The 57671-nt window shown below is 38.4% G+C and carries 43 protein-coding genes (1 of these 43 running past the window's edge); 26 read left to right on the forward strand and 17 right to left on the reverse strand.

The window, feature by feature from the left end; genetic code table 11:
* The first annotated feature begins 54 nt into the window (after nucleotides 1-54).
* Entirely contained in the window at nucleotides 55-1119 is a 1065-nt protein-coding gene (locus ALFOR1_RS19895; RefSeq protein WP_104644188.1) for a replication initiation protein, read from the forward strand.
* On the opposite strand, the gene ALFOR1_RS19900 is transcribed toward ALFOR1_RS19895, so the two are convergent.
* On the reverse strand, nucleotides 1113-1274 hold the full coding sequence (locus tag ALFOR1_RS19900; protein ID WP_158657449.1) for a hypothetical protein: 162 nt from the start codon (nucleotides 1272-1274) through the stop codon (nucleotides 1113-1115). The two genes, ALFOR1_RS19895 and ALFOR1_RS19900, sit on opposite strands and share 7 nt — an antisense overlap.
* A 204-nt stretch (nucleotides 1275-1478) precedes the next feature.
* Between ALFOR1_RS19900 and ALFOR1_RS19905 the strand changes: the two genes are divergently transcribed.
* Nucleotides 1479-2675, forward strand: a complete 1197-nt coding sequence (locus tag ALFOR1_RS19905; protein ID WP_104644189.1) for an AAA family ATPase — start codon at nucleotides 1479-1481, stop codon at nucleotides 2673-2675.
* Between the two features lie 6 nt (nucleotides 2676-2681).
* A complete protein-coding gene (locus tag ALFOR1_RS19910) occupies nucleotides 2682-3677 on the forward strand; it encodes a hypothetical protein (RefSeq protein ID WP_104644190.1) in 996 nt (331 codons plus the stop codon).
* Between the two features lie 232 nt (nucleotides 3678-3909).
* On the opposite strand, the gene ALFOR1_RS19915 is transcribed toward ALFOR1_RS19910, so the two are convergent.
* From ALFOR1_RS19915 to ALFOR1_RS19960, 10 genes are read right to left on the reverse strand one after another with little or no spacing between them, the layout of a single operon-like run.
* A complete protein-coding gene (locus ALFOR1_RS19915) occupies nucleotides 3910-4626 on the reverse strand; it encodes a hypothetical protein (protein WP_104644191.1) in 717 nt (238 codons plus the stop codon).
* The gene (locus ALFOR1_RS19920) at nucleotides 4623-5363 is read right to left on the reverse strand and encodes an iron transporter (protein ID WP_104644192.1); all 741 of its coding nucleotides are present in this window, start codon (nucleotides 5361-5363) and stop codon (nucleotides 4623-4625) included. Before ALFOR1_RS19920 ends, ALFOR1_RS19915 begins: the two co-directional genes overlap by 4 nt.
* Nucleotides 5350-5703, reverse strand: a complete 354-nt coding sequence (locus ALFOR1_RS19925; RefSeq protein WP_104644193.1) for a cupredoxin domain-containing protein — start codon at nucleotides 5701-5703, stop codon at nucleotides 5350-5352. Before ALFOR1_RS19925 ends, ALFOR1_RS19920 begins: the two co-directional genes overlap by 14 nt.
* Nucleotides 5696-7009, reverse strand: coding sequence for an ATP-binding protein (locus ALFOR1_RS19930; protein ID WP_104644194.1), 1314 nt, complete (start codon nucleotides 7007-7009; stop codon nucleotides 5696-5698). The genes ALFOR1_RS19925 and ALFOR1_RS19930 overlap by 8 nt, the downstream gene beginning before the upstream one ends.
* Nucleotides 7010-7035: 26 nt before the next feature.
* Nucleotides 7036-7695, reverse strand: coding sequence for a response regulator (locus tag ALFOR1_RS19935; RefSeq protein WP_104644195.1), 660 nt, complete (start codon nucleotides 7693-7695; stop codon nucleotides 7036-7038).
* Nucleotides 7696-7702: 7 nt separating this feature from the next.
* Nucleotides 7703-8350: a tetratricopeptide repeat protein gene (locus ALFOR1_RS19940; protein WP_039488809.1), complete on the reverse strand. Its 648-nt coding sequence runs from the start codon at nucleotides 8348-8350 to the stop codon at nucleotides 7703-7705.
* A gap of 21 nt (nucleotides 8351-8371) precedes the next feature.
* Nucleotides 8372-9142, reverse strand: coding sequence for an SDR family oxidoreductase (locus ALFOR1_RS19945; RefSeq protein ID WP_104644196.1), 771 nt, complete (start codon nucleotides 9140-9142; stop codon nucleotides 8372-8374).
* On the reverse strand, nucleotides 9139-9828 hold the full coding sequence (locus ALFOR1_RS19950; protein ID WP_104644197.1) for a TenA family transcriptional regulator: 690 nt from the start codon (nucleotides 9826-9828) through the stop codon (nucleotides 9139-9141). The genes ALFOR1_RS19945 and ALFOR1_RS19950 overlap by 4 nt, the downstream gene beginning before the upstream one ends.
* Nucleotides 9821-11290 (reverse strand): AMP-binding protein, encoded by a 1470-nt coding sequence (locus ALFOR1_RS19955; protein ID WP_104644198.1) that lies wholly within the window; start codon nucleotides 11288-11290, stop codon nucleotides 9821-9823. Before ALFOR1_RS19955 ends, ALFOR1_RS19950 begins: the two co-directional genes overlap by 8 nt.
* A complete protein-coding gene (locus ALFOR1_RS19960; protein ID WP_104644282.1) occupies nucleotides 11287-11940 on the reverse strand; it encodes a thermostable hemolysin in 654 nt (217 codons plus the stop codon). The genes ALFOR1_RS19955 and ALFOR1_RS19960 overlap by 4 nt, the downstream gene beginning before the upstream one ends.
* A 2414-nt stretch (nucleotides 11941-14354) precedes the next feature.
* Here ALFOR1_RS19960 and ALFOR1_RS19965 point away from each other — a divergent pair.
* The 13 genes from ALFOR1_RS19965 to ALFOR1_RS20020 all read left to right on the forward strand — a co-directional run bounded on the left by ALFOR1_RS19965 (nucleotide 14355) and on the right by ALFOR1_RS20020 (nucleotide 37567).
* Nucleotides 14355-15497 (forward strand): replication protein A, encoded by a 1143-nt coding sequence (locus ALFOR1_RS19965; protein WP_104644199.1) that lies wholly within the window; start codon nucleotides 14355-14357, stop codon nucleotides 15495-15497.
* Between the two features lie 1542 nt (nucleotides 15498-17039).
* Complete coding sequence (locus ALFOR1_RS19970; protein WP_104644200.1) at nucleotides 17040-19475, forward strand: alpha-amylase family protein; 2436 nt, start codon at nucleotides 17040-17042, stop codon at nucleotides 19473-19475.
* Nucleotides 19476-19565: 90 nt separating this feature from the next.
* The gene (locus tag ALFOR1_RS20640; protein ID WP_255318969.1) at nucleotides 19566-19694 is read left to right on the forward strand and encodes a hypothetical protein; all 129 of its coding nucleotides are present in this window, start codon (nucleotides 19566-19568) and stop codon (nucleotides 19692-19694) included.
* Nucleotides 19691-20248, forward strand: a complete 558-nt coding sequence (locus tag ALFOR1_RS19975; protein ID WP_104644201.1) for a LamG domain-containing protein — start codon at nucleotides 19691-19693, stop codon at nucleotides 20246-20248. The genes ALFOR1_RS20640 and ALFOR1_RS19975 overlap by 4 nt, the downstream gene beginning before the upstream one ends.
* Nucleotides 20249-20495: 247 nt before the next feature.
* A complete protein-coding gene (locus tag ALFOR1_RS19980) occupies nucleotides 20496-22019 on the forward strand; it encodes a sulfatase-like hydrolase/transferase (RefSeq protein ID WP_104644202.1) in 1524 nt (507 codons plus the stop codon).
* A gap of 69 nt (nucleotides 22020-22088) precedes the next feature.
* On the forward strand, nucleotides 22089-23531 hold the full coding sequence (locus ALFOR1_RS19985; RefSeq protein ID WP_104644203.1) for a sulfatase-like hydrolase/transferase: 1443 nt from the start codon (nucleotides 22089-22091) through the stop codon (nucleotides 23529-23531).
* Nucleotides 23532-23556: 25 nt separating this feature from the next.
* The gene (locus tag ALFOR1_RS19990) at nucleotides 23557-25428 is read left to right on the forward strand and encodes a CRTAC1 family protein (protein WP_104644283.1); all 1872 of its coding nucleotides are present in this window, start codon (nucleotides 23557-23559) and stop codon (nucleotides 25426-25428) included.
* Between the two features lie 94 nt (nucleotides 25429-25522).
* Complete coding sequence (locus ALFOR1_RS19995) at nucleotides 25523-26653, forward strand: Vgb family protein (RefSeq protein WP_104644204.1); 1131 nt, start codon at nucleotides 25523-25525, stop codon at nucleotides 26651-26653.
* A gap of 574 nt (nucleotides 26654-27227) precedes the next feature.
* Entirely contained in the window at nucleotides 27228-30938 is a 3711-nt protein-coding gene (locus ALFOR1_RS20000) for a TonB-dependent receptor (protein WP_104644205.1), read from the forward strand.
* A gap of 62 nt (nucleotides 30939-31000) precedes the next feature.
* Entirely contained in the window at nucleotides 31001-32788 is a 1788-nt protein-coding gene (locus tag ALFOR1_RS20005) for an Ig-like domain-containing protein (RefSeq protein WP_104644206.1), read from the forward strand.
* A 102-nt stretch (nucleotides 32789-32890) separates the two neighbouring features.
* Nucleotides 32891-34525 (forward strand): hypothetical protein, encoded by a 1635-nt coding sequence (locus ALFOR1_RS20010; protein WP_104644207.1) that lies wholly within the window; start codon nucleotides 32891-32893, stop codon nucleotides 34523-34525.
* 160 nt (nucleotides 34526-34685) lie between these two features.
* Entirely contained in the window at nucleotides 34686-35636 is a 951-nt protein-coding gene (locus ALFOR1_RS20015) for a family 16 glycosylhydrolase (protein ID WP_104644284.1), read from the forward strand.
* Nucleotides 35637-35773: 137 nt separating this feature from the next.
* Complete coding sequence (locus ALFOR1_RS20020; RefSeq protein WP_158657450.1) at nucleotides 35774-37567, forward strand: CRTAC1 family protein; 1794 nt, start codon at nucleotides 35774-35776, stop codon at nucleotides 37565-37567.
* 78 nt (nucleotides 37568-37645) lie between these two features.
* On the opposite strand, the gene ALFOR1_RS20025 is transcribed toward ALFOR1_RS20020, so the two are convergent.
* From ALFOR1_RS20025 to ALFOR1_RS20595, 3 genes are all read right to left on the reverse strand, one after another.
* The gene (locus ALFOR1_RS20025; RefSeq protein ID WP_104644209.1) at nucleotides 37646-40186 is read right to left on the reverse strand and encodes a TonB-dependent receptor; all 2541 of its coding nucleotides are present in this window, start codon (nucleotides 40184-40186) and stop codon (nucleotides 37646-37648) included.
* A gap of 345 nt (nucleotides 40187-40531) precedes the next feature.
* Nucleotides 40532-42361, reverse strand: coding sequence for a hypothetical protein (locus ALFOR1_RS20030; protein ID WP_232007070.1), 1830 nt, complete (start codon nucleotides 42359-42361; stop codon nucleotides 40532-40534).
* A 23-nt stretch (nucleotides 42362-42384) separates the two neighbouring features.
* Nucleotides 42385-42666, reverse strand: a complete 282-nt coding sequence (locus ALFOR1_RS20595; RefSeq protein ID WP_232007071.1) for a cytochrome c family protein — start codon at nucleotides 42664-42666, stop codon at nucleotides 42385-42387.
* Nucleotides 42667-43010: 344 nt separating this feature from the next.
* Between ALFOR1_RS20595 and ALFOR1_RS20035 the strand changes: the two genes are divergently transcribed.
* The 10 genes from ALFOR1_RS20035 to ALFOR1_RS20080 all read left to right on the forward strand — a co-directional run bounded on the left by ALFOR1_RS20035 (nucleotide 43011) and on the right by ALFOR1_RS20080 (nucleotide 54419).
* On the forward strand, nucleotides 43011-44432 hold the full coding sequence (locus ALFOR1_RS20035) for a sulfatase (protein WP_104644210.1): 1422 nt from the start codon (nucleotides 43011-43013) through the stop codon (nucleotides 44430-44432).
* Between the two features lie 20 nt (nucleotides 44433-44452).
* Nucleotides 44453-45616: a mandelate racemase/muconate lactonizing enzyme family protein gene (locus ALFOR1_RS20040; RefSeq protein ID WP_104644211.1), complete on the forward strand. Its 1164-nt coding sequence runs from the start codon at nucleotides 44453-44455 to the stop codon at nucleotides 45614-45616.
* Nucleotides 45617-45633: 17 nt separating this feature from the next.
* Nucleotides 45634-46509, forward strand: a complete 876-nt coding sequence (locus ALFOR1_RS20045) for an SMP-30/gluconolactonase/LRE family protein (protein ID WP_104644212.1) — start codon at nucleotides 45634-45636, stop codon at nucleotides 46507-46509.
* A 200-nt stretch (nucleotides 46510-46709) separates the two neighbouring features.
* Nucleotides 46710-48281: a sugar porter family MFS transporter gene (locus ALFOR1_RS20050; protein WP_104644213.1), complete on the forward strand. Its 1572-nt coding sequence runs from the start codon at nucleotides 46710-46712 to the stop codon at nucleotides 48279-48281.
* 11 nt (nucleotides 48282-48292) lie between these two features.
* Nucleotides 48293-49072, forward strand: a complete 780-nt coding sequence (locus tag ALFOR1_RS20055) for a glucose 1-dehydrogenase (protein WP_104644214.1) — start codon at nucleotides 48293-48295, stop codon at nucleotides 49070-49072.
* A 46-nt stretch (nucleotides 49073-49118) separates the two neighbouring features.
* Nucleotides 49119-50057 (forward strand): aldose epimerase family protein, encoded by a 939-nt coding sequence (locus ALFOR1_RS20060; protein ID WP_131692548.1) that lies wholly within the window; start codon nucleotides 49119-49121, stop codon nucleotides 50055-50057.
* A gap of 124 nt (nucleotides 50058-50181) precedes the next feature.
* Nucleotides 50182-51609 (forward strand): NAD-dependent succinate-semialdehyde dehydrogenase, encoded by a 1428-nt coding sequence (locus tag ALFOR1_RS20065; protein WP_104644216.1) that lies wholly within the window; start codon nucleotides 50182-50184, stop codon nucleotides 51607-51609.
* A gap of 10 nt (nucleotides 51610-51619) precedes the next feature.
* On the forward strand, nucleotides 51620-52783 hold the full coding sequence (locus tag ALFOR1_RS20070) for a mandelate racemase/muconate lactonizing enzyme family protein (RefSeq protein ID WP_104644217.1): 1164 nt from the start codon (nucleotides 51620-51622) through the stop codon (nucleotides 52781-52783).
* Nucleotides 52784-52800: 17 nt separating this feature from the next.
* Nucleotides 52801-53808: a 2-dehydro-3-deoxygalactonokinase gene (locus ALFOR1_RS20075; protein WP_104644218.1), complete on the forward strand. Its 1008-nt coding sequence runs from the start codon at nucleotides 52801-52803 to the stop codon at nucleotides 53806-53808.
* Entirely contained in the window at nucleotides 53799-54419 is a 621-nt protein-coding gene (locus ALFOR1_RS20080; RefSeq protein WP_104644219.1) for a 2-dehydro-3-deoxy-6-phosphogalactonate aldolase, read from the forward strand. Before ALFOR1_RS20075 ends, ALFOR1_RS20080 begins: the two co-directional genes overlap by 10 nt.
* An 84-nt stretch (nucleotides 54420-54503) precedes the next feature.
* On the opposite strand, the gene ALFOR1_RS20085 is transcribed toward ALFOR1_RS20080, so the two are convergent.
* The 3 genes from ALFOR1_RS20085 to ALFOR1_RS20095 form a co-directional block, all read right to left on the reverse strand.
* Nucleotides 54504-55238, reverse strand: coding sequence for a FadR/GntR family transcriptional regulator (locus ALFOR1_RS20085; RefSeq protein WP_165491339.1), 735 nt, complete (start codon nucleotides 55236-55238; stop codon nucleotides 54504-54506).
* Between the two features lie 68 nt (nucleotides 55239-55306).
* Nucleotides 55307-56044: a FadR/GntR family transcriptional regulator gene (locus tag ALFOR1_RS20090; protein ID WP_104644221.1), complete on the reverse strand. Its 738-nt coding sequence runs from the start codon at nucleotides 56042-56044 to the stop codon at nucleotides 55307-55309.
* A 170-nt stretch (nucleotides 56045-56214) separates the two neighbouring features.
* A protein-coding gene (locus tag ALFOR1_RS20095) for a TonB-dependent receptor (protein ID WP_104644222.1) crosses the window boundary here: on the reverse strand, nucleotides 56215-57671 show its 3' portion. Its footprint extends 1384 nt past the window's final position; the window shows 1457 of its 2841 coding nt (coding positions 1385-2841); the start codon falls outside the window, past its right edge — the gene reads right to left on this strand; it ends in the stop codon at nucleotides 56215-56217.

Raw genomic sequence — 57671 nt, forward strand, 5'->3', positions numbered from 1 at the left:
GTTGACCAGTATTGTGTATTTTAAGCCTATTAATTACAGATTTCTGGTATGAAAATGGAAAAAAAACTAAACCCAAACCCAATTTCTCGTTCAAATTTACCTAAACATATAAAACAAGGGCATAAACTTGTATTCAGCCGCAAAGATTTGTCGCAAAGAGAAGCTGATCTATTTGCACTAATGATGGCACAGATGAAAGATTCCGATTGGGAAAAAAGTACACCGCAGTATACATATACAGCAAGCCAGCTATCAGAGTGGCTTAATATAAGCTCTAAACATGTTGGCAGTATTTTATCTCCTGCAGCTGAACGACTTGCAAGTTACAAAATAGGTATAAAAGTAGAAGGAACCTCTGGCGACTTTGAATTTGATTACAAACCTCTATTTAAAAATATTAAGTATAAACGAGGCATGTTAACGATGGTGCCTAACGACATGCTTGAAAGTGAATATATTGAATATAAACAAGGGTTTGCATTAATAACAACAAAAACTTATTTAGATATAAAACAAGAATACGCAAAAAGATTGTACGAAATTTTAAGCCGATTTAAAAAAGACGGTTATGAAATGCATTACATTGCAATTGACGAGCTGAAAGGACTTTTTGGTTTACTCGATGAAAGTGGGCGGCTGAAAAAAAATAAAAGCTCTTTTAAAAACAACGGCGTATTCATGAAACGCTGCGTTAGAGATAGCATCGAAATCTTACGTGGTCACCCTATTGCTCGTAAGGAGTTTTTATTTCTAGAAAGCGAAAATAACGACATTGGTTATGAATTAAAAACACAAGGTAAAAAAATTTCTGAAATAAAATTTCTTGTTAGATGGCTAAATAAAGGTACTACAGAAGAGTTAAATACTCATGATGCGCTAAATACAGTGAAAGAATTAATTTCTAAACAATTAATTCAAAAGGAAAAGCTATCTCCTGCAGAACTAACACAGCTAATGTTTGCTTATCGCTACCTTGGCCAAGATGATGAAGCGGATAAAGTTGAAAAAGCTCTAAATAGAAGCATGGCTCTAAATAAAAATACAGTAAATGAAAAAGAGAAACAGCTAAGGGATGAAGTTAATTCTTTAATAGAGTTAACAAAAGATATCGACTACTGAACACACCATAAATGTGTAATCACAATACCAGTTATATGATCAGCAATACCATCTTTGTGATCACTAACACCATCAATATGATCATCTATACCATTAAAGTGATCATGAATACCATCAAACTGATCTAAAGCAATTGAAAAACCTTTATTTTTCAATTAGATAAAGAGTCTATATATTAATAGTCTCTATATTCTTTAATAGAAATAATATAATTTATAGTGTCTGTGTATAAGTGCATAACATTGAAATACATAACAATTAAACAAGAAACTAATTATTCCATTTAGTGTTTACAAACTCATTAATATGCAGCATTATATGTTAACTTTATAAAATGCTGCACATTTCAAGGTAAGCTGATGGATGACAGAATACTAAAAATAGCCACTAGGGCGAAACTAACCCTGGAGGCATTGTCAGAGAAAATTACTAATTCTCAGATAGAATTTAATGCTGAAAGGTATGAACCTACATACTCAAAGTCTGCAGTCGCAAGTTTACCAGAACTAGCTAAGGCAAAAGTTGATAAAGCTGTAGCTGAGATGGAGCAGGAGGGATATCAGTTCCAAAAAAAGCAGGCTGGTTTAAATAATGTTTATAGCATGGGACATAAAGATATTACCGCTATTTATGAACACAGAGGTGTGCCTAAATACCGTGATAAATTTAAAGAAGCCCATACAATTTTCCTTACAAACCTTAAAGGTGGCGTTGCGAAAACGGTTTCCAGCGTGACCCTCGCTCACGGCTTAAGGTGCACCCCTGCCCTACTTCACCATGATTTGAGAATCCTAGTGCTAGACCTGGACCCACAGGCCAGTGCAACAATGTTTATGAAACACGACCTTTCTATTGGCGTTGTAGATGAAACTGTTGCCCAGGCAATGCTTCAGAATGTAAGCCGTGAAGAATTATTGGAAGAGTTTGTTAAACCAACGAACGTATCTGGCGTAGATATTATACCAGCCTCTATTGAGGATGCATTTATAGCCTCTCAATTTGAAAAGTTAGCAAATGAGCATCTGCCTGGACAAAATATATATGATGTTCTTCAAGAAAATATAATTGATAAGCTAGAACATGATTATGATTTTATCTTTATTGATTCAGGGCCTCATTTAGATGCATTCCTATTAAACTCTTTTGTTGCAGCCGATACATTTTTAATACCCGTCCCCCCTGCTCAGGTTGATTTTCACTCGACATTGAAATTTATGCAAAGACTCCCTGAACTTTTTGATATGACCGAAACGGCAGGCAGTGAAATCAAACTTAGTTCTATATTTGGATATATGGCTAAGATTGCGAGGAAATCAGACCACGCTGATGCCCAAAGCCTACTTCGTGAGGTTTGCGGTGCAGATATGCTAGATACGTCTTTGCCGTTATCAACAGCATTTGAACGTTGTGGTGAAAGTTTTGGGACTGTTTTTTCAACTAATCCAAAATTTTATCCTGGTGATAGAGATGCGTTGAAAAAAGCGCGTTTAAAGGCTGAGGAATTCACACGTTCAGTATTTGACACAATTACATTTAATAGAAAAAACAAAGGCTAGACCACTATGAATACCAAAAAACGAGCCGTGATCGGACGTAAAATTACAACTACTAATCTAGATGAGCTTATTACAAAAAATAGTGGAAATAATATAGTTGAACGTTCACCTATTTCTGAACGAGACATTGAATGGGAACGTGTTGAAATTGAAAGCCTGGATGTTTTAAATAAGTGTACAAAGTCGATTTATAATAAGCGGTCTTTTGAAGACTTGTCTTTAGCGTCGGTGCTCGATATTTATCATTCAATAAAATCTACAGGTGGTAATACCGAAGCCGTTAGAGCCGAACTTGTTGATGGAAAGTATGAAATCCTAGGTGGCCTTCGTCGTGCTTACACTGTTTCTCTTTTACCAGATACAAAATTAACCTTAGTTGTCGCCAAAGATTTAACGGAAGAAGAACGTGCTCATTTCGCCTTAGTAATGGATGAATACTCAGAGCCTAGCTATATGGATAAAGCACGTTCAATTAGTGAGTTAAAGAATAAGCTGGAGAAAAGAAATGGTATGGAGCTAACAGGAACAAAGCTTTGCGAAATTTTGGGGATGAAAAAAAGCAACGTGTATTACGCATTAAGCTTTTCAAATATACCTAATGACATTATAAAACTGTTCCCAGCCCTAAAATTTATATCTACTCCATTTTTACGCGAATTAGTTAAACATAATAAAGATAATTACCTAGATAATTTAGCTATACATTTTAAAGCGATTAAAACATCACCGCTTACTGGTAAAGAATCTAAAGAAGAATTATTAGAAATAAACGAGTTTTTAGAAAAGGAATCTAAAAAGTTACAGCGCGATATTTTAAATAGAATTAAAAGTGACAAAGCGCAAGATGAGACGGTTTATAACGGTAAATTTAAAGAGCTTATAAAAAGCAACGTAAGTGGTGTAAAATTTACGACGACAAAGAATGGTGTAAATATTTCAATAGACGAGTCGAAAGTGAGTCCCGATATATTAGAAATGCTTTTAACGAGTTTTAACTCTTAGTTGTACCAACATAGCCTTTATTTTTAAATGTCTTTTCCACAATGTGGAAAAGCAATTTTTATTAAATTGGAATTACCTGCGGATAATGTATAAATTTTCTAGCATGAATACTTATCAATATCTCCCAACTTAATCCCCCTTTTTGGCAGTAGTAACGTATATTTCTTTTAAACGAATATCACCATATTGAGGTGAACTACCCTAATTAAAAGGGCGCATATAAAACGTGTAATTAAAATTCAAATTCTAATGCGAGCCTAAAGCTATGATTTTTTTCAGATTGGCTTATCTCAGTGATAAGCCCTGCTTCCCATTTTAATTGTTTTTGTCCATCAAAACGCTGTAAACCTATAAACCCTGGGCCTATACCAACAAAGTCTCCCCCTACGTACACCTCAATAGATGGCTGAAAAGCAGAACGATAGCGATAGCGATATTGCGCTCTAAACTCACTTTCCCATTCATTTTGAATATCCTGCCCCCACTCGTACACTAAAAAGGCATTCATAGTTAAGCTTGTTTTACCAAACTCTTTTTCTATCACAAAACCCGTAGTTGCTTCATACACATCTTCATTATGTTTTTTTTCAAGCTCAAATAATGCCCCCCAATCGGCCCATAATTTACCTTGCTCAATCAATTGCCAGCGTAGTTCAAGCTCATAAGCTTCTAAACCAAAGTCGCCGTTGTCATCTCGCTCACCAACTAAATAGCCTTCTAGTGCCATTGTATCGTTAATAGCACCGCCACCACCCAAACGCTGCGCTAGTATGTTGCCACTATCTGTTTGGTGCGACACTAACCGCCATTCAAACTCTCGCTCAAAAGGTAAAACATAGGGGTGATATACCTTATCAACAACAATTCCATCGGCCTTTGCTGGGATTGAGAATACCAACAAACAAAAAACGGTAAAGCTAAGCGCTAAATATAGGTTGAGTGCTTTCATACACGTTCCTTAGATATTGAAGCCGAAATAAGATAACAAAGTGATAAAAATAACACGCTACTTGTACTATATATAAGTACACTCATTAGATCAGGAGTAGCCTCGTAACCCACAAGAGCTCGCAGTACACGCCCGAGCTCAGAATTTTCGCCTAACAAATCTCGTAAGTCCCAAACGGTTGCTGTACTTGTAATCAAATCTATTTGGCTTGCTAAATCCAGTGCGACTAATAACTTTGCTGCACTATTAAGAGCAAGCAAAATAAAAAGCGGATACATACCAAAGCGATACTTAATTGCATTCATTAAAAAGTACAGCAATACGCTAAAACTTAAACAAATTCCAACACCTAATAAAGTTCCAATAAATAAGCTTTGCCCTGCATCATTATTTTGCCAAAAACTGGTGAGGTAAATAATATAGTGGCTTAAATACAATGTTATTGTGCTTATAACTGCAATATAAAAAGCCGTTGATTTTTGTCTTATTGCAAATACTAATACGGCAATAAATATAGTAATACATAGCCCTATTTGTGAGTACTCTAGCCCTTCGTGTTCAAACCATTGGCTCACCCATGATGCACTTTGCATGTACAAAAACGACATGAGCGCGCCAATTAGTAAAGCAGATCCTATTTTTAAAGCGCTTTGTTTTTTAGCTACTTGTAGTAGCACTAATAAAATAGCCACTGGTAGTAATTGATTAAGGCTCATGACTAAACTAGTTATTAGCATGCTGCGCCCCTTCATCGCTAACTATAACAATGCCCCTTGCTGTATTTGGCGAAAACTCACCAAAAAATTCGTAATACCCTTTACTCAGCGGCCCTATATAAATAATGCTTTTACGGTTTGGGTAAAGCACTTTTTCTCTGTTTAGATCAAAGCTATCAAACTCTTCTGGTGTGCTATCTTGGTTTTCAATCAATAGTTTTACTTTTTTATTTGCGGGAATGGTAATTTGTGAGGGATAGAATAAGTGATTTTTCAAAACAATAAGGTACTCTTTACCCGCCGCGTTAAACGACAAAAATAACAAACAACAAAGGCACTGATTAAATAAACGTTTAGTCACTTTTTACTCCTGTAAAAGTAACCTTAACGGTTAGTCCACCTAAAGGACTATTCGCTAAATGAATACTTGCGCCATAAATAGCAATTATATGTTGAACAATCGCCATACCTAAACCGGCACCTTGCTCGCCTGATGGATGCTGGTCGCCACCTACTCGATAAAAACGATTGAATATTCGCTCTTTTTGCTCTTCAGTCATGCCCGCACCAGAGTCATCAATTTGCCAACTAAAGCCATCATTACCTGATACTAATTTAATTATAATTTGACCATTATCAGGAGTGTACTTTATGGCATTGCTAAGTAAATTAGCGATGAGTGTGGTTAATGTAAATTCATCACCATTAATAACAAAATCGTCGCCTTCAAGGCTAATAGTTTGGTTTTTTTCATCTATCTTATCATATTGTTCCGATACAACTTGCTGAGTAATCGTTAGTACTGATTGCTCACTAAACTGCCTCTGCCATTGCTCGGGCTGAGTACGCCCTAAAATTAGCATTTGCTCGACAATATTACTTAAGCGATTAATGCCCTGCGACATAGCTTGTAATTCTTGATGGTCTTGCAGATTACTTTGTTTATTAGCCAAATTATGTACGTTAATTTTTAAACTACTAAGTGGGGTACGTAACTCATGGGCAGCATCTGAGGCAAAAAAGCGCTCCCGTAAGTAGGCAGTTTCTACGCGCTTAAATAAGTCGTTTAAACGATTAATAACCGGTTTAATTTCTTCATCAGTTACTTGCCAGTTAATTGGCGTAAAGTCGTTAGCTTGGCGAGACGCTAATTGCTTAGATAATCGAGTCAGAGGGGCTAATGCGTATTTAACAAAAAAGCTAATAAAAATAGCAAGCAGAGGGACTGCCCATAGCATAGGTAACATTGCAGATAAAATAACGGCTTCAGCTAATTCAAACCACTTTGCCATAGGTTCAGCAACGATGATTTTACGGGTGTTTTTACTCATCACAAATACCCGCATACGCTGCCCTGCTACATTGGCTGTTTGAAAGCCCTCGCTAAAACTAATTTGGTTATTCGTTAAACTCGATGAGCCACTAAGTAAATTATTATTTTGCCAAATTTGATACAACAACTGAGCGCTATTATTACTGACCTGTACTGCATCTGTGCTTAGTGCCAATGGTTGCTCAATTAAAACGCCAGCCACTATTTTAAGTTCATCATCAAGCAAACTTTCACCGTGGTGCATACTTTTTTGATAGCCTTTTACTAATGCTAAAAAGCAAGTTAGCACCATCATTGAAAGTAAAATTAAGGTCAGACGTTTACGAATTGACATTTTCAACCTCGAAAAACAAATACACTCTAACGCTTACCAACCACGTAGCCAATGCCACGTAAGGTTTTAATAAAATCACTAGGGAATTTTTTACGAAGATGATGAATATGCACTTCTATGGCATTAGAGCCGACTTCTTCACCCCATTGGTAAAGTTTGTTTTCGAGTTGTTGTTTTGATTGTACCCTTCCCTGATTTTCCATCAGCGCTTTTAAAAGCATGTATTCTTTTCGAGGTAGTGTAAGTGACTGCCCACTTAGTTTAACTGTATGAGCAGAAGTATCCATTACTACATCACCACAGCGTAATAAGCTTGATTGTGTTTGATTAATGCGCCGGCTTGCTACACGTAAACGGGCAAATAGCTCAGCGGGGTCAAACGGCTTTGCAAGGTAATCATCTGCCCCCATATCGAGCCCTTGGACTTTGTCGTCAATACTGCCGCGTGCAGTTAAAATAACCACTGGTATTACTTTTTTTTGCGCTTTAATATGCTTTAAAACTTGCGAGCCGTCGCCGTCAGGCAATCCTAAATCGAGAATAACAAGCTCAATCTCACCACTAGAAAGGCACTCTAAGGCGTGCTTTACTGTGCCACTGTGCTCTACGCTGTAGCCCTCTTGGCGCAAAGAGCGAATAAGCCCTTGCGCCACTAAATGATCGCCCTCAACGAGTAATAAATGCATTATGTGTTTATCTTTTTAATTTTTTATCTACTTTTGCCAATAACTGACTTATTGCTTGTTGACGATATTTATCTGCTTTTGCCCGAGTATCACGAATCCCAGCAGCTTGTGCTACAAGTAGTCGCGCTTTAGCTTGTTTATAATCGCCTTCGTCATACAAGTATTCACCGTATAAGTAATTAGTATCAATGCCTTCGAGATTAAAAGCGAGCGCTTGTTTAAATAATTTTTCAGCTTTGTCGTCATCACCAAAACCAATTGGCCAGCCAGGTACTTTGCTATAAAGCGTTGCTAGGCTTGCGTAAGCTGAGCCATTGAGTGCAGTGCCATCAATCGAGAGTGCATTTTCGAGTGACGCTTTTGCTTCTTTTGCTAAACCAAGTGCGCCCAAGCCCCCTTTTGCGCCAGCAAAACTAGCTAACACAATGCCATTCCAAATATGTGTTTGCGCTGAGCTTGGATAGTTTTTAACAAATAATGCGCTTTGCTCACTTAGTTGCGTAAACGCGTCTATTTGCGCATCGTCTTCAAGTTCGTAATTAGCAATTGCCCACTTTTGTTGAATATCGGTTAAGTCTTGCGCTTCATCTGCGTGTACTGCAGTTGCAAATACAGAGGTTAGTATTAAATAAAATGCGAGTGTAAATTTATACATAATTTTGCCCTTGTGTGTTTGTTAACTTAAAAAACGTTTAATTTTAGGAAGTTGCTTTGCAATAGCGTTATCAACAACGCGTGGGAATACGCCATTTATGCGTGAAAATAATTTTTCAGGAAAACCAATAAAGCGCCTTGTTTGGTTTGAACTTATAAGAGCTAATAACTCTTGAGCAACTAATTCTGGTGAGTCCATTTTATTACCGAGCTCTTTATTCATTGCCCGCGCTTTACTACTATTAATAGATGTATCTGTTGCTCTTGGTGCTAAATAGGCCACTTTAACGCCTGAACCATTTAACTCACGCGATAACGCTTCTGTAAAACCACGTAAACCAAATTTACTGGCGCAATAAAGCGTTTGAAACGGGTAGCCAATACTGCCAAACGATGATCCCACGTTAACAATGGTGCCTTTGGTATACGCTAACTGGCCTAAAAATAGCTGGCATAATTTAATAGGCACCGACAAATTAGTAATAAGCATATTATCTATTTGCTCATTACTTGTGTGCTCAAGGCTTTGCATTGTATTTATACCAGCATTATTAATAAGTAATTTAACGCCGCCGAGTTGCTTGGCTTTTATTGCTAGGTTAATACGTGTTGTATCGTCGGTTAAATCGCCCGTAAATATTTCACTGTCTGGGCATTCACGGCTCAGTTTTTCAAGGGCTTGGGTATTTCGCCCTACAAGCAGTAACGTCCACCCTTTTGCATATAGGGCTTTAGCAATTGCTTGCCCTATTCCGCCTGTTGCACCAGTTAATACACATAAAGAACTACTCATGCTAATTTGCCGTGAGCACTTGCTTTAAAAAATGGTTCGTCATCAAGTCCACGAAATATATCGCCGTATAAACGATAAAAGCGCTTTGCACCATGAAGTATGGCTTGTTGATCCGCCTCATCTGTTATTTGGTTCATCAGGTTTTCAAAAAACTTTACATGCTCTATATCAAGTGCGCCGTGAGAGGTTAAATAACTAAATGCTCTTTTAGGTAAGCCCACAGCATTTGCAATGTTTGAAGCCGCGCCATCAGCAAGCGCTATCGAAGTGCCTTCAAGCACATGTACCATGCCAAAAAAGCTCAAAGGATTTTTACGTGCAATGGAGTCGTACGCATACGACACCATCATTTCGGTAGCAAATTGCGGCTGACTACACCTCACTATTTCTTTATCAAAACCACAGGCTGCAATATCGTTAAGTACCCACTCTTGATGGCCTATTTCTTCTTCAATGTATTCTGCGACGGCTTCGCGCAACCATTCTTGTTCGTCGGTTAATCGTGCACCAACCGACATCATTAATGGCACAGTGTGTTTAACATGGTGATACGCTTGCGCTAAAAACGAGGCGTATTCTTCAAGTGATGCTTCGCCTTTAAAAACACGCTGGATAATCGGTGCTGCAAGCAGGTAGTTTTGCTCTTGTTTAGTTTGCTCTTTAAGGATGTTAAAAAAATCACTCATTAATTACTTCTCCAAGTCGGTAAAATTGATCAAATACAGCATGGTATTGCTTACTTATGGCATCTCGTTTTGGGCGATTATTTGTTGTTAATAACCCTTGTTGCACACTTAATGGGGCCGTTAAACGATGCCACTTTTGAATTCGTGCATAGTCGGGTAGTTGTTTATTAATTTCGTTAATGTATTGCGCTAACACTGGGTTACTTAGCTTTGTATCGGCGTAAATAATGGCACTGAGAAAAGGTCGCCCCTCACCAAACACAACGGCTTGTAAAATACCGCTTTGACTGAGTAATAGTGATTCAGGCCACTCGGCACTGATATTGCGCCCCATGCTGGTAATAATTAGATTTTTTAATCGGCCTTTAATAAATAAAGTATTTTGACGCTGTTCTACTAGATCGCCAGTTGCATACCACTGGTTTTTGTTGTGAGGTTGATGGTTTAAGTAACCTAAAAACAAATCGCCTTTTATAAAAAGCTGACCATTTTCAATTTTGGTTTGAATATGAGGTAACACAGAGCCGGCACTGTGGATGTTATCGTTTGTGGGTGTATTTAAACTAACGACAGATGCCGCCTCAGAAAGGCCATAACCTTGGTACACCGGTAAGTTTAAGCTACGCGCTTTGGTTAATAGCATTTCGCTGACAAGCGCACCACCTACTGCAATAAACTGTAACGAACTAGGCGGTTGCCACCCATCTTCTGCAAAAGCAACTAAGCATGCTAATAGCTCAGGTACTAAAATAAGCGTATTTGGCTTAACTTTATTAATAGCAGCGATAAGCTGTGCGGGCTGTTTTAATGTAGTTCCAACAAAGCCTAATTCATTTAATGACATTAAGTGTACTGTACCGCCACTTTTTAAAGGGGCATACACGCCAGCTATATTTTCAAGCAATACAGCTAGCGGCAATAAACATAAATGAACTGGATTTTTAATACTAATTTTATCGCACAGAGATTGAGCTACCTGCATTTGGCTCTTTGCAGATAAACACACGCCTTTTGGTTGCCCAGTAGAGCCTGATGTAAATGTTACTTTTTGAGTTTCTGAAAAATAACTAACGGGTTTAGCTACAACGATTTCGTAAATATATAATGTGTAAAGCTCAAACACAGTAATAGAGGTAACAGGCTCCCCAAGTAAAGGGTTTAGCGTGTCGCTAATAAATAGATTAGCGCCGCATTGCGCTAGTACATATTGAGTTTGTTGCTCATTAAAAAAGTGAGCAATTGGCACAGCCACTTTGTTGGAAACTGCAGTAGCAGCATCAATAATAAGCCAAGCTGGCGTATTATCGAGCTTATAAGCAATACCTCTGTTGTTAAAGCTTTGTAGTATTTTTACTACTTTTTGTATTTGCTGGTTAAACTCATCGCCATTAATTTCACGTGTTAGATCTTTATTATGGGCAATAATTAATGGCGATGCTGAATGCGTATTATAGTAATTCATACATTCACCAATGCGTTTACCAACGAATTGATATTTGAGTGGTTTTGCTGCATTAAACTATAAAGCATTGGGGTATTTAATACTTGTTGATGAGCTTGCTCTAGGCTCACAATACATACTGTTGGTTGGTTAGCGTAATAGCTGCCCCACTTTAATGGGTTCTCAACTACAAAACTGCTAGCAAGTGCAATTTCAGTACACGTAACACCAAGTAAGCGCAATAAAGCACGCACTTTGTTGGTTGCACAAAACACTAAATGTTTTGCCCCAACACTTTGCAGAGCTTCGTTAACAATAATAAAATGCGCAAGTGTTGCCCTACGATTTGTAGAGCAAAGATTACCAAGTTCAAAAATTTTATTGCGAGAAATGCTCTCATCTATAAAATCTTCAACGGGTGATGCTAAGTACTGCTCTATAAACAATGGCGAAGTTGCTTGCCTTAGCCCTAACGTACACTTTCCTTGCTCGGTAACGTACTGACAAAGTAGTGGCATAAAAGAACTAAGCTTAGCGTTATACGCAACTAAAAAACCTTCTTTCACTGTATTTTCGAGTTTTTTTCGATGCGCATCATTAATACGAGCACTAATAAGCTGACTGTTATTTTGTGTTAAACCTAATGATGTAGAAGTGTGGGCTAATTGCATAAGCTCGCTCATTTAAACCTGTTTGTATTTTAGGGTTTAAACTTAACGAGCGAAACTTAAAGAAAACTTAAGGTAAGTTGATTAAAGTGAGAAAGCTAAATAGGGCTGTTATCAAACTTTTGACAATTCAATAAACAGTATTTTTTTAATCAAAGCGCTTAAAATTTTTTGTCATTTATTTTTCCACATTGTGGAAAATACTCCTATACCTTAGTCCTTATTACAGCTAATTACGTGCTCGAATAGCTTCTTTTCAAATGTGTTTAGGGGCTGTTGATCTTTACAGATTAAAGTTCATTAAAGCTAGGAGCTATTTAATCCCTACGTAAGGTTTGTAACTTAGAGTGTTAAGTGAAAGCCTCCTTTCTCTCCTCATGACATTCATCCAGATCAATGTAGACAACAAAGAGTAAATAGCTCCTAGATAGAATTTTTTGGGTAATACCTTATTGGCATAATGTAACGTTATTGCTAATTTAAGAGGAATAATCGCACTCCTTAGACTTCATATGGTCTACATACCTAACATATAGGAGTGAATTTAATCCGAGAGAGCAACGGACTTTATTATTTATGGTTGATTAAAGCCTTAAATTTTAGGCTTAGAATTAGTACTGCTGGGCTTCAAAGGGGCTCATTTTAATGAAGTCATGTTAGCAATCGAAATTCCATATTAAAAGCTTATACAGAGTGGTGGGGGATGTTGTGAAAGCAAGTTTTTCGCAATGAAGGTTGGTTTAACTATACAAGCTAGAGTGAAAATACTACGAATCCATATAGGTTCAACTTAGATTCTTTTTTTAATTTTTATTGTATTAATTTATTTTGTCGGAATAGCAAACATAATATGAAAGCTTATGGCCAGAGGTTCCAATTAAAATAATGAGGTTTAGTTAGGTATTTAAAAAATGTTCAAGGGTTTATCTTGCTTATGATTTATGAGACAGAATAGGTTGTTCAGTGGCTGCTATTGTAAGTATACCACTTGTAGACACGATGGCTCTTATATACCTTTTTTATCATTAAAAAATAGTGCTAATTTATATGTAATTTACTCTTAAGGATAATAATAAGGTTAATATAGTTAAATAATAGGTATAAGGTTAAAGGATAAGTTATTCATATAAGTTATTGAATATAAATAATTTTGTTTTAATTTGCAGATCAATAAACCTCTATGTATGGATCATGTTTACACTATGTTATAGATCATATTTCCTCTATGTGCTCTTTAAAATCATATAGTTATACATAGGTTATAAACACACTTACCCCCAGAATGTGTGTTTTAGATCCGATTTCCATCATGTTTGTATACGATGTTATCCCCATAAGCAAACTTCCTTTGACCTAAAAACATGGTGTAGATCTGATCTCCATTATGCTGAGATCATTATTTAACTAGGTAAAATAACGCTTATCCACAAGAATTTTTAATTTACCCGTTATCAATGTTTTTTATTGAGTTTTTTCCATGACCACATAAATTTATTTCGAAGGTAGGCTTTCATCGACTATTTGTAGCTACTCTATTACCGTAGATATTCAATACAGCATTATGGTGTGAAGCTATTTTGCCTAAATAAATTAGCCTCAGATCACTTTACCTCTATGTAATTTGTTATCAGCCAAATTATCACAGATCACTTTACCTCTATGTAATTTGTTATCAGCCAAATTATCACAGATCAATTTTCCTCTATGCTTAAATTACAGTCTGTTTAGCAAAAATCATCGATTTATATTTAAATGGTTAAGTTAGGTGATAAATTTGAGGGTTACAAAATCAGCTCAGATCACTTTTCCTCTATGCTGGGTGTTCGATGATAATTAATCCAGATCGCTTTTCCTCTATGTTTGAGGCTCACATAGAAGTAGTCGTAGGGCATGATGGATATTATTTTACTAGCTTAAGTTTCCTAATATTATTTTTAAAAGAGTTACAGATCAATATTCCTCTATCTTTAAGAACTGATTGCGAAAGAGGGGAGGCTAAGCAAGTTAATTCTGAACGCTCGGTATAGTGGTGTGCTTGAGTAAAAAGAGGTTCAGATTTCCTCTATGTTCTTTAATTACATATGAAGTAGATGTCTTAAATACATCATTGTTTATTATGTAAAAACCAGTAACAGATGAAGCTTCAAGTTTTTATTATGCAGTATAGATCAGTTTTCCTCTATGTTAATGCTATAGATGCTTACTGAAATTAATAAGTAGACTTCTGAAACTATAGTAATAGAAAGTAGCTTAAAAATATAAAAATCTATATCGATAACTCATAAACTCATTTTGTTAAATTGTATTTAGATTTTTATTACACTCAGATCAATTTTCCTCTATGTTTCATAGTTGCCGTAATCTATGGGTTATGAGAACCTAGTGGATAAATATAATAATAAGCAGGGTTTTGCTTAATGGCCACAAAGTACATTTCGTTGAGTAATCTTCCCGATACTATTAAAAACGAAATTAAGACAATTCAAAATGCAAATCAAGTCGAGCAATTGTCACTTTTCATTGATAATCAAAGTACGTTGCCGGGCTTTGAAAACTCTATTTCAAACACTTTTAATGCTTATGACTTGTGGTCTCGTTTTATACGTAATCAACGTAAACTGGTAAAAATTAGTGAGGCGCCTAACCGGGTTGTCGTATCTCGAAGTATTTCTGATAAGTTAGAAGGGGTCATGTATGAGGGTAAACTGGAAATAGCCCCTGCGCTGATTGTGGGAAAAGATGAAGATTATTTTGCTTGGCCTTCAGATAGAGAAGAAAAAGTAGAAAGGGCGCTTATTCGTTTAGCTAGCCAAGGAAAAATAGCAAAAATTTCCGGAAAAATGGGCGACAGATATGCGGTATATTTTTCTATTAAAGAAATAGCTAACGAGCTGAAGTCTGTTAATCAAACCCTATCATTTGCAGAAATAAAACAGGCCCTTCAAATACTCAAAGGCAGTGAACTCAACTTTAAATACCAAGTGACCAATCAAGCGGGAGAGCAGCATTATAGTGAGTCTAAAATGAATTATTTAAGCTCTATTCATTTTAGTGGTCAGCAAGGCAAATCAACGGTTAAATGTCTTGCTGTATTAAATGAGTTTATGTCGCAGCAAATAGAGTCTATTGGTTACAGAGGATATTATTTTAATCGTGCTCAATCGTTTAAAAGAACTTTATCCAGATGGCTAACCTTGAGGCTTTATCATATGTTTCGCTATGCAAGTGTAGGCAAAACGCATCACTTTTTACTAAGAAAAACCATGATAAAGTTTGGCTCCATCGACAGTGAAGATATAAAAAAATCACGACTTACAGCTATTCGTCGAGATATGGCTAATACAATGAAGGACCTGATTGAGGCCGATATTTTAGATAGCTATGAAATCGATAATATAAAGGATGATGAAGGTAATATTGTTGACTATAAATACGAGCTTTGCCCCTCAGATTCATTCTGTGCTGAAATCTTATCCTTGAATAAGCACAATAAAAAAATAACGGAAAAAGCCAAGGTACTAGATGAGCAAGAGCTCCAAGCAAATTTTATTGAGTCTTAATAAATAAGCTTCTTTAGGTTAGTTAATTACCTAATACCGCTTTTTTCTAAGGTTAAGTAAAATCTCTGTAGCTTTAAAAATACTATTTTAGTTGAGATATTTTTACAGCTTTAGAATAGATTGATTTCAAACAATTACAGCTGTGAAAGTTGATAAGCTCATTAAGTCTTATAATATTGTTGGGCACATCGCGCTTTTTTCTGCATTGTCATATAGTAATAGGATTAAACTAATAAGAAGAGTTTCTTTTTTGGTTATAGCCATAAAAATAAGCGGCTAAGGTTTTATCGTGCGCCTACCATACAAGCTGTAAGTTGAGTTGCTCGCAAATTTTAGTGAACATGGAAATATTTTATCCAGTTTTCAATATTCAAGAGTCTTTCTCAGATGTGAAATAACTCATTTATTAATAGTTCATAACGTTAATTTTGAATTAACAGCGGCTAGTGTAATAAAAGAAAATGTGGAAGTGATATTAAGATTTCCACAATGTGGAATGGCTATTAAAAAGCATTATGGCATAGCACTTAGTAAAAATTTGATCTGCAAGTTTTACTAAAAACAATACTGTAAATTATGAATATCAAAGCGCTTTTAGATTTATTTCTTTCCAGCAATATCACCGCATTGGTCTATTTAGATGGCTTTTCATATCGTGATGGAAATTTTCTTCATTTAATCCCTATTTCTTCTTTTTTATACAGAGCTGGTTACCTCTAATACCAAGTAAAAAAAATAATATTGAGTATAATTAGCAACCAGTCACTATAAGCTCTGGATCAGAGTTTTACTAAGAGTAATTATATTAACTGTTAAAGGAGATTATAAAGTTTCATAATAAGGTTTTTATACCTTTTATATGTGTTGATAGTTTCGAACTCATTCTTTATATTTTTATTCGTATAAACTTACATAGCAAGTCAGATTATCTTAAGTACATATTGAGGCGTGTAAGCAAGAGTGTGATTATCGTATTTCAGTTATTCCACCATGTGGAAAAGCATCAAACGGTTTACGCTTTAGCCTGATACTTAGTAAAATATTGATCTAAAGCCTTTTAGTACAAAGCAACATACATCAAAAAATCTAAAAGCGCCGCTTTCATTGGGGGCTTTTAACGGCTTACTTCTAGATTTATTACAAATATTCTAATTAGGATCTTATATCTTTTAAGTTTGTAATTTTGCTTCGTCATAGTCGAATCATTTGAAGCTGACCTCTCTGTTTATTAAATTTTTTAAATTAATCTTATGACTTCCTCATTGTATGTTTCCAGATTTGACGGTGAGGTTCAATTATTTGATTACAATTGTAAAGTGCCACGACAATCGTGTTGATTATCTAGTTCAAAGAATGTCATATTAAAATTTTTAAGAGCGCTGCATATTTATTAAATTAAAATTTAAATACTTTTGTTAAAAGTTCATGTTGGATGTTAAAAAACAAATTACAAATACAAACATATGATGTATGTTGTCTTTAATAAATCTAAAAAACAGAATATATACTTTTAATAAATAACCTTTCTAGACGAGAGATAACATGAGACAACATCTATTAGGCTTTACACTAGCCCCCTTATTTTTACTTACATCAGCGTGTTCACAACAAGAAAGTCCCATAGAGTTAAAAGACACAGAAACTCTTAGTTCATCTATTGCTTCACTGAATAGCTACGAGAAAACAGCTCGACTAAAAATTAACAAACTTAAGAAGTTGATGGCAAAAGCTGAACATAAGCATATTGATGTTACACGTGAAGAAAGCGTTGTGTGGTTTGCAGAACAGTTTTTAAAGTTTGCTAACTGGGATGAAAACAATTACGACGCTGTTGTTAAGTTATTTAGCTATGAACGTTACTACGCAGACACAAAAGAGAAGTTAGCAAAAGAGCTTCCTGATTTTGAACGTAAAAAAGTAATTCAAATTTTAGATAAAGGTATAAACGATTTATCTAAAGAGCTTGCAGGTGAAATTAAACGCCGCCCTGTAAATAAAGTTGATTGGCAAAATACCAAAGCAAAAGACAATATGTTTGTAAGCAATGGTAAGCCAATATTTTTATATGACTATTTTTCAAAAACGGTAGGGCAGCCGCTTACAAATAAAGATATTTATAACGACCATTTAGGTGCGCTTTATCATGGTGGTGAAGATTTATACCCTGTCGATCATGATCGCGCCATTAATTCATTTTTAGTTCGAGAGGATGGCACTTTTGACGAGGAGTTAATGAAAGAGCTAACGCGTATCCCTGATACTAACATTGGTTTTTTAGTTTATTGGCTAATGGGTATTCCACAGTGGGTTGAAGAACGAGAGCCAGAGGTTAGAAAAGGGCGGTCGTTATTTACAGGTTTTGATATTGATAACCCTTTAGCCCGTGAAGTATGGGGTAAGATAATTCGTAAAACGGGTGAACTCACCAAAGGTAAAAAAGTAACTGAGGTGGGTTTCGTACTTGCTAACGAACCACATTGGTACGCAGAAAAAGGTCATTGGACTCAAAAGTTCCAAGAAATGACAAGTATTTCTTCATACACTTTAGACAAATTTAGAAATTGGTTGAGTACTAAATATCAGGACGATATAAATAAGCTTAATGAAAATTGGGATACTAATTTTAAAAGCTTTAAAAGCGTTGCAATAGAAATCCCAATCGATCCGGCATTAAAAGGTTTACCGATTTGGTACGACTGGACGCGTTATAATATGGATAGAAGTACGGATTGGTTTACGTATGTTCAAAACGAACTGCATTCTGTAAATGAAGATGCCGATACTCATATTAAAATTATGCCTCGTATGTTCATGGAAGATTCTCGTTCTGGAGGTATAGATACCGAAGCTCTAGCTGAATTGACAACTATGGTTGGGCACGATGCAAAATCATTCGGTAGCGAAAACATTCGCCCTGGTAAATCGTCCAAGTGGATTGAAAAATACGCTTATAATTGGGGCATAGTCACTATGTTTCATGATTTTATGGAATCAGTTGCGCCTAATAAGATTAATGTGAATTCAGAGTCTCATTTTTTATCATCGGGTCAGTGGCGAGATTTAGACACACGTACAAGTTATGTTCGTAGTGTTTATTGGCTTGCAACTTTACTTGGTATGGATGCCAACATGGGCTGGTTTTGGGCACGTGATCCAGATGGTTCACCAGAGGATCGTTTAGAAGGCGACCTAGACTTTTTTGACCCAGGTCTTGGCGGTGCATTTGCGGGTTCTAACAATATGCAGCCGCATGTAACTAACGAAGTTACCCAAGTAATGTTTGATCTTAATAGTTTTTCTGAAGAAATTGTTAAGCTTAGAGAGCAGTGTCGTCCACTTCGTTTGTTTTACTCTGAAACAACAGCAATTAATACAAACGACTATATGACCAAGAGCTACGAGCTTTATGAAAATTTATTTTTTGAAGGTTTTCCACTTGGCTTTGCCACAAAGAATGTAATTGAAAAGCAAGACAATAACAACTGGGATGCAATACTGGTTTATCGCAATAATTTTGTTACAAATGAAGAGTTTAAAGCGCTTCAAGGGTATTTAAATAAAGGCGGTACTGTTATTTTAGACTCAGCGCAAAGCCTGTCTTTAGATGAGTACGGGCACCCGCGTAAGGCTAAGTTAGTTGCCAGTAAAGGTAAGCTTATTGTTATGCCAAAAGACGCAGACGTTGAAGCCATTAAACAAACTGCACTTGCAGAGGTTTCGGGTAGTACGCCTGATGTTGTTGTAAAAGTAGATAATGGTGAGTCATTTAAAACCACAACATGGCGCACTGTTAAGCAAGACAATGGTAGTTACTTGGTTAATATTTTAAATTTAGGCCACACAACAGCAACCGTTGATCTGTCGCTTAAAAATGGTAAACCTATTCATGTTAATAACTTAATGACGAGTAATAAAATGAACAACAGCTTTGACATTCCTTCTGAGGGGGTCTTACTTGTTGAAGTTACAGCTCAATAAATAGTTTTTTAGCGAGTACATGCCTATGTGCTCGCTTTTCAATTAACACGATACATTAAGTTGCGAATACTTAAACTAATAGCAATATCGTTGAGCTCAATCCCGTACAGTGCAGGGGTTAATGCACTGCCTATGCCTCATATTGCGCAACCAAGCGAAAGTTGGGTATTACAACCTGAACGCTCAGATGAGTTTGATATTAAAAATACTGAAAATTGAACTTTCAAACAAAGAACGATGGTGGTTGGTACCGTAAAGGTGAAAAATCCAGTGTTTCTGAAGGCATATTTAAACTAACCACTAAACGAGAAATGCATTTAAGAACGTTTTGGGATGGCTGTAATAAAACAAAAGTGCCTAAGTATAGGTTGTTTTACACTTCGGGAGTTGCTAAATCTAGGGCAACAGGGAGTTACGGATATTATGAGGCATGTATAAAGGGGGCGGATAAATTTCCGAGAGTATCACCTGCATTTTGGATGTACAGCAAAATAGATCGTACTTTAACGAATGAAGGCGATGTGCAATATACTAAAATAGGTGTAGTTAAGTTAACTCAAAAACAGACGCTTCAGGAGTTGGACCATGACCTACATAATATTGTTATAAAAGGTGGCATACTCAAAGAGTTGAACTTAACATTATATAAGGGCCTAAGAACACCGCATACAAAAGGGAAATGTAATCAATTTTATCCTTCAGATAATCAATCTGCACAAGGTTTCCCAACATTAGTGAAAATTGATTACGTGAGAGCGTGGTTAAAGCAATAGAAAGCCTTAAAACCCATTCAAATAAAGTATTTAATGCCTTTTGTGTAGATGATGAAATGCGTGTTTATTATCTACATTCATACCAACTTTGAAGTATGAATATTAGCCAAGTTTTAATTTATTTGTTGCGAAATTAAACATCATATGTTTATATTATTAAAATCAATTTTATGCCTTTATAATAAAGTACAGGCTGATTGCTAAAACACTGACGTAGCAATTTTTAGTTGTTAAAAAGGACACACACATGAACTTATTTAAAATAAAAATGGTGATGCTGTTAGGGTGCTGCACATTATTTGCTCCCAATTTATATGCAAAAGATGCAGGGCTGAAAAACTCTGAAGCCAAAAAGCCAAATGTGCTGATTTTACTGTTTGATGATATGCGATTCGACACATTCTCCTATCGAAATGGTCCTGTTTCGACGCCAAACATTGATGCCTTAGCACATGAAGGTACACGCTTTGATCAAGCTATGACATCTACGGGGTTATGCTCGCCTTCTCGCGCGGCTATGTTTACTGGGCGTTGGGGACATAAAACAGGCCTTGACGATAACGTGGGGCTTTATCATTCTCGTCTTTCGGAGTTATCACTTAGTGAAGGTGGCGTAATTAAACGTGCAACTAGTGTAGGTTACGATGTTAGTTATGTAGGTAAATGGCACTTAGGCGCACAAGGCCCTGCACTGCGCGGTGCTAACTTTATGTGGGGACACGATAAGGATGAAGAGCGTAATGGCCGTCCTTTTACGCCTTATGGTACACAAAAAAATGTTGCCCGTATGAATGCAGGTGAGCGCGATGAAAACGGCGAAAAGCACGATTACTATAAAACGCTTCCGGGTACATACGCAGATACAGTAACAGCTAAAGAAGTAAACGAAGGCAAATTAATGCTTAAAAATGCGGCCAAATCAGACAAACCATTTTTTGGTATTGTTAGTTTTGAGCAACCTCATCCGCCTTACCGAGTACCAGAGCCTTACGCTAGCATGTACGACTACAAAGATATAAAGCTCCCTCCCAATTTTGGTATCGAACGTAAAAACAAACCAATGGCACAAGACGATATTTGGTGGCCTTGGCATGATGTAAGCCATATGACTGAAACTGATTGGCGCAAAGCACACAGTTTTTACTATGGGGCTATCGCCATGATAGATCATGCTGTTGGCGAGCTCATTAATACCGCTAAAGAAGAAGGTTTATACGACGACCTACACATTATTTTAGTAGGCGACCAAGGTAGTATGCTAGGTGAACATAATCTGTATGACAAAGGCCCCTACGCGTATGACGAATTAATGCGTATGCCACTTATTATTCGTGATCCTAGCCTTGAGCCTAAAATAATTAACCGCCAAGTATCTATGCTCGACATAGCCCCAACACTTCGCCAGTGGATGACACTACCACTTGATGGCGACGAAGATGGACGTTCACTTTTACCATTGATGAAACAAGGCGATAGTGCCGATGCTGGTAAAGATGATATTTCGTTATATGCCTACGAATGGTACAACGGCGGATGGTTTGGTATTAGAGCTATACGTACCCCTGAAATGAAGTTTGTATGGAACCCTGGCGACAGCCGCGATGAATTATACGACTTAAAAAATGATCCGTACGAAATCACAAACCAAATAGACAATCCTAAATACAAAAAACAGCTTACTGATTTAGTGCATAAAATGGCGGGAGAGCTTAAGCGTATTGAGGACCCATCATTAACTAAATTTAATCACCACATGAAAGATTTTTTATAGCCGAGTAATGCCCTTTGGTGGGCCTTAATTGGCCTACTATTTTTTATTATCAAAATTGAGACTGGCACTATGAAAATACACACAAAATTATTGAGCGCTTTATCATCGCTTGCGCTATTAGTTGGCTCTGCGGGTATACACGCAAGTGAACAAAAACCCAATATTATTCTTATTGTTGCAGACGATTTAGGTTATGCAGATGTAGGTTTTAATGGCTCTAAAGATATTATTACCCCAAATATAGATGATCTTGCTAAATCGGGTACTTCCTTTTCAGACGCTTACGTAGCGCACCCGTTCTGCGGTCCAAGCAGAGCTGCGTTAATGACTGGTCGTTACCCACATAAGATTGGCTCACAATTTAATTTACCGACACGCGGCTCAAACGTAGGCGTGCCTACTGATGCTAAGTTTATTAGTAAATTACTAAACGAAAATAATTACTTCACAGGTGCTCTTGGTAAATGGCACTTAGGTGATGCGCCGAAATATCATCCTAATCAACGCGGCTTTGATGAATACTATGGTTTTTTAGGTGGTGGTCATAATTATTTTCCTGACCAATATCAAGCTCAGTATAAAAAGCAAAAGGCACAAGGCTTAAAAAATATTTTTGAATACCTAACACCGCTTGAGCATAACGGTAAAAAGGTTAAAGAGACTGAATACATTACAGACGCACTATCGCGCGAAGCCGTTAATTTTGTAGACAAAGCAGCGGACAAAAAAAATCCATTCTTTTTATATTTAGCTTACAACGCACCGCATGTGCCATTGCAAGCTAAAGATGAAGATATGGCGATGTTTCCTAATATAAAAAATAAAGATCGTAAAACATACGCGGGCATGGTTTACGCAGTTGATCGAGGCGTGGGTAAGCTAGTAGAAACCCTGAAAAAAAATAATCAGTATGATAATACGCTTATCGTATTTATGAGTGATAACGGTGGCAAATTAAGTAAAGGCGCTAATAACTTCCCACTTAAAGCCGGTAAGGGAAGTACACAAGAAGGCGGCTTTAGAGTACCTATGTTGTTTCATTGGCCTAAACATGTACCTGCGGGCAAGCGTTTCTCACACCCTGTATCGGCACTTGATTTATACCCTACATTTGCAGCTTTAGCGGGCGCTAAAGTTGAAGAAAACCAACATTTAGATGGTACAGATATGTGGCCTGCATTTATTAAAAATGAAAACCCACATAAAGATGAGCCTATTTATGCTCTTCGTCATCGTAAAGGTTACAGTGATGCAGCGATACGCTTAAATCAATGGAAAGCACTGAAAGTTAACCAGCAACCGTGGCAGTTATTTAATATCGAAAACGATATTTCTGAAAAACACGATGTAAGTAAATCTAATAAAGCACTCTTAACCGACATGGTTCGTGAAATGGAAAAATGGAGCTGGGATAACCAGCAGCCAAAATGGTTTCACGAAACGGCTGAAGGTGCGAACTGGCGATTAGATGCCATGCCACGATTCGATAAAACGTTTAAAACAACTAAGTAAGTTTTATCAAATTCATGGAGGCTTTATGAAAGTAAAAACAGTTGTATGGCATGTTTCTTTGTTATGCATGGGAGCAAGCATACTCGGTTGTCAGCAAGTGAGTGCCCTAGCGGGCGCTCAGCTAACACCGGGTAAAACATTATTTACTGAGCAGCACCAAGCAATTAAATTAGAAAACAAAAATCGCCGTAAATGGGATAACGCATTAATAAGCGATTTAGACCAAGACGGTTACCCAGATTTATTACTTACTGATCATGGTTACACCATTCGTTTGTATTGGAACAATAAAGGCGTTTACGACAAAGGCCGCGACCTAATTGTGGGTGATATGCACGGTATTGGCGTAGGCGATTACGATAAAGATGGCAAAATGGATATCTTGCTATCGCGTGGTGGTGGCTCGGGTAGTAACGCACGCAATGCTAAATTGTTTCATTTTAACAAAAGAGAAATTATTGAAGGCGGCGAATTTTTACCCAAACTGCCAACGTTACGTGGGCGTACTAGTAAGTTTTTTGATGCCAATAACGATGGGTATTTAGATTTATTACTAATGGGGTTCCCGCAGGCTAATAGCGGTAAACAAACCAGTAATTTTATTTATAAAAACGATGGTACTGGCAATATAACCCACGCAACTGATTTACCAAAAACTAATCGAGATGGTCAAAAAGTCCTTATTACAGATTTTAATAACGATAAAATTGACGATTTAGTAATTTACGGCGACGGCGCTTTACGTGTTTTAAAAGGCAATGGCGACTTTACTTTTAGTGACGTAACCGCCAACGTTTTACCTAATAAAATAATGGATGTAACGGGTGTCAGCGAAATTGATTTTGATAACGATGGTGACTTCGATTTATATATAAGTCGCGCTAACCCATTACAAGCAGGCGATACGTTTTTTGATCCTAAAAGGCACACATTTGGTTTTTACACCAAGCGTGGACCATTTAAATATGATGACTTACTTATTGGCGATACGCTTAATTTAGTTAACTACCAATCACCTTATCCAAACCAAGATGTATTTGTAGGCGAAGGCACTTATAAATATAAATTTGAAGGCGAAAGGCACAGTGGTCAAAACGTCAATATTGTTAGCAGTAATGGCCTAGGCTGGGCCGATACCCAACCTAATAAAGGTTTGTATGTTGGTTATATAGGCAATAATAAATGGCGTATGGCGGGGAATACTTTTTCACCTACAACGGGTGTTGTAACCGGTGTTAAGCACTATACGGTTAATAAAAAACCAGTGGCACCATCGGATTTACTGCTTAAAAATGAAAGTGAAAAATTTGTAGATGTGAGTGCTAAAGCTGGCATTAAAACAAATTTAAATACGACTGGCGTAAGTGTGGGAGATTTTAACAACAACGGCTACCAAGATTTGTTTGTTGTTAAACAAGGCAATTTGGTAACGCCTACATCGCAAATACTGTATTTAAATAATGGCGATAACACATTTAACCAAGCTACTCACTCGGGATTAATAACAAATACCTTAGGTACCATAGGCTCAGGCGCAAATGTACTTGATTACAATTTAGACGGCCAGGTCGATATTATTATGAATAACGACAGAGGTCAGTGGCACTTATTTAGTAATCAAGCAAATAACAGTAATCACTATGCATTACTGCGTATTAGTAATTCACTTAAGCATAATGCCAGCGCAATTAGAGCTATAGCAACACTTAAAGCCTGTGGTAAAACCCTTACAAGACGCGTGTCGCCTGATGCCGCGCCTTATACACAATCATTTGATAACGTGGTTCATTTTGGGTTAGGCCCGTGCAACGAAATAGATAACGTAAGTGTGCGTTACAGCAATGGCGAAGTAATAAGTAAATCTAAGGTTGGGACAGATAAAGTAACCGATCTTTGATGCAACAGAGTTAACTATGAGAGGTAAAAAGCAAGGTTTGGTAACAAGCCTTGCTTTTTTTTTCGCAAAAAATTAAGAGTAAAAGAGAACAATAATGAATAAAAATAACATCACTCATCTTAAAAATAAATTAGCGTGTTTAGTGTGCTTATTTACTGTGTTTGGTTGCAGTACCCACACGGCTCAAAGTAATAATGAAAGCATAAATAAAGGGGGAGTAAGTGCATCTTTAGCGTCTGTTAAAACTGCTAATACACTGCTTGAGAGTGCGAGTTTATTTGCATCACTCCCTGATTATTGTCCAACTCCAGACGCTTTTGCTCTCTCTCCTACAGGAAAGCTTACTTTATCGTGCGTTAATTATGCCAATAAAGGGCTACAAGCGGGTGTGTTGGTTAATATTAACGATGACAAAACGTTTACGAAAATAGCTCAGTTATCAGGGCCAAATAATAAAGGAAAGGGTCGTCCTATGGGCCTTGCCTATGCCCCCGATGGCTCCTTATTTGTAGCCGATAGCCAAGGTGCTGGCAAAGCTCGATTACTTAAACTTACCTTAAAAAATAATACGGTTATTAACACTCAAGTCGTTGCCAAAGGTATGAGTTCGCCAAACGGTGTGCGCTATCACAATGGCTATATTTACGTAACTCAACTGCGGGTGCCAAGTAAAAATAAGGCCGAGACTCTCAGCGGGATATATCGTTTTAAGGCCACAGATACCAATATATTAGTGACTAACAGTACAGATGATCCGCATTTATTGTTTTTGGCTAAAACAATTAATAAGCAACGTAAATTTGGACTTGATGGCTTAGTGTTCGACTCACAGGGTAACTTGTTTGTAACCAACCTAGGTGACGACTTAATTTATAAATTAACGTTTGATACAAACAACAATCTGCTTAGCCAAAGTACCTATGCAACTCTTCAAAATGGAAGTGGACCTGATGGTCTTACTATAGACCCTCAAGGGAATTTATACGCCGCGGGCTTTTTAACTAATCAAGTTATAAAAATTGATACAAACCAAAACGTAACCGTTATTGCATCGTACCCCGATAACAATTCAGAGAATGGTGAATTAGACCAACCTGCCGATATTATTTATTATAAAGGTTCCTTGCTTATGTCGAATTTTGACTTGCTTACAGGCCCAGGCATTACCAATACTGGGCATGGCAAACCTTATACAGTAAGTGAAATTAAGTTACATGATAACTAAGCGCTTAATTTAACTTTAAGTTAAGTGCTTAAATTAAAATCGTGTGTATTGCCGTGTATGTTTGAGCTTTAGATTTATGGGTAATACATTTGGTTTACCGCTTTCAAAACTGCTGATTGGCAGTTTTTGAAAGCTGTAAATACCCTAATGAGCATAAATTAATATTATAAACCCTCGTAAATTTCTTTCTGAATAACTCAATATTGGTCATTTTCAACAACATTTTTTATTTATTAATGGGGCTTTTGGGTCTCTTTTTTTGTTTTGTATAAAAAATAAAAATATCTACGTTACTTTTACTTAAACACTGATGCATTTAAATGTTTTAAAAACATATGGTTAGGTTTTTTCGTTTAAAAAAGAAACAAAAGTGTGAAAATTAAAGTAAACAACTTGTAAATGTAAACATCCTATGTTTAACTTGATCGCAAGTTAAGCCGCGCTTTGAAACGAAATTGGGATATCAGGACGTTCATTTATTTTATCTGCATTGCTTAACTAATAATAAAAAACTGACCACATCATCACACTCAGGCATTAAGACACACGATGCCGATAAACAGGAGAGCACACAATGCAGCATAACTTTAGGTTATCAGCAGTCTCTGCAGCTATTATTGCTTCGCTTATTTCATCATCTGCTTTCGCACAAGAAGATGAAGAAAAAGAGAAAATAAAACTACAAAAAGATATCGAAATAATTGAAGTCCAAGGAATCAAAAGTAGCTTACGAAAAGCGGTAAACGCAAAGCGCTTTTCCGAGAACGTAAGTGACTCAATTCATGCTGAAGACGTAGGTAAATCAACAGATCAAAACATTGCCGATGCACTTTCAAGAGTAACTGGCGTTTCCATTCAAGAAGAAGGCGGAGAAGGGACTCGCATATCAGTACGCGGTGCCGGACCATCTTTAAACCAAATATCAATGAATGGCGTCGCACTTACTGGCGGGCTAAGTACCGATGGCTCTAGTGCGGGCGCTACTAACGATAACAGTGTTGATTTAAGCTCATTTTCGTCAGATATATTGTCATCTATTGATGTAATTAAAACATCCTCTGCTGATAACGATGAAGGTTCGCTTGGTGCAAGTGTTGTTTTACGTACTGTAAAGCCTTTAGATTTAAATAAACCACGACGCTCTTTTACGGTCGAGGGGCGATATAACGAATTTTCTGATGAAAATGACTCACGCATTAACTTTAGCTTTTCTGATAAATATTTCGATGACACCTTTGGTTTTATTATAACCGCCTCTAAAGATACACAAAAAACGCGACAAGATCGTATTAATACTGGCTGGGCTAACGGCGCAATTCCTATTGTTGATTTAGATGATGTAACGGGCCGTACAGCACATGACACCGTTACAGGCAAAGCAATCAGGGTACTTGGCAATCAACGTGATGCTGATGGAAATAAGCTTTTTGACGAGAATGGAGAAGCACTATTAAACCCACTAAGCTCACTCAATAATTACGATCCAGAAACGCAAATATTACATGAAGGCGATTTATTTGTTTTAGCGCGTGAGGTCATTGATTTTACATTAAATAATGATCAACGAGATCGTCTATCGGTATCGACTGGGTTTCAATACCGCCCAACAGACTCACTCGATATTCAGCTTGATATTACCCACACGGAGCAGGATGTATTAACCGACAGTCAACGACTACGTTTAAACATGGGGCCTGTAACACCTCTAATTTATGCCGGTGATGACAATACAGCATTAAACGAGGTTGATTTATCGACCAATACCTTGCAGCAATCAAGTAGCCGCTCTACTGGTGGTAACTTTGTTCGCTCTTACGGACTTAGAGAAATCGATACTAATGTAGCGTCACTTGATATTGATTACCAGGTAACTGACTCACTAAATATGAATGTGCGTGCTGGTTTTTCTAAAACAACAGATGAAACACCAGATGATGATGAGAAAGATCGTTTTATCTCTATTAGTACAGCTACATGGGGCACGGCAGGTCGTCAAATAGTTGAGTCAATGCCCGATGGCAGCCACGAAATGGTTGGCTACGACTGTGGCGCTAATGGAGAATGTAGTTACTCAACGGGTGTTACACCGGGCGATTTTGATGCCTTTGATGGTACGTCTAATGCGGTATACAGCCGTTTTAATCCGTATGATATGCAGCACAATCACTTAGGAAGTTTAGTGCTTCGTAAAAATAAATTAGCGGATACAAACAAGTCGCTTTTTGTTGATTTTGACTATGCGCTTGATGGCGACTTTATTAGGTCGCTCGAGTTTGGAGTTAAGTGGTCAAATCGTAAAAAAGATGTCTCTATTCAAAATAGAGCAACCACAAATGGCAGTGACTTAATAGATTTAGAAGACCCCGATCAAGCGTTTGAAGTACGTGGGCTTGGTACAATTCGCTTAGCCGATATAGTGGCTGATAGTGCCTATCCTTACGATAATTTTGGTGAAGATATTCAATCAGATCGCTCTGCTCAGTTTTTTAATGGCTGGCCGTTACTTGATGCCGAAAAAGCGCTTGAAATTGTATCAGGTAAAGATGCGGGCGAAGTAGGTATACGCGAAACCATTACAGGTAGTCGTAATATTGAAACCGAAACAAAAGCCGCTTATTTTAAAGCAAACTTTGAGCTGATGGATGGCAAGCTAACAGGTAACTTAGGCCTTAGGTATGTAAAAGATGACACAACAGCAACTGGTGTAGGCGGTATTAACTATACGCGTTTTCCACAAATGGTTGATGCGTACAATTTGTTAGTTGAACGTGGTTTAGCAAATACAAATTTAGATGCCTGCCCTGCTGCTGTTATGGGGGTATCTGACACGGGGCAGCCTGATCATCGTTACACACCAGCAAACGATGCTGAGCTACAAAATTGTTGGGCATGGCAAATCACTCATGCGTATAACCGCTCTAATCCAGCTACTTTCCCTGTTGATCCCCAAACGGGTCAATTTGTAATTCCCGGGGCTGATGGCAACACCGGACTGGGTGTAAATCAGCAAGTGTTTGTAGATGAAAATGGCAACATTATAACTAACAATGCATTACCTTCTTTAATTTACGACAGCAACGGAAATTTAGTTCCAACGTCAGCTAATGCATGGGCACACTTTGCAAGTAACGGACAAATTTGGCCATTTTTAGACAGAACAACCTCGTTTACAGGAACACAAGGTAGCGGTCGTGAAGTACAAGACCGCGTTGCATGGGTAACTAAAAAGGGCGGACATGACGCTTATTTACCAAGCTTAAACTTAAATTATGCAGTTAACGACGAAATGATTGCACGTTTCGCTGTTAGTAGAACAATGACGCGTCCTCGTTTTGATTCATTAAACCCACGTACACAAATTTTTGAGCAGCAATGGGACTCTGCTAATGGCTCAGCAGGTAATGCAAATTTAAAACCGCTTAAATCAACCAATCTAGACTTGTCTTTCGAGTGGTACTTTAGTGATTCAGGCTTGCTGTCTGCAGCATTCTTTTTCAAAGATATGAAAGACTTTGAAGAAACGGTTGTTGTTCCGTATCACTACAAAGACGTTAGGACAGAATACGATTTACAAACAGCAGACTTACTGCTTGATTACGATGAAAATCGAGCGCCCGGTAGCGAAGAAGACTGTATGCCACTTAGGCAAGTTGCGGGCTTCTTCGACCAATGGCGCATTGAATGTGACGTTGTAAACGTAACCACAGTAACCAATGGTAAGGGCGCAGATATTAAAGGTGTTGAACTAGGTTACAACCAAAACTATGACTTTTTACCAAGTTATTGGGGTGGCTTAGGTTTAAACATGAACTATACCTACCAAGATTCAGAATCTGATCGTCAGCAGGTAGGTAATACCGATATATTTTTAAAACCACTACCACAACCTTACACTCCAAAACACTCCCTAAATACAACACTGTACTGGGAACAAAAAGGGATTCAATTACGTTTAGCGAGTCGCTACACCGGGGAGCAGTTAGTGAACCGAGGTTTAGTTGGCGGTGCTACATGGCAAGAGGCAACCCATCGTTTGGACTTTAGCTCAAGTTATAAAATTAATAAAAACTTTAGCTTAACTTTTCAGGCACTTAACTTAACTGATGAAACTAACCGAATTTATTACACAAGTTCATTTACGCGTAATGCGTTTGAAGCTAATTCGCAAGAGGTTGTGCTTGATGAAGGTAATGCAATTGAAGATGGCAGTGTAACTACTTCGCGTACAGCATCAGTTTGGAAAACAGGTCGTCAATTCCGTGTTGGTCTTCGCGGTACCTTTTGATTGAGAAACTATTAGCGGCGAGCCACGTTAGGCGCGCTGTTTTACAAATTTTGGAGAGTAAGATGAAACATAACTTACTAATAAAAACGGCAATTAGCAGTGTTTTATTTTCAGTATTAACAGGGTGCGGCGGAACGGATGAAGGTTACGATCCTCAGTTTAAATCTGATTCAGCACTTGTAATCGATACCGCAGCGATCACGAGCACATTAGAAGAAGAGTCCGCAGTCCAAGAAATTGATTTACTGCAAGGCGTAACAATTGACGGTAAACCAGCCTCTGAGTCAGGTGCAACCATAAACGTAAGTGAGTTAGAGTTTGTGGTTAATAATAATTTCATTACCCCACAAACAAGCGCTAATACTATTGCATCGCACCGAATTTCACCTTTCACGCAATCAAGCGATAGCACTAAATTAGTTATAAATACCGATGCGTTTTCGGCGGCATTAAGACAATGCGACCTAACCGATATAAGAGGCGCATTAGATGGCGATGGTAATCCCATTGCGGATGGAAATTTAGATTTTCCAAGCCAAGTTATTTATAACATTACCTATTCTATTGATAATGGCGCAAATCGCATACCAGGGGAGGCACTGCCTAGCCGTACATTGCAATTAACCATCAATGCAATTGATGACCCTGTATCTGAAGTAACTATTTCACCCATAGAAGTACCTGTAGGTGGGCAGGCAAGTGTGTTTGCATCAGCAATACCTAGTTACGCGTGCAATCCCACACTTGTTTACTCAATTGCAGATGAAGATATTGCAACCATTGATGAAAATGGCCTTATTAGCGCTAAAAATACTGGTGAAACCACTATTACAGCCACAAGTGTTGATAACCCAGAAGTAACAGCTAACAACACGCTTACAGTAACGGGAGCTTTTAGTGTTGCAATTACAAATGATGATAAAAACGAGTTAGGCGCATCTTCCGGAAACAAGGACGTTCCAATCTGCGTAGCAAGCGGTATAGAAGTGCAACCGGCTTTATTAAACGCAGAGTTAAGCGGCGAATATACTTTTGATTGGACACTTAACGATGAAGTTTCATTTGCGAAAAGCTTAACCGCAAAAAGTGGCTTTGGAGAAGTACTTGCCGTTAAAGCTCCTACAACAATAGACAGCTCAAATACGGTCACGGTTGAGCTTATTGATGGCGATACAGCAAGTACACCTTTATCACTCATTTCACAAAAAAGTATTACGATAAATACCGTTAATAACCAAATGTGTGAGCCGGGTGTGTCTGAACACCCCGCAGGTTTTAATACTGACTTTAATTTAGATGCAGAGGGTGCGCCCTATAAAGGGAATGCCACTTATAGTGTATCGGCAACCTCTGTGTCAGGTAATGGCCGTTCGCTTGAAATTACAGCGGGCACTGCAACTCAAGGTGAAGCGAATACACCGTACTCTTTTGCAACTCAGCAAGTTTGGAATAAACAACGTAATTGGTATAGCGCCAATTATGGTCGTGGTGCTGAGTCTATAGGTAAAACGTATCGCTTTTCAGCATGGGTTAAATTAAATCAACTACCTGAACAGCCTATAACGCTTCGCCATGTTGTAGTGCCTTGGGTTTATGAGGGAATTCCTGATGATGCACAAGGTTTTACAGGGCGTTATTCACAAGCGGGGTTATTCAGCGCTGAACTGGATGCAACCACTCAGTGGCAATATATTGAATTTACTGAAGACACAACGAACACACGAGAATGGACTATTCCCACTACTTGGAGCTCAATAACCGATGTGTTCACCTTGTGGGAAGTGCATGGCATGCCTGCAGGAGACTCAATACTAATAGACGACTACGCAGTCGTTCGCACCGATCAATAATCACCCAAATATAATTACCTATTGTTACTACTCAGTTTTAGCAATAGGTAATTGTAACCTCTAAAGATGACTGACAATTCTATTAATAAACAAGGAGTAATAATGTTAACACACAGAAATAAAGCTTTGCTTTACACATGCTTATTGGGCGGGACGATTAGTTCAGCTTATGCGGCCTCAATTGGAAACAAACCAGGGTATTTCACCAATACAATTTCTAATACCGTTGAAGCGACAATCACTAACACAGGGCAATGCAGTACTACTAATAGTGCATCGGCTCCTGGTCAATGTACTAATAAGATTGTAAATGCACTCAATGCTGCTTCAGTAGTAAGTGGTGTAGTAGTCATCAAAAAAGGCACGTACACATTAAATAAAATTTCGATGCCCTCTAATGTGCGACTTGAAATAGAGCCAGATACTATTTTAAAAATGAATCAAAATATTTTATTTGATTTTGGTAAAAAAGGCGGTAATGCAGACAAAGCAGAAAATATTGAAATAACAACAACGGGTCCAAAAATTAATGCCACAAAGAATGATCGTTTTATTATTGATGTAAACACAAATACAGTTTTTCAAGATAAACGCATGGTACGAGTAGGGTATGCTGAAAACTTTTCTATTTCACGTATGCACCAAAAGGATAATTTTTCACAAACACCCAATATATTTTTAGTCGCAGACGATAATGGCCAACCAGGTGTTCAATCTGACTCTGGAGGTACTAATTTAAATCGCAATGTAGTATTTAACTCAAGCTATTCTCGCATACCTAAAAAAGGTTATTTAGCCGACATCAGTGGAGAAAAAATAGCAACAGGGTATGCCGTTATTCAACCTTTTAGTGGTGAAGATTTATACTTTAAAAACATTACTGGTGAACGTGGTATTACTGTACGTATAGAGCCCGGCGGCGGGCTTGTAACAGATAGATTAAACCGCGCAGGCCCACGCCACGGCGCCTACAGAAATATAGTACTTGATAGTATTAGTAACACTGGTGGTTTTGCCGCAATATTTTTAAAACCGCATGCAAAAATAAACGAAAACATAAAAATTAAAGGCATCACAAAGGGTAAAAACAGTACTTTTGTAATCTGGGCTGACTCGGGTAGTGCGCCAGTGTGGGCTGATACAAATGATATAGGATATACAAGAGGCTATTTTACTGATACCACCATCAGCGGTACGGTTAAGCACATTATTACCGATGTTAACTTTAAGTCAGATATTACCATCGCAGGCAGTTATTTTTTACCAAGAAAAGGTATTCGTAATACGGCGTCAAATACGTCTAATGGGAATTTTCAAATATTTAAGTTACCGCGAGATGGGTCTGGTGCGCGTTGGTTAGGCCAACCGATAGCGCCTGTTGCCATTGTATCGTCATATTCTCAAGACAATGTTGGTAACGACTTAGTTAAACGTCATGATCGCCCGTCGCTTACTGTAAACGGTAATATAGAAGCACCTAGCCAAGCTTCTTCACAGGACTTAGATGAGGGAAGTAACAATATTCAAAGAAAACGATATAGAAAATTTGGTGGCCGATACAGCATTAAAGTTAATGCTGCTATACAAGCGGATGCGGATATTGACTACTCACTACTAGGACTGAATGCTGGGGATGTAACGCGCAACAATCCAATTATTTATCGAGAAAATGCTATTGACGGAACAAATCGTAATGGTGGCAGCATTACAAGCGCTAGTGAATTTATCAGTAAATAACGACGTATCTAAATTTAGATCCCATTGTTAATTTAACAATGGGATTTTTTAGTTTGGAAGCAAAGTTCACCGGACATTATTAGCTCTGTCTTTGTAGGAAACAAAAAGCATGAATATTTTACATATAAAAAAAACATCACTAAGTGTAATTGTCCTTAGTATGGTGGCGTTCGGCAGTAATGCTACTTTCGCTAATGAATTTCTATTTCCCTTAAGCGATCCGCAAAATACAGGTAAGTGGATACTTAACACGCAAGTAAGTGATGAATTTGAAGGCAGTACCATCGATGAAGAGCGTTGGTACATTGTAGGCAAACTAGAAAACGGCAAACCCGTTTATAAACACCCAGATAGGCCACATAAAAAAGTATGGAAAGGGCGAGCACCTTCGCAGTTTTCGGGTAATAACTATCGCTTAGAAGATGGAAAATTAAAACTTGAGACCCGTTGGGAGCCCGATTTTCCTTTTGAAGAAAAAATTCACAAACCTGTTTTTGGTGATGCACTTAAATACGAAAATATAACAACAGCGTGTTTTATTGGCCGCAGATCATTTCAATACGGATATATAGAAATTAAAAGTAAAGCCGCTGATGCGCAAATAAGCAGTGCATTTTGGTCGATGGGTGAAAAGCTTGAAGTTGATTTTTTTGAACTGTTTGGAGACTCCCTTGACCCGAAAAAAGACCATATAGACAGTGAACTATGGTGGTCAATTCGCGATTGGAATAAAGAGGTAATGGGGAAGCCCACTTATACAGAGCGCAAAGACTTAGGATTTAGAGTCGCTGATGACTTTCATGTATATGGAATTGATTGGAGTGCTGATGGGATTAAGTATTATGTTGATGGTAAGTTATTTAGTGAAGTTAGCGCTGAACAAGCAGATGCATGGGCTAAAGAGCATCGTGGGGTTGATAAAGGTTATGTAGCCACTAAGCCGTTATTTTTATGGCTCGATCAGGAAACATTTCCTTGGCATGGTGTACCGACCAGCAAAGAGGAGCTTGAGCGTAATAGCCCTGAAGGAAAAAAAGAGGATGGCGTGGTTGATTTTGAAATTGAGTATGTCCGTGTTTGGCAGAAAAAGCCGGCTCAATTAGCTAATTAAGGATTAAAGAAATGAAAAATAATTATAAGCCAGTAAATAAAACTTTTTACTTAACTTTTATTGCTACAAGTATTGTCCTTAGCGGTTGCAGCTATATGAAAGTTGACCCCTACAAAAATAGTTTCACAAAGGGGAATATGTTCACGGAAACTAAAAATGTTATTCCTTTTGAACCTTTGTCGAGACGTAAATGGGATAGTGCACTCATTACTGACTTTGATAAAGACGGCTATCAAGATGTATTAATTACTGAGCACACCCACGCAGTAAAAATTTTCTGGAATAACAAAGACAATACCTTTTCAGCACCTCAGATAATTATTAAAGGCGACACTCACGGCGTCGCTGTTGCTGATTATGACCTTGATGGAAGAATGGATTTAATAATTGCTCAAGGCGGTGGTGGCGGCTTAAAACCTCGTTTACCTGTATCGTTTCAAATAAATCACGACCGGACTGTTGAAGGTGGAGAAACATTTAATGATTTTGAACGTACACGCGGCCGTGCGGTTAAATTAATAGATGGCAATAACAGTGGCACCTTAGATTTAATGCTCTCAGCTTTTCCGCTTAAGAAGCAAAAAAAGGGAGCCAACCACATATATAAAAACGAAGGACATAATCAGTTTAAGTTTGTCGATTACTTACCTACTGCAAAATGGCTTGGATATAAGGCCTTAGTTAGTGATTTTGATAATGACGGGCACGATGATTTATTTTTTTACGGCGGAGATGACATTGTTGTAGCGCAGAGTAAATCTGATTTAGGTTATAAAAATAAAAGTAAGGCTGTCCTAGGGGATAATCGCAATATTAGCCATGTAAGCAGCATGACCGAAATCGACTTTGATAATGACGGTGACTTCGATTTATTTTTAACCCGCGCTAAACATCAATTTGAACAACACACCTTTTATGATGCTCAATCTCAAAATTTTGCTTTCTTTACTCGTAACGAAGCATTTAAATTTGAAGACTTTAAAATCGAAGGTAATTTTGAAATAGAAAACCTGCAAATGGCATATCCTCATTTTAATGTGTTTATTGGTAAAAATAGTGAGCCGTTAAAACTTAAGGGTCATGGCGGTAGTGAACGTACGGTACAGGTAACAAAAGAACAAGCTGCTGGCTGGCCTAAAAAGCTAAGTAACAAAGGTTTATATATAGGTTACTTAGGTAACGATACTTGGCGAGTAGCTGGCGATACTAAATCGCCGACCGCTGGTGTTATTAAAAGAGTGACCAATTCACCCAAAGTAAAAGGGCTTGAGCCATTACCAGCGGTGTTATTAGAAAACCGACAAGGTAAATTTGTTGATGCAACAGCCAAGCTCAATGTTAATTTAAGCGAACCTACAACCAGTGCTGTAGCCGGGGATTTTAATAATGATGGCTGGAGCGACTTATTTGTATTACGTTATGGTAACCCAGCAAAAGCGAACAAGCAGGTACTGTATTTAAATCAGCAAGGTAAAGGCTTTGAGGCTTTAAAAAATCATGGTGTTATTTCAACTGAACTTGGAGCAACAGGGGGCAGTGCACAGGCCTTTGATTACGATAATGACGGCGACCTTGACTTAATTTACTCAAACGAGCGCGGCCGTTGGCATTTATTTACCAATAACACAGCTTTAGACGCGAAGCATAACTTTTTAGTCACTAATATTGGTTACTCACCTAACGCTGGTGTGTCGGCATTGGGAGCTACTGCGACTATAAAAGCGTGTGGGCAAACTTATAAACGAGTTGTAGGCGCAACAGGTGCCGGCTTTTCACAAAGCGAAAACAGCAAGCTACACATTGGTTTAGGTACGTGTACAAAGATAAATAATGTATCAGTTCGTTGGAGTAATAATGAACATGTAGATATTAGTAATGCGGTTATAAACGATGCTAACGGGGAGTTAGTTGGAAGAAAAAAGCCGATGTAAGTAATTTAAATAAAAAATGCAGATATAAAAATAGCGCTTAATTAGCGCTATTTTTATATATTCAGTTTTCGTTATTTACTAAAAGCTATACTCAACACTTGCACCTACATAACGTTTCCAATCACGAGGGTAAAACGCTTCACCAAAACCTTCAGAGTTTATACGTTGGCGAGTAGTGTACGACTTATCAAATAAGTTTTTAATGAATACACTAAACTGTAAGTTATCTTTGCTTACGCTTAAGTAACCATCCCAAATGCTTGACGATGGGTTAGCTGATTCGCCAAAGGCAAGTTCGTTAATTGATTGTGTATGGCTGCCATTATAACGCCAAACTGCACGTGTATTAGCATTCCAGCCTGTATCAGCAATTTGTGTATTATATGAAATAGTACTTAAAAATTGCTGCTCAGCATTATTAGGGAAAGATAAACCCGTTTGATCAAAGCTCTGACGGCCTGTTGAATCAGTTGTACAACGAGAAGCAAGTAACCCACCATCATCTGCAGGACAGTTTATAGGTGTATCAGCAAAGTCCTCGTAGCGAGCATCAAAATAAGCGTAGTTAAACGACCACTTTAATTTATCTGATATTTTAACCACTACATCGGCTTCAATACCGGTTGAACGTGCTTGTGCTGCGTTTACATAGCCTGCAAAAATAATGTTATTTTCTTCATCTATTACACGGCTGGCACGCACTTGATAATCGTCAACTTTCATATCAAAGTACGTAAAGTTAAACAGTAAATCATTATCAAAATACGCTGAACGCAGACCTACTTCAAAGTTTGAAGAGTTTTCAGGAGCGGTAGGGAAGTTGTCTGCATCGGCAGGGTCTGTATTTGTTGTTACAAAGTAAGATGCCCCTTTATAGCCGGTAGAATAATTTACATAACCGCGAATATCATCAGTAAAGTCATACCCTACAACCGCTTTGTATATAAAGGCGGTGTCTGAGTTATCAAATTTAGTTGGCGCGTCTTGGCGTAAAATAAGCGATGGATCTGTTTGAGCAAGCTCTAATACTTCATTGAATGTTTCCATTCCAACACCCGTAGAAGGTGTTGCCAAATCTGTACGAGCAAAGGTTGCATCACTTTTTTCGTGTAATAATCTAAAACCAAAAGTAGCATCTAATTGCTCAGTTATTTGGTATTCAAGTTGTCCAAAAATAGCGACGTTTTCAAAGCCAGTTGTAAAATCACCACTATTTAGTAAGCGAGAAGGCGTTAGTAATGAGCGGTCGTCATCGCCAGTAGTTGCATAGTTAGCTAAAAAAGCATCGGTAGATTGCTTTGAATAACACCCTGTTAATTCGCCGCCTTCAATAAAGCCACGGTTACCTGCAATACAGCCATCGCGTACCTCTGAGCGTTGGCCGTCGGTATCATGGTAAAAAAGGCCTAATACCCAATCAAACTTTTCATTGTTAAACGATGAGATGCGAAATTCTTGTTGAAGCACATCAACTGATTCGTTACCACCAAAAGCGGTTCGCTCTACAGGAAAATTAATAGTGAAAAATGCTGAACTGTTATATAAATCAAAATCTCTGTAGCTACCATTATAGCTAAGCGTAATTTCATCATTTAGGTAGTAATCAGCCGATATTGAAAAGCCAAAATTTTCTGTTCTACCAAAGTTACCTTCTGCATTACGTGATGTAACTGGGCCGCCGGCTTCTTCAAAAGTAGACTCAGGATTAACACGGTTATAAGTTGTGCCTTCAATGGTGCCATCATCTTTTACATTAACAATTGGACGAGGGCCAAAATCTGGGTTTATTCCTCCTAAACGAGTAAGAGAACAACAATTTGTGTCTGTCTCTGAATATTCTAAGCGAAATAGTACGTTTAGCTCTTCACCGTTGTCGTACAAAAGTTGGCCGCGACCAGCTTTCGTTGTTTTTGCGCCAATAGTGTAATCTTCTTCACCAGGCATGGTGTTTTTTATCCAACCATCAATATCACTGTATTGTGCGTTAAATCGAGCTGCCCAGTTTTCGTTAAGTGGTACATTTACGGTGCCGCTAAAATCAGTGCCATCAAACTCAGTAACTTGTGCTCTAACCGTGCCTGAAACTCGGTCATCTAGTTGCGGCTTTTTAGTTACATAATGCAATAGGCCTGTTGATGTGTTTTGGCCAAATAAAGTGCCTTGTGGGCCGCGCATTGCTTCTACACGCTGTACATCTGAAATAGGTAAGTTAAGCATTGATTGGCGAGGTAATACTTCACCATCTATAACGACTAGGTTTGAAGACTGTAAGCCAATTGAATTTGTGAAAGTGCCTATACCACGTGTTTTTAATGTTGTAGTTCGTATTTCACTGCTGTCATCAATGCCAAAACCAGGTAAGTAGGTGACTAGATCAAACCCATTATCTATACCAATTTCTTCAATTAAATCACCGCTTAGCACTTCGATTGAAGAGGGAACTTCTTTTAATGCTTGATCGCGTTTTTGTGCGCTCACTAAAATAACTTCAAAATCGTCTGAATTGCTTTTAGCTTGTTTTGCGGTTGTTTCTTCTTGTGCATATGCAGTGTGTGTGAAAGCTGATAAAGAACAACATGCAAGTAATATTGCTGTATGCAATTTACTGTGTTTAAGCATTTTAACCACTCCGTTTCTTCATAATTACTGTGTGTGCAGATAATGCAACGGCAGTATCTGTTATTTAGAATCAGGCTAATTAAACAGCGACTCTTAATTGCGATAAAGCTATAAGCAATCAAGAAGTGTAAATAACCGCGAATGATTCATTCTAACAATTTAAACATATGATGTTTGCAAGTGCAATGTGTTGATTACTTGTTTATTAAATGTTGCTTGTAATATTGAGGTTGTAACCTTGTATTGCTGTTTAAGTAACACAAGATTATTAAGTTAAGTGACTGAATTTTAATCTCTAATCTAAATTACAAATTTAGGTTGAAAAAATAATTCAATTTTTAAAAATTATTTTAAACGAGCAAAAAAGTGGTAATCCTCAGAATTTTTCAGCTTTTGAGCAAAGCTCATCCCTAAGTTTTTAAGCTGCTGCGCATTATTATAAGCACCAATTTTGAGTTTTAATTCACTCACAGCTTGCGCTGTTGAGCCAATGCTATCTAGTGCTAAAAAATACAAATAAGCGTATTGCACGTTATTACTCTCAAGTGTCATTGCGCGTTTAAACGAATCAACTGCTGCAGGTTTGTTACCGCTTCTAATAAGCGCCATACCATTTGCATAATGCAGCGGCGCAGAGGTAGGTACTGCGTTTAAACCACTGTTTAACGTGCTTTGCATTTTTGCTGTTTGACCAAGGCGATAATAAATATCGGCTAAATTTACATAACTTGCATCAAAGTAAGGGTCAACGCTAATGCCTTTTTGTAACGACTTTATAGCACCGTTTATGTCTTGCTTGTTAAGCGCGAGCAGACTTTGATTGATGTTGCCTTCACCGCGCCATGTATTGACGGTATTGGCGTGTGCGAGCTCTATAATTGATTGATTAAGCCCGTTTAACTGCGCTGTTGTTTGGCTTAGGTTTTGCGCTGCAGCAACACGCACTGACTTTAATTTGTCGGTTAATAGTTGTTTGTAGCTTTTCAAGCGCTCTGCTTCGGGGAGTAAAAAGCCCACTTTAGCAATCGCTAAGCGAATAAGCGGAAGCGGCGAATTAACCCAACTTTTTACTGTGGCATCGTTTAGCTCAGCACCTGAGTTGCCTAGATATGCAATTGCACTGGCGCGGTCTATTTCGTTTAACGAAAAGTCATTAATTAAGCTCATATGTGCATTTTGCGATATCGCTTTTAATGAGCGCAGTTCAAGCATACTGTGCTCGCTTGCACTTAATTCAGGTGCTTTACCATGCCATTTTTCAAGTGTGCTTTCTGCCCATTCGTTGGTTTTACCGTCGTGGCATTGCACACATGCATTAGGTGTATCGTATTTTATTGATATGTCAGGGCGCGGAATTTTAAAGCTGTGGTCGCGCCTGTCATCAACGCCCATGTATCTGTTGGTTGGCATATGGCAGTTAACACATTGCGCCCCGGTTGATTGTTCTTTATGACGATGATGCTCGGGTTTGTTGTATTCGCTCGCACTGTGGCACTGTAAGCACAGCCCATTTGTTTTTGTTTTAACTTTCATGGTGTGTTTATCGTGGCAGTCAACACAGTTAACCCCGGCTTTGTACATTTTACTTTGTGCAAAAGAGCCAAACACATACACTTCTTCTTTAATTTGGCCATCGGCGTGATACAAATTCGGTTCTAAAAATGAAGGGCTAAATTGGTCTAAAAACGCTTGGCTGTTATCAAAGCCATCAGTCAGTGGGCTTCTAAGCGAATGACACGCATAACAGCCTTGCATAAAGCTGTTATCGCGCGGCTCACCTTGCCAAGTAGCAATTTTATTATCGCCAATTATTTTCCACTGCGACATATTGGTAGGGCTTGTTTGAGCCGATTTAGTCACTTTTTTAGTTTTATGTTCATCCGTTATATCGCTGTGGCACGATTTACAACCCACATTAATATTTGAAAAGTGCGTATCAAAGCTTTCTTTTTCAGTAGTGTAATTACGCTTTAAATTATCTGAATGGCAATCGGCGCACATGCCGTTCCAGTTTTGTAGAGGTTGCAGCCAATGGAGACGGTCGTTAGGTTTTACATCCTCGTTAGCGTAGTTAGCATACCAACGCTGGCCGCCTAGTGATTTAGCGCGACTATCCCATGCAAAAGGAAATACTTGGTATTTGCCTTTTTCAACTTCAATTAAATACTGCTGCAATGGGTCAAAGCCAAATACATAACTTACGGTGTACGTTTTTTAGTGCCTTGCTCGGTCAAATCAATTAAAAAGGACTCTTTTTCTTTATAAAAAACGGCTTTTTGAGAAAAGTGGGTCGCGGTTATATTACTAAAATCACCAAGCACGGTATCTTTATTGGCTAAAGCCATTGAGTTTGCATGGTCTGACTGCTTCCAATCATGGGTTTGTTGTTGATGACAAGACTGGCATTCCTCGTTTGCAATCGCTGAAAAGCAACTGCATAAAAAAAGAACAACAAAAAGGCTGTTTTTTATATTTATCATTTTAGAATTCACCTTTAATAGCACACCAATACATACTTAAAATTAAATAACGGGCCGCAGCTAAGCACACAGTAAATAGGCTTTGCCTTTAAACTGACACTGTCATTAGGCTTAAGTAATAGTAAGAAATTGAAAAATTAATTTCAGAATATCATACATCATATGTTTGCAATATTGTTATGTTTTGTTTAGTGTAGCGATATTGTGATTTATAAACGCATTATTTACAACTCAACCATTAAATTAACTAGCCGTAATAGTCTAATATAACCAATATGTTAGCTATGGTGTAATTAATATTTTTTAGCTATGTGCTTAACTATTATATTAAATAGGAAACTGTGATGAATAAGCTACTTGTTCTTCTTTCTGTATGTTTAGGCTTTTGCGTTAGTACTAATGCAATGGCAAAAGCACAAACAGAAAAACCTAATATTGTTTTAATTTTTGCTGATGATGCAGGTTTTGGTGATTTTGGCTTTCAAGGTAGTACGCAGCTCAAAACACCTAATTTAGATAAACTTGCCCAAAGCGGTGTACGCTTTACTCAAGGTTACGTAAGTGATTCTACCTGCGGTCCTTCACGCGCAGGTTTAATGACAGGTAAGTACCAACAACGCTTTGGCTATGAAGAAATTAATGTACCGGGTTTTATGAGTGATAATTCTGCATTAAAAGGTGCAGATATGGGCTTGCCGCTAGATCAAAAAACGATGGCAGATTACCTTAAAGAGCAAGGTTATAAAACAGCGGTATTTGGTAAGTGGCATTTAGGTGACGCCGACAGGTTTCATCCTTTAAAGCGTGGTTTTGATACCTTTTTAGGGTTTAGAGGTGGTGACAGAAGCTACTTTAGCTATTCAGAACAAGAAATGAAAAAAGGAAACAAACATTTTTTTGATAAAAAATTAGAACGCAACTTTGGTAATTACGAAGAGCCAAAAGAGTATTTAACCGACGAGTTAGGTAAAGAAGCTGTAAAATATATTGAAGAAAATAAAGATGAACCCTTTTTTATCTACTTAGCATTCAATGCAGTACACACCCCGCTTGAATCAGACCCTAAAGACTTAGCAAAATTCCCTCATTTAACCGGTAAACGCAAAGAGCTTGCTGCAATGACCCTAGGGCTAGACAGAGCCAGTGGTTATGTACTTGATAAACTTAAAGAGCTAGGTTTAGATGACAATACTATTGTGGTTTTTTCAAACGACAACGGTGGTCCTTCTGATAAAAACGCATCAAATAATGCACCTCTTGCGGGTACTAAGTCTAACCAGCTAGAGGGCGGTATTCGAGTACCGTTTGTAATGAGTTGGCCTAAGCATATTAAACCAGGTTCTGTTTACGACTACCCGGTTAGTACACTCGATTTACTGCCCACCTTTTACAGTGCGGCACAAGGTAAAGCGTTAGGTAGTGATATTGATGGCGTTGATTTACTCCCTTATATTCAAGGTAAAAATACAGAGCGCCCGCACAAAGTTATGTATTGGAAAAAAGAAAACAGAGCGGTTATTCGTGATAACGATTGGAAGCTTATTCGTTATCCAGACCGCCCTGCAGAACTGTTCGACTTGAGTACAGATGTTGGTGAGCAAACAAATTTAGCAGCAAAAAATCCTGAACGCGTTAAATCTATGTTTAAATCATTGTTTGACTGGGAACTTACACTTGAGCGTCCGCGTTGGTTATTAAAAAGAAAATACGAAAAATACGATATTGACCGCATGGACAAATACCGATTACCAGCCACTCAGCCTTAAAAATTTATAGGTAATAATAAATGAAAATAGAATCTGTTGAAGCATTACTAGGCTGCGTTGGCAAACGTAACCAGCTTTTAGTAAAAGTTGTAACCGAGTGTGGTATTGTTGGCTGGGGCGAGTCTGGTCTTTCAAATCGTGAGCATGCAGTCATTGGTGCCATACAGCATTTTGCAGGCTTTTTGAAAGGTCAAGACCCTCGTAAAATTGGTCGTATTTGGCAAGAGCTTTATCGAAGTCATTATTTTGAAGGTGGCCGTGTAATTACGGCCGCTATTTCAGCGATTGATATTGCCCTTTATGATATTTTAGGTAAATCATTACAAGTGCCGGTGTATCAACTTTTAGGCGGTAAACAACGTGAGCACATAGCGTGTTTTGCGTGTTGCTATACTGAGGCCGACCCAGATAAATTTGATGATTTAGTAAAAGAAGCTAAAGCACTTATAGCGCTAGGTTGGACAACAATTAGAGTGATACCGAGTCGTTTTGACGACCCTGTTTTTTTTGAACCACAAGAATCTATAACGCGCACAGCTCGCTGCTTAAATGAGCTGCGTAAAGTACTTGGGCCTGATATTACACTCGGTATTGATTACCATCACAGATTAAGCGTGGCTGAAGCCGCTTCGTTTTGCCAACGTTTAAAGCCCGACACGCTTGATTTTATTGAAGAGCCGATTCGTCATGAGTCTCCTGATGCATATAAAACGCTGCGTACTTTAACGCATATTCCTTTTGCTATTGGTGAAGAATTTAGTTCTAAATGGGCAGCTAAGCCTTATATAGAGCAGGGGCTTACTCAATATTTACGTGTAGATGTGTGTAACATTGGTGGCTTAACGGAGGCGATGAAAGTAGCAGGCTGGGCTGAGGCACATTATATAGATGTTATGCCACATAACCCGCTTGGCCCTGTGTGTACAGCAGCAACAAATCATTTTGCAGCAGCACTACCAAATTTAGGCTTAATGGAAACACACCAGGGGCCATTTAGTGAGTTTGGCGCCCATGATCCACTTCTTTTTCCTAAGCAGCATGTATTAACAGGTAATAAGTTTACCATTCCTGAAGTACCTGGTTTAGGTGTTGAAGTGAACGAAGCCGCGTTCAAATTGGCAACCCCTGTAGAAACCGAAGCGCCGCATTTATCAAAGCGTGATGGCTCACATACTAACTGGTAACTTGCTCAGAGAATTAAATGAATACACTTACAGCAACTGTTTTTGATAACACACTAAATTTTGTAGGCGAGGGCCCTTTGTGGCACCCGATGACACAAACGCTTTATTGGGTCGATTTTCCAAACCATATTTTGCACAGCAGAAAAGGCGACCATAAAGTCGAGCAACGCTTTGATGATATGGTTACCGCTTTGGCTTGGGTAAACAATGAAACCCTATTACTATCAAGTGATAAAGGCCTAAATACCTATAATACCAGCACGCATAAGCAAACTTTTTTGTGCAGCGTTGAAGCAGATAAACCTGACAACCGCAGCAACGATGGGCGTGCCGATCCGTGGGGTGGGTTTTGGATAAGCACAATGCACAGCGATGCTCACGAAAACGAAGGGGCTATATATCGTTATTACAACGGCGTAGTTACTCAAGTTGTTAGTGATTTAACCATACCCAATGGTATTTGTTTTGATAAGTTGCGTGCAAGAGCTTATTACGCAGATTCAAAAACGCAAAAAATTTACCGATTTGACGTCGACTCACTTACAGGTTCGCCAATAGGGGAGAGCGTGTTATTTTTTGACTATTCAAGCTCAGCTGTATCACCTGATGGCGCTATAATTGATAGCGAAGGCAACATGTGGATTGCACTTTGGGATGGCGCACGTGTAGATTGCATATCGCCCGAAGCTAAGGTAATTCAAAGCTTGGCGACTCAAACACCTCGCCCTACCTGCCCAGCGTTTGGCGATGACGGTACAACACTTTACGTAACGTCAGCACAATGTGGCCTAGAAGATACCCCAGTTGATGCTATACCTCACGGCGCTACGCTTGCATTTAAAAATGCGGTAAAAGGCGTATCAGAGCCTTGCGTTAAAATAGACGGCTTTTAATTTTACGTATTCACTTTAAATATTAATTTTGTGTTTTTTCTCTTACATTGATTAGATGTGAGAGAAAAAACACATTGCATACATAAACATCATATGTTTATATTGTTTTTACTAATTCTATCAATGTTATTCTTTTATATGTTGTAGAGCACTTATTACCAACACAGTAAAAGTATAAAAATAAAACTAAGGGTAATACATTGAAAGACACACACACACAATCAACAAAAGCAATTAAGTACTCCCTCATTGCAGCATTTGGCGGATTTGTCTTTGGCCTAGACGCGGCCAATATATCGGGGGCGTTACGTTATGTTAGTTCGCAGTTTGAGCTAACCAGTTTACAAACTGGTAATGTAGTGGGTTGCGCCATTGTCGGCGTAATCATCGCACTGTTTTTTACAGGGACTTTATGTCAAAAATTTGGTCGTAAAAAGGTGCTTATTGGTATTGCTTTAACGTATTCACTCTCAACGGTTATTTCTTCTTTTGCGGTAAGTTACCCCATGCTGGTTGTTGGCCGCTTTATAGGAGGGGTCGCATTTGCCTCCATAACCGTCTCAGCCATGTACATTGGTGAAATTGCACCCGCTAATAAACGAGGCAAATTTGTATCAGTTAATCAGTTGCTTATAACCTTGGGCAGCTTATTTGCGTTTGTTGTTAATTACTTTTTTGTTAAAAACATGGGCTCAATGGAATGGTTAAATGAAGCCAATATTTGGCGTTATATGCTTGGCTTTGAAATTGTGCCTAATATTATTTGGTTTTCGTTATTAATGACGATTCCTGAATCGCCGCGCTGGTTAATGAGCAAAAAACGTGATGAAGAAGCACGCGATGTATTCAAAGGTATGGGAATCAATAACGCCGATACCGAAGTAGTACTCAACGATATTAAAGCAACCATCCAAGAAGATTCAAAAAGCAGTGCACTAGAGCAACTTAAAGTATTGTTTAGTAAGCCTATGCGTTTTGTTGTATTACTTGCTGTATGTTACGCGGTAGTGCAGGGCGCAACCGGTATGAACGCCGTACTGTTTTATGCGCCTACCGTGTTTGAACAAATAGGTATGAGCGTTGAAAATTCATTTCTACAAACAATAGTACTTGGTGGCGTATCTGTATTATTTACATTGGTCGCCATATTCTTTGTTGAAAAACTCGGCAGAAGAACATTAACAATTACCGGTTTATTGCTTATTGCTGTTGCGCATATATCAATTTGGCATGGCTTTGAAAATGCCACGTATTCACTCAACAGTGAGGCAATATCTAAAGTTGCAGAGCAAAAAGTAGATATTACAAAGCTGCACGTTTTCGAAAATAAAATATATAGTACTGATGTTGCACTAAAAGCAGACTTAGCCACTATTTACAGTAAAAAAGAGCTACCAGTTGTTACCGGTGCAATTATTAATGCTTCTATAAATATTAGTCCTGCGTATGTTTTATTTGGATTATTTGCATTTTTAGCCGCCTTTAATATGTCGATAGGGCCAATCATGTGGGTGATATTCTCGGAGATATTTTCAAGCCGAGTACGCAGTGTTGCCCTACCCTTTGCTGCCTTAGTACAGAGTATTTCTAGCTGGAGTATTCAGCAGTTTTTCCCTTGGCAATTAGAGAACATGGGCGCAGCAAATACGTTTTTATATTATGGAGGGGTCGCTGTTGTAGGATGTATTGTTATGGCATTCATACTACCCGAAACTAAGGGTAAGTCTATTGAGGCCATTGAACGTGATTTGGTCCCTGGGCTCAATAAATAAGGAACATATCTATGTCATCACGATTATTAAACGAAGTTGCTATTGTTACTGGTGCAGCCGATGGAATTGGAAAAACTGTAGCACGCATATTTTGTGAGCAAGGCGCTAAAGTGTGTGTTGCCGATATAAATAAAGAAATGGGCGAAAGTGTTGTAGCAGAGCTAAAAAGCAAAGGGTTTGATGCTATTTTTGCTCATACCGATATTAGCGATGAAACGGCTATAAAAAACATGATTGAAAAAGTAGTTAATGAGCTCGGCAAGCCCAGTGTTTTAGTTAATAACGCGGCTTTAATTAGCCCCGGGCGAAACGTAGATGACGTTACTCCACAAATGTGGCGAGATAGCTTTGCGGTCAATGTTGAAGGTATGTGGCAATGTGCTGTAGCCGTACTTGAGCATATGAAAGAGTTAGGCCGGGGCAGTATTATAAACGTAGGTTCTGTGCATTCTTATAAAATTGTACCGGGATATTTTCCGTATGCGGTAACTAAGCATGCGGTTATAGGGTTAACTAAAAACTTGGCCGTTGAATACGCAAAGCACAACATACGAGTAAACGCACTGTGCCCAGGCATGATAGAAACACCTATGGCGTTTAAGTCGTGGGAGCAAACAGACGATCCGCAAGCTTCACGCAAAGCAATGGGCGATGTACATCCTCTAAAACGAAATGGAACAACTGAAGAAATTGCTTACCCAGCCGTGTTTTTAGCCAGTTCAGATTCGAGTTTTATGACAGGGCAAAGCTTAATCATTGATGGTGGCCGTTCTGTAATTTATCACGATTAAAGTGCTTAACTTAATACACTGTAAGGCTCATGGTTTTGAGGCTATTTTGCTAAAAAATAGTGAGCTTGCTATTACAGTCATTCCTCAGTTGGGTGCAAAAGTCATCTCTATTGTAAGCTTAAAACACAATAGAGAGTGGCTTGCTCACGATAAACAAATCACTTTAAAACCTGCAAAAAATAATGATTTCTCTGAGCATGATAGCGGTGGTTGGGATGAATGTTTTCCGGGTATTTCTCCTCAGCTGTACGAACATATCCCCAATAAAACGCATTTTTCACATGATCATGGTGAATTGTGGTGCCAAGCATGGCAAATAACTAATACCCATATTAGCGATGAAGAAATAATACTTAGCTTACAAGCTGAGGTTTTTGACTCTACTTTTACATTTATAAGAACGTTTACCTTAAAAAAACACAGTAAGCGGCTGCTTGTTGATTACCACGTAAAAAATAACACAACGCACAATCTCCCATTTGTTTGGTCAGCGCATCCTATTTTTGCTGTAGAACCAGAAATGCGTATTTCAATAAATAGCAAACATATGGAGTTTAAAGTTGACGAAGGGCTTAGTCGTTTTTATAACGTTAATAGTGCCTTTATTAATTGGAGTGAGTGCTCAACTAAAGTCCCTCCGCTAAATAAAGTTATGTCCTATAACAGTGGTTTTGCAAGTAAGGTTTTTAGCAAACACTTAAATACGGGTACTTATAAAGATCAAAATATAATTGTAAAACTGGTTGATGATAAAGCTCAGCAAAGCTGCGGGTTTGAATTTTCATCAGCAAGCATAAGTCACTTAGGGCTTTGGTTTAATTACAATGGTTGGTCTGCAACTGGAGCTTCAGCTCCTTTTGTACTGGGGATAGAACCGTGTATAGGTAATAGCGATTCCTTACAACATTCAATACAAAGTAGTGAACAAGGCATAGTAGTAAAAGGCCAAACTAAGTTTTGGCGACTAGTATTTTTTGTTAACTAAATGTATTTTCTGTTTGCTCATTCAAACATCATATGTTTAAATAGTTGCTATGTATTAAGGCCGACGTGCCTTTTTTTGATCATTTAACCCTTGTGGGTGTTGTAGATAATAATGGAGCGACAGAATGCTTTCTAAACAACTGTATATTGGCGGTAAATTGATAACCAGTGATGTTTCAACTGATGTTATTAACCCTGCAACACTTGAAGCTGTTGGGCAAATATCAGCAGCAGGTATAAATGAAGCGTCGTTAGCACTTGATGCTGCGCAAAGCGCGTTTGCAACTTGGTCAGCGACGCCTGCAAAAGAGCGTGCACAATGGATGCTTAAACTGCGTGATGCTGTAATTGAAAATGAAGAGCACCTACGTGAATGCGTTCATTTAGAAATGGCAAAACCGTGGGATTCAACCGCTGATGACTATCAAATGTTGGTTGATAGCCTGACCTTCTATGCCGACGCAATTGTTAATATGGTTGACGAAGAATTAAATGACACTGAAGGTACGCATAGCCATACATTAAGCCGCGAGCCAGCGGGTGTAGCCGCTGCCTTTTTAGCGTGGAATTTTCCATTATTAAATTTAGCTTATAAATTAGGCCCAGCAATGGCAGCAGGCTGTCCACTTGTAGTAAAGCCGTCAAGCAAAACCCCTTTGTCTGCATATGCAGTAGGTGAATTATGTGAAAAAATAGGTTTGCCAGCAGGTGTGGTTAACATACTTTCGGGCACTGATAGCACCGTCGGCGATGCCATTTCAGCATCAACCATCCCCTCAATACTTACTTTAATTGGCTCTACTAATGTAGGTAAGCATGTCATTGCAACAGGTGCTACTTCAATTAAGCGTTACTCAATGGAACTTGGTGGTAATGCACCAGCTATTGTATGTAGCGATGCAAATTTAGATAACGCGGCAGATGTAATTTGTGGCGTTAAATTTGCCAACGCAGGGCAAATTTGTGTGACCCCAAACCGCGTATTTGTACACGAAAGCGTTGCTGATGAATTTATTGAAAAAGTACTTACACGTGCAAAAGCAGTAAAGGTTGGTTTTGATAAAAACGAGGCTATTGATATGGGCCCTGTTATGGATGCCAACTCATGGCAACGTATCGATGAGCTCGTGAAGGATGCACAGCAAAATGGGGCAAAATTGCAGCTAGGGGGTAAAAAGCCTGCCGGCGTTACTGGATATTTTTACGAACCAACCGTGCTCACAAATGTTGATTCGAGCATGAAAATATACAAAGACGAAATATTTGGCCCTGTTATTAGCATTATTTCATTTAGCGATAACGATCAAGTGCTTAGCGATGCTAATGATACAGACGCTGGTTTAAGCTCATTTATTTTTAGCAATAACGAAGACACCATTTCTTATTTTGCTAAGCACTTACGCTTTGGCGAAGTACAAGTAAACGGGATTAAGTACAGTATTAATTTACCGCACTTTGGCATTAAACAATCGGGTGTTGGGGCTGATTGCTCGTTATTAGCTTTAGATGATTACCTCGTCTACAAACGTGTTTCACGTGCGTTAAAGGTTTAAGGAACAGACAATGAAAATAACTCAAATTATTAGCCACGTTTTACAATACGATCTAGATGAAGAGCTAGGTTATTCTCAGCAGTACTATGCAAAACGCACTGCACATTTGGTTGAAGTTCGTACTGATATAGGTATTACTGGTTGGGGCGAGTGCTTTGGTGGTGGCGGTGTTGCATTTGCCAACAAAACAATTGTTGAACATGTGATTCAACCGATGATTTTGGGTATGGATCCGCTCGACAGAGACGTTATTTGGCACAAAGTTTACAACTTATTACGCGATCATGGCCAAAAAGGCATGCCAATTCAGTCGTTATCTGGCGTAGATATTGCGCTGTGGGATATCGCAGGTAAGTTTTTAAATCAGCCCGTTTATAAACTGTTAGGGGGGGCTTATAGAGAGCGTATACCTGCTTATGGTTACGGCATGATGCTACAAAAATTCCCTAATTTAGAAGAGCGATTCACCGAAGAAAGCCAACGCATTAAAGAAATGGGCTTTACGGCAATGAAAATGAAAATTGGTCTCTCTCCAGAGCGTGATGTAAAGCTTGTTGAGGCCGTACGTAAAGGTATTGGGAGTGATATGCGCTTAATGGTTGATGCAAACCATGCCTATACTGCGCGTGAAGCTATTCCATTAGGTCGTGAACTACAAAACTTAGGTGTTTACTGGTTTGAAGAACCGGTTGCGCCAGAAGATCACCAAGGCTACCGTGACTTGTGCGAAGCCCTTGATATGAGTATTGCAGGTGGCGAAGCTGAATTTACTCGCTGGGGCTTCAGAGATTTAATTAAAAATAGATGTGTTGATTTATTACAGCCCGAAGTGTGTGCGCTTGGCGGTATTACCGAATATCAAAAAGTATTGGCTATGGCGCATGCGCATTTTGTTCCTGTAGTAAATCATGTGTGGGGCTCAGCAATTGCGGTAGGGACAAACCTTCATTTATTGGCTGCACTTCCAGATTTACCTGGGGCTGCACACCCTGTACAGCCTATGCTGGAATACGATACAACACCTAACTTGTTCAGAGAGCAGTTATTGCAAGAGTCGTTAAACATAAACGAGCAGGTTAAAAATAACAATGGCACTGTTGCACTTCCAAAAGGCCCAGGCCTTGGAATAGAGCCAGATCTTGACTTTATTAAACATTACGAAGTATCAATTTAATAGTTAAGGACAGCTTAATGAACAACAGCAATAGTAACTTACCGGCGCTGATTGTTGTTGATTGGGGAAGCTCTAATTTTAGAGCTTTTTTAATCAATAACGAAGGCGCTATTTTAGATACCGTAAACGGCGATCTTGGTGTATTAAATATAAAAAACGGCTGTATAGAAACCGTGTTGCTCGGTTATATCTCACCGTGGATAGCAGACAAAAAACTACCCATAATGATGGCTGGCATGGTGGGTGGCGCAATTGGCTGGCAAGATACAGGTTATGTAAATGCGCCTTGTACCTCAGCTGACATGGCAAATAATTTACAACTTGCAAAAAATAAATCTAACTTAGATATTCGTATTGTTCCTGGCGTAAAGTATGTGATGGAAAATAATGTATGCGATGTAATGCGTGGTGAAGAGGTGCAGGTTTTTGGGGCTGTTTTAGCTGTGGAAAAGCAATCTGGTGAGCTTAGCAATAAAACATTAAGTGAAACTATGTTTTGCTTACCAGGGACGCATTCAAAATGGGTTGAAGTTGCAAAGGATACTCAGCAAAAAACGGTTATAACGAGTTTAAGTACATTTATGACTGGCGAAATGTTTAATTTGCTGTCTAAGCATAGCATTTTAAGCGATGGCCTAGATTCATTAGATATTACACAGACAGACATACCTAGTTTTATAAAAGGAGTAGGTGTTAGTCAAACTCAAACTAGCTTATTGAGCGCTTTATTTAGTGCACGTACATTAAAATTAGATAAGCAGTTATTAGCAGAGCATGTTCCAAGTTACCTTTCGGGTTTATTGATTGGCGCCGAGCTTGCGGGTATCAAAACCCAGCTTAACGATATTAAACATGTCTATCTGATTGGTAATTCCAGTTTAAACACACTTTATTGCGAAGCCCTAAAAGAGCTCGGATTTACGTCTTCTATTTTAAGCAGTGCAACCGCTTCTACAATAGGCATGTTTACGCTTGCTGTAAAAGCAGGGTTTATCACTGATAAGGAAAGTCAAAAATGTCATTAATTTCACTCACACAAGCAATGAAGCAATTACCATTAGTTGCTATTTTGCGTGGTATTACACCTAACGAAGTACTCGATTATGCAAAGGTGCTTATTGATATCGGTTACCGCGTTATTGAAGTGCCATTAAACTCTCCAGATGCTTTTAAAAGCATTGAACTGTTAAGCGAAAAGTACGCTGATATAGCGATTATTGGTGCAGGCACCGTTGTTACCAAAGACGAAGTTGAAAAAGTGATTGAAGCGGGCGGGCGTATTATTATTTCGCCGCATAGCGATGTAGAGCTGATCCGTTTTAGTAAATCAAAAGGACTGTACTGCGTACCAGGGTTTTACACGCCGACTGAAGGGTTTGCTGCATTACATGCCGGTGCAGACGCGCTTAAGTTTTTTCCAGCAGATACAGCCGGACCAAAAGGTTTAAAAGCAATTACTACCGTGCTTTCTGGTATTAATATTTACCCTGTTGGCGGTGTGTCACCGCAAAACCAAGATGAGTTTGTTAATGCGGGGGCATCCGGATTTGGTTTAGGTAGTGGCTTGTACAAAGCAGGCATGGGCTTAGAAGAATTTACAGCCAATGCCAAGAATTATGCTGCATACTTCTTATAAGTAAGTTTTAAAAGCGTTGTGTGTTTGCGGCATTAGCTAATCATTCCTCTCACTTTAAATGATTTGTTAGTGCCGCTATTTAAATCAGATATTCATTAATTTGGCTAAATTAGCTTTAGCATCTGCTAATAGATTTTCGGTTAAAGCAAGCGCTTTATCACTGTCACCTTGTGAAATTGCATCAAAGACTTCTTTATGAAATGGAATAGAAGCATGGTTACTTTCGGCACTTTGGTTGGTTACTTTTATACTTACAAGCAAAGCTGAAAAAATAACACACTCCATAGATATAAATAATTCATTGTGTGAAGCGCGGAGTATAGCACCATGAAAATGTGCATCAGCAATAACAAATTTATCTAAATCGCTTACTGAGCTTTGCATTTCATTTAACGCATCTTCTATGGCTTTAATATCTTCAGGCGTAGCACGCTGAGCAGCAACACTTGCCGCTTTTGGTTCAAACGCTAAGCGAAATTCCATTAATTGTGTTAAAAACTCAGGGTTTAGGGGGGCGCTTAAATGCCAAGCAAGAACATCGTCGTCAAGCAACGCCCAGTTATCACGGGTTTTTACGCGAGTGCCAATACCTCTGCGTACATCTAAAAGGCCTTTACCAACAAGAATTTTTACTGCATCTCGAACAACGACTCGACTTACTTGAAAGCGTTCAGCTAAACGGTTTTCATCATCAATAAGTGAACCAGGAGTGTAGGTGCCAGCGACTATTCTACGGCCTAATTCTTTTGCCACCTGAACAGGTAGACTCGGTGACATCGCATTGCTGCGTCTTAGATCGTAGTACGTTAGTTCGCTCATAGTATCTTAGTGTCCGTATAATTTATTTATACGTACTATTTATATGAATTTGCGACAATAAACAATGGCTATTTATTATTTACTGTCGCAGAAAGACGAAAGCTGGCGTCTTTGAGGAGTTTTTCGGTAAGTAACTCGGCTTTTTCAGCATCTTTGGCTGCAATGGCTTCGTACACTTCACGATGAAATGGAATAGATGCACCGTTATCACGTGGGTCTTTATTTGTTACTTTAATACTCACTAAAAGAGCTGAATAAATGACGCCTTCCATTGAGGCTAAAAAGCTATTTTGAGCGGCTTTTATAATGGCTTTATGAAAAAGGGAGTCTGCAATAATAAAATCTTCTGCACTGTTATCGGTTTTTGCCATACGCTCGCATGCTGCGGCAATTTCGATTAAATCTTCAGGTCTTGCGCGCTCTGCAGCCCAGCGAGCAGCTTTTGGCTCAAAAGCTAAACGCACATCCATTAATTGCTCTAAAAACTTGCGATTAGGTGGCGCTGATAAATGCCATGCTAAAACATCATCGTCGAGCATATTCCATCTATCTCGAGGTAGCACACGAGTACCAATACCTCTGCGTACATCTAAGAGCCCTTTGCTAACTAAAATTTTAACAGCATCGCGCACAACTACACGACTCACTTGGTAGCGTTTAGCGAGCGCATCTTCATCATCAATTAAACTGCCGGCTTCAAATGATCCAGACACAATACGTCTGCCAATTTCTTTAGCCACTTGAACAGAAAGGCTCGCTGCCATTCCTGATGTTTGTTTTAGGTCGTAATATATAAGTTCGCTCATACCTTTAATATAAACATATTATGTTTGAATGGTCAATGTAATGTGCACAAAATAGGGGGAGTGGTAACTAATTAATTGCTGCTTATATATTTAAAAGTGACATAGTGGGAATATAATAAAGATCGCTGATGGGCGATCTTTATGGCAATTTGGGTTATTTCAATAAAGAGTTAAAACTTGGCGCGTAAGCCTATTCGGTATCGTGGGCCTGTGTACTGCACATTTATTACTCTCTCCTTTATATCTGCGTACTGATAAACTCGTTCATCAGTAATGTTTATTGCTTCACCTGTGATCGTAAAGTTATCATTTAGTGCATAAGACATACTAAAGTCAAGCTGACCATAGGCTGCTGTATGCTCGGGTAATCCGCCACTTTTTACACCGGCTCGGCTACTTAAAAAGTCATCTCGCCAGTTGTAGGCTAAGCGTGCTTGAAATGCATTTTTGTCGTAGTAGGCAACAATGTTATATGAGTTTTCGGCAAACCCCTCCAGCTTATCACCTGGGTCAGTCACACCAGGGAGGTCTATTTTTTGAGTGTTATTGTTTTTAGTATCGGCCCACGTATAATTTGCTTGTACCCCTAAGCCATTTAAAAAGCTCGGTAAATAGTCCATATTATGTTGTAAAGCTAACTCTACCCCGCTAATTGTTCCGCCAGGTTGGTTTTGTTTAGTATTAATGGTTTCGTTAACATTTCCGTACCCATCTATACTAACTGAAGAATCAACATATTGCTCTCCATCCCAAATATCAGGGGTACTATCTAGGTAGGTAACTTGCCCAATTGAACTCGATATATCTTTTCTAAAAAAGTTAATTGCGTATGCATCACCACTGTCACTGTAATATTCAAAGGATAAGTCATATTGGTTGGCTTTATAAGGCGCTAAATGAGGATTTCCACCTGTTTGCGAAAAACTGCCTGCTTGCATATCAGTATAGGTTGTTTGCACACCAATATCGTCGATGGCAGGGCGAGACATCACTTTTGCTGCTGCTGCTCTGACTAATAAATTGTCTGATAAGTTAATGCTAAAATTAGCGCTGGGTAGCCAATTGGTATAACTATTTTCTGCTTCAAGAATTCCTGAATCCGTATACTCTACAACTAATAATGGTTGGCCATTATCAAGCTCACCTGTATACCCTAAGCGGCGTTTTCCATATCCCGAAGATTTTGTTTCGGTTTTTACATAACGCACACCGAAATTACCGCGCCAATCATAATCATTAACCAAGCCACTAAAATTAAATTGACTGTAAGCACTTATTTTTTCTTCAGTTACTTTTGATGATGCGATCTCATTATATTGCTCATTTGGCCAATTGGGGTTTTTTGTCATTTGGGCAATTGCATTATGATATTTATTGATATCTGCAAACAAAAAATCACGAGGGAAATTACCCGGCTCACTACTTAAAAAATCTGAATAGGGACTTGCTGAAAAGATGTCATCAGGCATATCTCTAAGTTCGCCACAAATATCGGCATTCGGTGCTACTAAACCACAGTTATCTTCATGGAGTGTTTCAAAGCGGTCTCTTACTTTTTCACGATCTGAATACGCAATACCAAAATCGATTGAATCTAAGGTTAGGCTTTCAACAAACTCTAAATCGA

This window comes from Pseudoalteromonas carrageenovora IAM 12662, assembly GCF_900239935.1.
GTDB lineage: Bacteria > Pseudomonadota > Gammaproteobacteria > Enterobacterales > Alteromonadaceae > Pseudoalteromonas > Pseudoalteromonas carrageenovora.

Excerpts from the sequence above, each read along its gene's own strand:
- ALFOR1_RS19895 (WP_104644188.1), top strand. The coding sequence starts at position 55 with ATGGAAAAAAAACTAAACCCAAACCCAATTTCTCGTTCAAATTTACCT.
- ALFOR1_RS19905 (WP_104644189.1), top strand. The coding sequence starts at position 1,479 with ATGGATGACAGAATACTAAAAATAGCCACTAGGGCGAAACTAACCCTG.
- ALFOR1_RS19910 (WP_104644190.1), top strand. The coding sequence starts at position 2,682 with ATGAATACCAAAAAACGAGCCGTGATCGGACGTAAAATTACAACTACT.
- ALFOR1_RS19915 (WP_104644191.1), bottom strand. The coding sequence starts at position 4,626 with ATGAAAGCACTCAACCTATATTTAGCGCTTAGCTTTACCGTTTTTTGT.
- ALFOR1_RS19920 (WP_104644192.1), bottom strand. The coding sequence starts at position 5,363 with ATGCTAATAACTAGTTTAGTCATGAGCCTTAATCAATTACTACCAGTG.
- ALFOR1_RS19930 (WP_104644194.1), bottom strand. The coding sequence starts at position 7,009 with ATGTCAATTCGTAAACGTCTGACCTTAATTTTACTTTCAATGATGGTG.
- ALFOR1_RS19935 (WP_104644195.1), bottom strand. The coding sequence starts at position 7,695 with ATGCATTTATTACTCGTTGAGGGCGATCATTTAGTGGCGCAAGGGCTT.
- ALFOR1_RS19940 (WP_039488809.1), bottom strand. The coding sequence starts at position 8,350 with ATGTATAAATTTACACTCGCATTTTATTTAATACTAACCTCTGTATTT.
- ALFOR1_RS19945 (WP_104644196.1), bottom strand. The coding sequence starts at position 9,142 with ATGAGTAGTTCTTTATGTGTATTAACTGGTGCAACAGGCGGAATAGGG.
- ALFOR1_RS19950 (WP_104644197.1), bottom strand. The coding sequence starts at position 9,828 with ATGAGTGATTTTTTTAACATCCTTAAAGAGCAAACTAAACAAGAGCAA.
- ALFOR1_RS19955 (WP_104644198.1), bottom strand. The coding sequence starts at position 11,290 with ATGAATTACTATAATACGCATTCAGCATCGCCATTAATTATTGCCCAT.
- ALFOR1_RS19960 (WP_104644282.1), bottom strand. The coding sequence starts at position 11,940 with ATGCAATTAGCCCACACTTCTACATCATTAGGTTTAACACAAAATAAC.
- ALFOR1_RS19965 (WP_104644199.1), top strand. The coding sequence starts at position 14,355 with ATGGCCACAAAGTACATTTCGTTGAGTAATCTTCCCGATACTATTAAA.
- ALFOR1_RS19970 (WP_104644200.1), top strand. The coding sequence starts at position 17,040 with ATGAGACAACATCTATTAGGCTTTACACTAGCCCCCTTATTTTTACTT.
- ALFOR1_RS19980 (WP_104644202.1), top strand. The coding sequence starts at position 20,496 with ATGAACTTATTTAAAATAAAAATGGTGATGCTGTTAGGGTGCTGCACA.
- ALFOR1_RS19985 (WP_104644203.1), top strand. The coding sequence starts at position 22,089 with ATGAAAATACACACAAAATTATTGAGCGCTTTATCATCGCTTGCGCTA.
- ALFOR1_RS19990 (WP_104644283.1), top strand. The coding sequence starts at position 23,557 with ATGAAAGTAAAAACAGTTGTATGGCATGTTTCTTTGTTATGCATGGGA.
- ALFOR1_RS19995 (WP_104644204.1), top strand. The coding sequence starts at position 25,523 with ATGAATAAAAATAACATCACTCATCTTAAAAATAAATTAGCGTGTTTA.
- ALFOR1_RS20000 (WP_104644205.1), top strand. The coding sequence starts at position 27,228 with ATGCAGCATAACTTTAGGTTATCAGCAGTCTCTGCAGCTATTATTGCT.
- ALFOR1_RS20005 (WP_104644206.1), top strand. The coding sequence starts at position 31,001 with ATGAAACATAACTTACTAATAAAAACGGCAATTAGCAGTGTTTTATTT.
- ALFOR1_RS20010 (WP_104644207.1), top strand. The coding sequence starts at position 32,891 with ATGTTAACACACAGAAATAAAGCTTTGCTTTACACATGCTTATTGGGC.
- ALFOR1_RS20015 (WP_104644284.1), top strand. The coding sequence starts at position 34,686 with ATGGTGGCGTTCGGCAGTAATGCTACTTTCGCTAATGAATTTCTATTT.
- ALFOR1_RS20020 (WP_158657450.1), top strand. The coding sequence starts at position 35,774 with ATGTTCACGGAAACTAAAAATGTTATTCCTTTTGAACCTTTGTCGAGA.
- ALFOR1_RS20025 (WP_104644209.1), bottom strand. The coding sequence starts at position 40,186 with ATGCTTAAACACAGTAAATTGCATACAGCAATATTACTTGCATGTTGT.
- ALFOR1_RS20595 (WP_232007071.1), bottom strand. The coding sequence starts at position 42,666 with ATGATAAATATAAAAAACAGCCTTTTTGTTGTTCTTTTTTTATGCAGT.
- ALFOR1_RS20035 (WP_104644210.1), top strand. The coding sequence starts at position 43,011 with ATGAATAAGCTACTTGTTCTTCTTTCTGTATGTTTAGGCTTTTGCGTT.
- ALFOR1_RS20040 (WP_104644211.1), top strand. The coding sequence starts at position 44,453 with ATGAAAATAGAATCTGTTGAAGCATTACTAGGCTGCGTTGGCAAACGT.
- ALFOR1_RS20045 (WP_104644212.1), top strand. The coding sequence starts at position 45,634 with ATGAATACACTTACAGCAACTGTTTTTGATAACACACTAAATTTTGTA.
- ALFOR1_RS20055 (WP_104644214.1), top strand. The coding sequence starts at position 48,293 with ATGTCATCACGATTATTAAACGAAGTTGCTATTGTTACTGGTGCAGCC.
- ALFOR1_RS20065 (WP_104644216.1), top strand. The coding sequence starts at position 50,182 with ATGCTTTCTAAACAACTGTATATTGGCGGTAAATTGATAACCAGTGAT.
- ALFOR1_RS20070 (WP_104644217.1), top strand. The coding sequence starts at position 51,620 with ATGAAAATAACTCAAATTATTAGCCACGTTTTACAATACGATCTAGAT.
- ALFOR1_RS20075 (WP_104644218.1), top strand. The coding sequence starts at position 52,801 with ATGAACAACAGCAATAGTAACTTACCGGCGCTGATTGTTGTTGATTGG.
- ALFOR1_RS20080 (WP_104644219.1), top strand. The coding sequence starts at position 53,799 with ATGTCATTAATTTCACTCACACAAGCAATGAAGCAATTACCATTAGTT.
- ALFOR1_RS20085 (WP_165491339.1), bottom strand. The coding sequence starts at position 55,238 with ATGAGCGAACTAACGTACTACGATCTAAGACGCAGCAATGCGATGTCA.
- ALFOR1_RS20090 (WP_104644221.1), bottom strand. The coding sequence starts at position 56,044 with ATGAGCGAACTTATATATTACGACCTAAAACAAACATCAGGAATGGCA.